The sequence below is a fragment of the Pseudomonas sp. LAIL14HWK12:I10 genome (genome assembly GCF_900184205.1).
Classification (GTDB): Bacteria; Pseudomonadota; Gammaproteobacteria; order Pseudomonadales; family Pseudomonadaceae; genus Aquipseudomonas; species Aquipseudomonas kermanshahensis.
This window is the reverse complement of record NZ_FXWU01000022.1, coordinates 1-47,297: the sequence shown is the minus strand read 5'-3', so window position 1 is coordinate 47,297 and position 47,297 is coordinate 1. Positions and strand designations below refer to the sequence as shown.

The following is a 47,297-nucleotide window of genomic DNA, read 5'->3' as shown; positions in this document are numbered from 1 at the left end:
TGATCGGCGTGTGGTCGGAGTCGATGACCACCCTGGCGCTGGTGCTCACTTCGGTGTTTTTCTGCGCGGTGATCGGCATCCCGCTGGGCATCGTCTGCGCCCGCAGCAACCGCCTGGAAAGCATTATCCGCCCCGTGCTCGATGCGATGCAGACGCTGCCGGCGTTCGTCTACCTGGTGCCGGTGGTGATGCTGTTCGGCATCGGCAACGTGCCGGGCGTGCTGGTGACCATCGTGTTTGCCTTGCCGCCGCTGGTGCGCCTGACCAACCTGGGCATCCGCCAGGTGCCGGAAGACAAGACCGAAGCGGCCCGCGCCTTTGGCTGCACGCCGCGCCAGATGCTGACCCGCGTGCAGCTGCCGCTGGCCACCTCGACCATCATGGCCGGGCTCAACCAGACCCTGATGCTGTCGCTGTCGATGGTGGTGATCGCCTCGATGATCTCGGTCGGCGGCCTGGGCCAGATGGTGCTGCGCGGCATCGGCCGGTTGGACATGGGCCTGGCCACGGTCGGTGGCATGGGGCTGGTGCTGTTGGCGATCTTCCTCGACCGCCTGACCCAAGCCATGGGCGCGCGCACCAATGCCGACCCGAGCCTGCGCTGGTACCACACCGGGCCCGTGGGTGCGGTGCTGCGCCTATGCGGCTCAGGGCACGCTGCAGGGCGGCGCAAGACCGCCTGACGCAAACACATTCGTACTGCCGCACACGACATAAAAACCAGAAGAAGGTACGCGACGATGTTGGAATCCAAGTTCTCCCGCAGCATCCTGCAAGGCGCCAGCGCGCTGGCCCTGGTAATCGCCTCGCTGTGCGCCAACGCCTCGGCCGACAAGCCGGGCGAGGGCGTGAAGGTAACGCCGATCTTCCCCTCCATCGCCGAAGAACGCTTCCGTGGCGAAGTCGCCATGGAAGGCCTGCGCGAGCTGGGCTACAAGGTGCAGGAGCCTAAGGAAACCGAGTACGGCGTGATGATGGTGGCCCTGGCCAACGGCGATGCCGACTTCACCGTGCACCTGTGGGACAAGCTGCACGACAAGTTCTACCAGCAGGCCGGCGGCGATGACGTGATGGTCAAGGCCGGCGACATCATGCCTGGCGTGCTGCAGGGCTACCTGATCGACAAGAAGACCGCCGAGCAGTACCACATCAAGTACATCACCGACCTGAAGAAGCCGGAGATCGCCAAGCTGTTCGACACTGACGGCGACGGCAAGGCCAACCTGACCGGCTGCAACCCGGGCTGGGGCTGCGAGCTGATCATCTCGCACCACATCAAAGCCTATGACCTGGACAGCAGCGTGCACGTCGACCAGGGCTCGTACTTCGCGCTGATGGCCGACACCATCACCCGCTACAAGGAAGGCAAGCCGATCCTGTACTTCACCTGGGTGCCACAGTGGATCTCCACCGTGCTGGTCGAGGACAAGGACGTGGTTTGGCTGGAAGTGCCGAAGACCGACCTGCCGGATGGCAACAACGATGTCGACACGATGTACAAGGGCAAGAACCTGGGCTTTGCGGTCGACAAGGTCGAGGCGGTGCTGAACAAGGAATTCGCCCAGGAAAACCCGGCAGCCACCAAGTTCCTGTCGCTGATGCAGATCACCACGGCGGACGAGAGCGCGCAGAACCTCAAGATGCAGCAAGGTGAGAAAAAGCCTGCTGACATCACCCGCCATGCCAAAGAATGGGTTGCGGCGCATCGCCAGCAGTTCGACGCGTGGCTGCAGGCGTCGCGCGCGGCGGCGACACAGGCCAGCAAGTAACCTGTTCCATCGGTGAGCGCTTCTTCGCGGGCAAGCCCGCTCCCACAGGGTTCGTGCCAGCGTTGGGTTTGCGCGCTGCCTGTAGGCGCGCGCTTGCTCGCGAAGAAGCCAACGCGATTTTTGCAGTTGAGTCAAAGCCATGAGCCATTTCGAAAGCACCCTCAAGAACGCCAACCTGGCCCACCTGGACACCGCAGGCCGTACTTCGCTGTCGATGCCGTGCCAACGCGTCGCCTTCGTGTTACGTGAGCATTTCTCCATGATGGCCTTTACTGCGGCCATGGACACCCTGGTCACCGCCAACCTGATGAGCGCCACGCCACTGTTCCAGATCCAGGTAGTGGGTGATGGAGCACAGGTCATGAGCGACCTGGGCATCGCCTTGCCGGTCAAAACGCCACTGGCCGAGCTCGATGTGCAGGTGCTAGACACCCTGTTGGTATGCGGTGGGTTTCGGGTGCGCCTGGAAAGCGCACCGCTGCTGCGCGCCAAGCTGCGCCAGGCCGACCAGCATGGCTGCCAGCTGGGTGGTCTATGGAACGGCACCTACTTCCTGGCCGAAGCCGGCCTGCTCAATGACCACGCCTGCGCCTTCCACCCCGATGGTCGGGCAATGATGAGCGAGCTGTTCCCCAAGGTACGTGTCAGCCGCCAAGCCCATGTGTTGGATGGTCGGCGTCTGAGTTGCGCAGGGGCTAGCAGTGCCCTGGACATGATGCTGGCCTTGCTCGAACACAGAGGTGGCAACGGGTTGCGCCGGGCGGTGGAGCAGATGCTGGCCTGCGATCGCGCACGGGTGATGAGCGATGCCCCGGCCACTGCAGCGGACATCGACCCCAGCCTGCCCAAGGGCATACGCTTGGCCCTTGAGCTGATGCATGCGAATATCGAAGACCCGATCGGCATCGACGAAATCGCCGAACATGCAGGCTTGTCGCGTCGGCACCTGGAGCGGCTGTTCCGCCGCCATGTACAGGCGACACCGCCGCGCTACTACCTGGAATTGCGCCTGACCCATGCCAGGCAGTTGCTGCAACACACCAGCAAGTCATTGACAGAAGTGGCCGTGGCCAGCGGCTTTGTCAGTTTTCCGCATTTCTACCGGCGTTTTCGTGAGCTGTTCGCCGTTGCGCCGCGCCAGTTTCGGGCGAGGAGCCAGGGGTGGGCAGGGCGGCAGGAGATAGCGATACCGTAAAAATGAAATAGTGTTCGATAATCGCACGATTAACCGTGCCCTATTGTCCGCTATCCGCCCACGATTCCAATGGTCGCATTGCCCCATCCCCGCCTTTTTGCTTAGTGTGTGCCTATTCACCGGCTGTCGCCTGCCCCTGTACCCAGCGACCAGCCCGATAGAATAACCGTGATCGACCGCAACCACCGGCCCCAAGGCCCGTAGGAAGCGGCGCCCAGAACAACAACGAAACCGAGTGCCTTGCCTATGGAAAGCCGCCTGCTGAGCGAGCGCAGTAGCGTGTTTCACCACGCCGACCCTTATGCTGTGTCCGATTATGTGAACCAGCACGTGGGCCAGCACTGCATCGGTTTGTCGCGCACCACCCACCCCCAGGCCAGCCTCAGCCACCGCAAGTTCGCCGAACTCGACCTGTGCCGCATCAGCTACGGCGGCAGCGTGCGCGTCACCTCGCCCGCGCTGGAAACCATCTACCACTTGCAAGTGTTGCTCAACGGCAACTGCCTGTGGCGCGGGCCCCAGCGTGAGCATCACTTGGTGCCGGGCGAGTTGTTGCTGATCAACCCGGACGACCCAGTTGACCTGACCTACTCGGAAGACTGCGAAAAATTCATCCTCAAGGTGCCGACCCGGCTGCTCGATTCGATCTGCGACGAACAACGCTGGCATCGGCCGGATGGCGGTGTGCGGTTTCTGCGTAACCACTACCGATTGGAAGAGCTGGATGGCTTTGTAAACCTGCTGGCGATGGTGTGCCATGAAGCCGAGGTGAATGAGTCGTTGCCGCGGGTGCAGGGGCATTACAGCCAGATTGTGGCCAGCAAACTGCTGACCTTGATGAGCACCAACATTCGGCGCGAAAGCCTGAGTGCACCGGCGGCTAGCCTTGAGCGGATTCTTGATTACATCGAGCGCAACCTGAAACTTGAGCTTTCAGCTGAAGTGCTGGCAGAGCAGGCCTGCATGAGCATGCGGTCGTTGTATGCCTTGTTTGATCGGCACTTGGGTACCACGCCTAAGCAGTATGTGCGGCAACGCAAGCTGGCGCGGGTTCATGCCTGCCTGAGCGATACCCGTTGTACCGTGAAAAACGTTACCGAGCTTGCCATGGACTACGGCTTCCTGCATCTGGGGCGTTTTTCGGAGATCTACCGGCAACAGTTCGGGGAACTGCCCTCTGCCACACTGCGCAACCGGCGTTGATTTGCACAAATCGGATACCACTCTGCACGAATAGGATATTGCCGCCCCCCCTCGATCCCTAACCTGACATGGTCTGAACAATAACAATGGAGACCCTGGCCATGTCCCTGGGATTCGACTACCTCAATGCCATGCTCGAAGACGACCGTGAACAGGGCATCTACCGCTGCAAGCGCGAGATGTTCACCGACCCACGCCTGTTCGACCTGGAGATGAAGCACATCTTCGAGGGCAACTGGATCTACCTGGCGCACGAAAGCCAGATCCCCGAAAAGAACGACTTCCTCACCCTGACCATGGGGCGCCAGCCGATCTTTATCGCGCGCAACAAGGACGGGGTACTCAATGCCTTCCTCAATGCCTGCAGCCACCGCGGCGCCATGCTGTGCCGGCACAAGCGCGGTAACCGTGCCAGCTACACCTGCCCATTCCATGGCTGGACCTTCAACAACAGCGGCAAACTGCTCAAGGTCAAAGACCCGAGCAACGCCGGCTACCCCGACAGTTTCAACTGCGACGGCTCCCACGACCTGACCAAGGTCGCGCGCTTCGAGTCGTACCGGGGCTTTCTGTTCGGCAGTTTGAATGCCGATGTGAAGCCCCTGGTAGAGCACCTGGGCGAGTCGGCCAAGATCATCGACATGATCGTCGACCAGTCGCCCGAAGGCCTGGAAGTGCTGCGTGGCGCCAGTTCGTATATCTACGAAGGCAACTGGAAGCTCACCGCCGAGAACGGCGCCGACGGCTACCACGTAAGCTCCGTGCACTGGAACTACGCCGCCACCCAGAACCAGCGCAAACAGCGCGAGTCGGGGGACGAGATCAAGACCATGAGCGCAGGTGCTTGGGCCAAGCAGGGCGGGGGCTTCTATTCCTTCGACCATGGCCACCTGCTGCTGTGGACCCGTTGGGCCAACCCAGAAGACCGCCCGGCCTACGAGCGACGTGACCAGCTGGCCGCCGATTACGGCCAAGCACGCGCCGACTGGATGATCGAGAACTCGCGCAACCTCTGCCTGTACCCCAACGTGTACTTGATGGACCAATTCAGTTCGCAAATCCGTATTGCCCGGCCGATTTCGGTAAACAAGACCGAAATCACCATCTACTGCATCGCGCCCAAAGGCGAGAGCGCTGACGCCCGTGCCAAGCGCATCCGCCAGTACGAGGACTTCTTCAACGTCAGCGGCATGGCCACCCCGGACGACCTTGAAGAGTTCCGCTCGTGCCAGACCGGCTACGGCGGCGGCACCGGCTGGAACGACATGTCCCGCGGCGCTGCCCACTGGGTCGAGGGCGCTGACGAGGCGGCCCAGGAAATCGAGCTCAAGCCGCTGTTGTCAGGCGTGCGCACCGAGGACGAAGGCCTGTTCGTGCTGCAACACAAGTACTGGCAGGACACCATGATCCAGGCGCTCAAGGATGAGCAGCAACTGATCCCCGTGGAGGCCGTGCAATGAGCCTCTACGAAACCGTGCGCGACTTCCTCTACCGCGAAGCGCGCTACCTGGACGACGCCGAATGGGACCAGTGGCTGGAGCTGTACGCAGCCGATGCCAGCTTCTGGATGCCGTCCTGGGACGATGACGACCGCCTCACCGAAGACCCACAAAGCGAAATCTCGCTGATCTGGTACGGCAACCGTGGTGGCCTCGAGGACCGGGTGTTCCGCATCAAGACCGAGCGCTCCAGCGCGACCGTGCCGGACACCCGTACCTCGCACAACATCAGCAACATCGAGATCGTTGAGCAGGGCGAGGGTTACTGCCAGGTGCGCTTCAACTGGCACACCCTGAGCTTTCGCTACAAGACCACCGACAGCTACTTCGGCAGCAGCTTCTACACCCTCGATTTGCGCGGCGAGCAGCCGTTGATCAAGGCCAAGAAGGTGGTCCTGAAGAACGACTACGTGCGTCAGGTCATCGACATCTACCACATCTGAACCGAGGTAACGCGAGCCGCCCGGTGTGCCGCATGGCGCGCCGCGGGCAGGCTCGCCCGCGAGGTGCAACATGAGCTTCCAGATCGCACTGAATTTCGAGGACGGGGTAACCCGCTTCATCGAGGCCACTGGCCATGAGACCGTGGCTGACGCCGCCTACCGCCAGGGCATCAACATCCCGCTGGACTGCCGCGACGGCGCCTGCGGCACCTGCAAGTGCAAGGCCGAGTCCGGGCGCTACGACCTGGGCGACAACTTCATCGAAGACGCCCTGAGCGAGGACGAAATCGCCGAAGGCTATGTGCTGACCTGCCAGATGCGGGCTGAATCCGACTGTGTGGTGCGCATCCCGGCCTCTTCGCACGTGTGCAAGACCGAACAGGCCAGTTTCGAAGCCGCCATCAGCGACGTGCGCCAGTTGTCGGCGAGCACCATTGCCCTGTCGATCAAGGGCGAGGCGCTGAGCCGGCTGGCATTCCTGCCGGGGCAATACGTCAACCTCAAGGTGCCCGGCAGCGAGCAGAGCCGCGCTTACTCGTTCAGCTCGCTGCAAAAGGACGGCGAGGTCAGCTTCCTGATCCGCAACGTGCCGGGCGGCTTGATGAGCAGCTTCCTCACCAACCTGGCCAAGGCCGGCGACAGCATGAGCCTGGCTGGGCCGCTGGGCAGCTTCTACTTGCGGCCGATCCAGCGCCCACTGCTGTTGCTGGCAGGTGGCACCGGGCTGGCACCGTTCACCGCGATGCTGGAGAAGATCGCCGAGCAGGGCAGCGAATACCCGGTGCACCTGATCTACGGGGTCACCAACGACTTCGACCTGGTCGAGCTGGACCGCCTGCAGGCCTTGGCGGCGCGCATTGCAAACTTCACCTTCAGCGCCTGCGTGGCCAACCCAGACAGCCAGTACCCGCAGAAAGGCTATGTCACCCAGCACATCGAACCGCGCCACCTCAATGACGGCGATGTGGACGTGTACCTGTGCGGGCCACCGCCGATGGTCGAGGCAGTCAGCCAGTACGTTCGCGAGCAGGGCATTACGCCGGCGAACTTCTACTACGAGAAGTTCGCCGCCGCGGCCTGAGTTTCCTTGGGGCCGCCCTTGTGGGAGCGGGCTTGCCCCGCGAACACGGGCGCAGCCCGTGCCATCCACCGTGGGGTCTGCTAGCGGGGCAAGCCCGCTCCCACAGCGTCCGCGTCAGCATGGAGAAATACTGATGAACACAAGATTTCAAGGCAAAGTCGCCCTGGTCACCGGCGCCGCCCAAGGCATTGGCCGCGGCGTGTGCTGGCGGCTCAAGGCCGAAGGCGCGCAGGTGGTGGCGGTGGACCGCTCCGAGTTGGTCCACGAATTGGCCGGCGAGGGCATGCTGACCCTCACCGCCGACCTCGAACTGCACAGCGATTGTGCCCGCGTCATGGCCGCTGCGGTCGAAGCGTTCGGCCGCCTCGACATCCTGGTCAACAATGTCGGCGGCACCATTTGGGCCAAGCCTTTCGAACACTACGAAGTGGAACAGATCGAGGCCGAAGTGCGCCGCTCGTTGTTCCCCACCTTGTGGTGTTGCCATGCCGCGTTGCCGTACATGCTCGAACGCGGGGCAGGGGCCATTGTCAACGTCTCGTCCATCGCCACCCGTGGCGTCAACCGCGTGCCCTACGGCGCGGCCAAAGGTGGCGTCAACGCGCTCACCGCCTGCCTGGCTTTCGAAACCGCCGGGCGCGGTATCCGTGTCAATGCCACTGCCCCTGGCGGCACCGAGGCACCGCCACGGCGCGTGCCGCGCAACGCCGCCGAGCAGAGCGCGCAGGAAAAGGCCTGGTACCAGCAAATCGTCGACCAGACCCTCGACAGCAGCTTGATGCACCGCTACGGCAGCATCGACGAGCAGGTCGGCGCCATCCTCTTCCTGGCCTCCGACGAAGCTTCCTACATCACCGGCGTAACGCTGCCGGTAGGGGGCGGCGACCTCGGCTGAGCCAGCCCCCCCCCGGCAACCGTTTTACTCCACAACAAAAACAACAGAGACAGATGCCATGCGAACCCTTGACGTGCACCCGATCATCGATAATGCGCGCTTTACCGCGTTCCACTGGATGGTCATGGCCTGGTGCGGCCTGCTGCTGATCTTCGACGGCTATGACTTGTTCATTTACGGCGTGGTACTGCCGGTAATCATGAAAGAGTGGGGCCTGACGCCCCTGCAGGCCGGCGCCCTGGGCAGTTATGCGCTGTTCGGCATGATGTTCGGCGCCCTGGTATTCGGCAGCCTGGCCGACCGCATCGGGCGCAAGAAGGGCATCGCCATCTGCTTCGCCTTGTTCTCCACGGCGACCATCCTCAACGGCTTTGCCACCAGCCCCAGCGAGTTCGGCATCTACCGCTTCATCGCCGGCCTCGGGTGTGGCGGCTTGATGCCTAACGCCGTGGCATTGATGAACGAATACGCCCCCAAACGCCTGCGCAGCACGCTGGTGGCGATCATGTTCAGTGGTTATTCGCTGGGCGGCATGCTGTCGGCAGGCGTCGGTATTTTCATGCTGCCGCGTTTCGGCTGGGAGTCGATGTTCTTCGCTGCGGCGGTACCGCTGCTGCTGTTGCCGGTGATTCTCTATTACCTGCCAGAATCCATTGGCTTCCTGGTACGTAAAGGGCGCACCGAAGAAGCCCGCAAGCTGCTCAAACAGCTTGACCCCGCGTGCGACATCCAGCCTGGTGACGTGCTTCAGGCAACCGACCGCAAGGGGGCTGGCAGCTCGGTCGTCGAGCTGTTCCGCAACGGCCTGGCCGTGCGCACACTGGCCCTGTGGCTGGCGTTCTTCTGCTGCCTGCTGATGGTCTACGCGCTCAGTTCATGGTTGCCGAAGCTGATGGCCAACGCGGGTTACAGCCTGGGTTCGAGCCTGTCGTTCCTGTTGGCGCTGAACTTCGGTGGCATGGCCGGGGCGATTTTGGGGGGCTGGTTGGGCGACCGCTACAACTTGGTCAAGGTCAAGGTCGGTTTCTTCATTGCCGCCGCGCTGTCGATCAGCCTGTTGGGGGTGAACAGCCCGATGCCGGTGCTGTACCTGCTGATCTTCATCGCCGGCGCCACCACCATCGGCACGCAGATCCTGTTGTATGCCGGCGCGGCACAGATGTATGGCCTGGCGGTGCGCTCCACCGGCCTGGGCTGGGCGTCGGGCATTGGCCGCAATGGCGCCATTGTCGGCCCGCTGCTGGGTGGCGCGCTGATGGGCATCAACCTGCCGTTGCAACTGAATTTCATCGCGTTCGCCATCCCTGGCGCGATTGCCGCGCTGGCCATGGCCGTGCACCTGGTCAGTGGCAAGCGCCATGGCCTGGCTACGGCGGCGCAAGCGTAATGAAAACCCTGATCAAGGACAGCTCGCTGTCTGCCATCGTCGCCGGCTGCCTGGCGACGATGATCTCCTACGCCGGCCCATTGGTGATCATCTTTCACGCTGCCGAGGCCGCGCAGTTGTCCCATGGCCAGCTGTCTTCCTGGGTCTGGGCCGTTTCCATGGGCAGCGGAGTGCTCGGCGCTGTACTCAGCCTGCGCTACCGGGTGCCGGTCGTGATCGCCTGGTCGATCCCAGGCTCGGCGCTGTTGGTCACGGCCCTGCCTGAGCTCGGCTTGGAGCAGGCCGTGGGGGCGTACCTGGTGGCCAACCTGGTCTTGCTGCTGATTGGCATCAGCGGGGCCTTCGACCGCATCATCGCGCGCCTGCCAGGCTCCATTGCCGCCGGAATGCAAGCCGGCATCTTGTTCAGTTTCGGCATCGAGGTGTTCCGCGCCTTGCCGGTACAGCCGCTGCTGGTGGTGGCCATGTTCATCACCTATGTGCTGATGCGCAGGCTTCAGCCGCGCTATGCGGTGGCCGCCGTACTGTGCGTGGGCGCCGTCGTGACCGTGGCCAGCGGGGCGTTTCGCAGCGAGGCGTTGGTACTGCAACTGGCCTCGCCGCAATGGATTGCCCCGCAATTCAGCTTGGCGGCGGTGTTCAGCCTGGCGTTGCCCATGGTGCTGGTGGCCCTCACCGGGCAATTCATGCCGGGGATGGCCGTGCTGCGCAACGCCGGTTACGCCACACCGGCCAGCCCGTTGATCAGTGCCAGCGCCATCGGTGGCGCCGTGCTCGCGCCTTTTGGTTGCCACGGCCTGAACCTGGCGGCCGTCACCGCCAGCCTGTGCACAGGCCATGAGGCCCATGAAAACCCGCGCCGGCGCTATGTCGCGGCCGTCGCCGGCAGTGTGCTGTACCTGCTGCTTGGGGTTGCTGGGGCCACCTTGATGTCGCTGTTCGCGGCATTTCCGGCGGCACTGATCGCGGCCCTTGCCGGGCTGGCCCTGTACGGGGCAATCAGCGAAGCCCTGGCACGCAGCCTCGCCGAGCCTGCTGAGCGTGATGCCGGGCTGTTCACTTTTTTGGTCACCGCTTCGGGGGTGTCCTTCCTTGGCCTGTCGGCGGCGTTCTGGGGCCTGCTGTTCGGCCTGCTGGCCCACGCGCTACTCGTTCTGCGGCGGCCTCAAGCGCGGGAGGTAATGCGCCGCACCCCATGATGCCTGTGTTCCCAGCGCTTTATTCCATAAAAACAAGATCAAGAGAGCTTCGGAATGAACCACACCCCTTGCGTCGCTATTGGCCTGGCATTGCTCAGCCCACCGCTGCTGGCTGCTGAAGGCGGCTTCTTCGAGGATTCGAAGGCCAGCCTCAGTGCCCGTAATTACTATTTCAGCCGCGACTTCTCCGACATTGTCGGCGCCAATCAACAGTCCAAGGCCGAGGAGTGGGCCCAGGGCTTCATACTTGACTTCAAATCGGGGTACACGCCTGGCATGGTGGGGTTCGGGGTGGATGCACTCGGCCTGCTGGGCATCAAACTCGACAGCAGCCCCGACCGGGTCAATACCGGCCTGTTGCCGGTGCATGGCGATGGCCGCGCCGCAGACGAATACAGCCGCCTGGCGCCGACGTTCAAGGCCAGGCTGTCGAAAACCGAGCTGCGGGTGGGCGAACTGCAGCCCAACCTGCCAGTGCTGACGTTCAGTGATATCCGCCTGCTGCCGCCGACTTACCAAGGTGCCAGCCTGTTGTCGACCGAGCTGCAGGGGCTGACCTTGCAAGCCGGGCACCTGACCTCAACGCACCTGCGCAACGAGGGCGGCGATGGCAAGATGAATGCCATGCTCGGCCACGTGCCAATGCGTCAGGCTGAAGGTGATGCGTTCAACTATGTGGGGGGCGACTACGCGTTCAATGCGAACCAAAGCAGTGTCAGCCTGTGGTACGGGCAGTTGGAAGATATCTACGAGCAAGGCTTTGTCGGCCTCAAACACAGCAAACCTGTCGGCGACTGGGTGCTGAGCGCCAACCTTGGCTATTTCACCGCCCGCGAGGACGGCGACGCCCTGCTGGGCAGTATCGATAACCAGGCATTCTTCTCGCTGTTCACCGCCCGCCATGGCGGGCACAGCTTCCATGCAGGGTATCAGGGCATTTATGGCGACAGCCCGTTCCCGCGAGTATTTGCCAACATCTCCCCCTTGGGCAACGAGGTGCCAACCTACGAGTTCGCCTACACCGACGAGCGTTCCTATCAGGTGCGCTACGACTACAATTTTGCCGCCATGGGCGTACCGGGGCTGACGGCAACGGTGCGCTACATCACCGGCAACAATGTCGATACCGGGCAGGGCTACGAGGGCCGTGACCGGGAGCGCGACCTGGATATCGGCTATGCGGTGCAGAGTGGGGCGTTGAAAGGCCTGGGCATTCGCGTGAGAAATGCCATGGCACGGTCCAACTACCGCAGTGATATCGACGAGAATCGCTTGACCCTGGTGTACACCTGGCAGTTGTTGTGAAAACCCAGCTGCCATCTTTTGTCACTGAGCCGCATTTGCACCCAGAGGGTAGAGGGGGTTAGCTTTCACGCGTCATCCTCTCAGGAAATCCCGCCTTGGACTCATTGACCCAAGCCGTACTCGGCGCCGCCCTACAGGGCACTGTGCTCGGTCGCATCCAGGGCCGCCGAGCGCTGCTGTACGGCGCAGCGCTGGCCACATTGCCCGACCTGGACGTGGTCATCCGCTACGCCGACCCGGTGTCGCAGATGACCTACCACCGGGGGTTCTCCCACTCCCTTTTCGTCCTGACCGGGCTGGCGCTGCTGCTGGCCTGGTGCGTCAACCGGTGCTGGCCAGGCAAAGGCTATACCGTGCCGCGCCTGTTCCTCGCGTTCTGGCTGGTGCTGGTCACGCACCCGGTGCTGGACGCCTTTACCGTGTATGGCACGCAACTGTTCTGGCCGTTGGCGCTGACCCCGCAAAGCTGGGCTGCGGTGTTCATCATCGACCCTGTCTACACCGTGCCGCTGCTGGCGGCAGTGATTTACACCCTCGCCAAGGGCGTGACGGGCACTGCCGTGCGGCTGCTGACCCTGGCACTGGTTTTCAGTACGGCCTACCTCGGCTTTGGCCTGGCTGGGCGCATGCAGGCGGAGCAACGCTTTCAGGCCGCGTTGGACCAGCAGGGCATCACGGTCAGCGACGTACGTGCCGTGCCGATTGCCTTCAACAGCCTGATCTGGCGCGTACTGGCCAAGACGCCGGACGGCGACTACTACGAAGGCGTCAGCAGCGGGTTCGACCAGCAACCGCCAGAAATGCAGCGCCTGCCACGCAACCTTGAGCTGGCCGCTGCGCTTGCCGGTGCGCCTTTGCATCAACGCCTGCGTTGGTTCACGGATGATTGGTTGCGCTATGACGAAATCGACGGCGCCCTGGTGGTGACCGACCTGCGCATGGGCATCCCCGGCAACTACACTTTCCGCTTCAACATGGCCCACCGCGACAGCCAGGGGCACTGGATTGCCGACACGCCCACGGCGTGGCGAGGGGCAGGGGTGGCATCGATGTTCAACGGGCATGACCTGGGCTTGATCTGGCGGCGTATCGTCGATCAGCAACCCCCATTGCCACTGGCTGAGTGGACTTCGCGTTACCTGGGGCCGGCTGCAGTACCGCCCAGGGGCGATTAAACGAAGATTCTGTTTACCGCCGCAGCCCCCATTTTGCGGGGGAAATCGGGTACAGGGCACAGCTATTTTGCGGCTTGGTGGAATTCTTAGTAGCTTATCGTCGCCAAAGCGCTCAATATGCCACTGCAGGGGCTGGTTGTTTGATAAGGCCCTCGTTGTAATTTCACGTAAAACGCATCAAATAAGCCATCGAGGGCTCAGAGCATGTCCAACAGACAAACCGGTACAGTTAAATGGTTCAACGATGAAAAAGGGTTCGGCTTCATTACCCCAGCGGGTGGTGGCGACGACCTCTTCGTTCATTTCAAAGCCATTGAATCGGACGGCTTCAAGTCGCTGAAAGAAGGCCAGACTGTTAGCTTTGTTGCCGAAAAAGGGCAAAAAGGCATGCAGGCCGCCCAAGTGCGACCTGAGTAAGACACGCACCCGCCGGCTCGGCGTTCGAACAGGTGCTTGCAACCTTGCGTGTTGACCTGGGTGCTTGATCGAACGGCGTGAAGCCTGGCAATTGTGTGGCGTGTAAAGAAAAGCTCCGTATCGAAAGATAGGGAGCTTTTTTTGTATCTGCCGCAGCGCGGTAGAGCCGCCAAGCGGCTTTGCGGCCCCTTGGCTTCAATCAAACGGCTGCCATCAATTGCGCGCCAGTCGCCCACTCACGTAGTGCGCCACGTCATTGAACCCTGGCGTCGAGGCATGGCCCGGCGTTACCAGCGAATCGATGAACGCTTCATCCTCCGCCGTGATTTTCACGTTCAATGCGCCGGCATAGGTGTCCCATTGTGCTTCGGTGCGCGGCCCGACAATGGCCGAACTCACCAGTTGGTTATTAAGTACCCAGGCAATCGCGAACTCGACGATGCCCACGCCCTTGGCTTCGACATACGCCTGGATCTGGCGGGCGATGGCCAATGATTCCTGGCGCCATTCCACTTCCATGATCCGCTTGTCCTGGCGCCCGGCACGGCTGCTGGCATCTGGCACCGAGCCGGGTGCGTACTTGCCGCTGAGCACACCGCGGGCCAAGGGGCTGAACGGCACCACGCCCAGGCCATGGTAGGCCGCAGCGGTCAGCTGTTCGGGTTCTGCCTGGCGGTTGACGATGTTGTACAGCGGCTGGCTCACCACCGGCTTGGCCACGCCGAGTCGCTCGGCCAGGTGGCACAGCTCGGCAATGCGCCAGCCGCGGAAGTTGGAGACGCCCCAATAACGGATCTTGCCTTGGCGCAGCAGGTCGCCGATGGCTTGCACGGTTTCTTCCAGCGGTACCTTGTGGTCTTCGCGGTGCAGGTAGTAAACGTCGAGGTAGTCCAGGTCCATGCGCGTGAGCGTCGCGTCGATGGCATTGAAGATGTGCTTGCGCGAAAGCCCGCTGCGGTTGGGCAGGCCGTCGGCCGGGCCAAAGCCGACCTTGGACGCCACTATCCAGTCCTGGCGATGGCGCGCCACGGCTTCACCGACGATTTCTTCCGAACGCCCGCTGTTGTAGACATCGGCGGTGTCGATGAAGTTGATGCCCTGGTCCCAGGCTTTTTCGATGATCCGCAGTGAGTCCTCGGTGCTGGTCTGCTCGCCGAACATCATGCTGCCCAGGGTAAGGGCGGAAACCTGCAGGCCACTCTGGCCAAGGGGACGGTAGATCATGCGGTTGAGTCCTTTGCAGTGGGCTTGTCTGCCTGTTTTACACACAACCGCACGCCATTGAAAGCCCGCCACAGTGGCTGACACACCTGTGTCATGCCTGCATCAGCTGTGCCATGGCTGCTGCATGTGCAGGCCTCAGCCATTGCCCGGCCGTTTGGCTAGCAACCGCTCTGTAATGCCTGTTTCGAGGGTGCCGGGTGATGCTGGCACAGCCGTTGCTCTGTCTGATATCGACGCCTGATGCGGTGTCGCCATAACAAGAACGGAGAACCGACCATGAACCGAACAGGCCCGCACCGCCGGCCCCTTCCGCACGCCTTGGGCTGCCTGGCCCTTGCCTTGGCGTGCTGCGCAACCGCTTTTGCTGCAGAAGTGGATGGCAAGCGGATCATCCAGGCCGACCAGGAACCTGGCAACTGGATGAGCCACGGCCGTACCTACGATGAACAACGCTTCAGCCCGCTCAAGGCCATCAACCAGGACAACGTCAATCAATTGGGCCTGGCTTGGAGCTATAAGCTCGACCTGGACCGGGGTGTAGAAGCCACGCCTATCGTGGTCGATGGGGTGATGTACACCACGGGGCCGTTTTCCGTGGTGTATGCCTTGGATGCCCGCAACGGCAAGCTGCTGTGGAAATACGACCCGCAGTCAGACCGCAATCGCGCCGGTGAGGCGTGCTGTGATGCGGTAAACCGCGGCGTGGCCGTGTGGCAGGGCAAGGTCTACGTCGGCGTGCTGGACGGGCGCCTGGAGGCGATCGATGCCAAGACAGGCCAGCGCGTGTGGTCGGTGGACACCCGCGACGACCATAAGCGCAGTTACACCATCACCGGTGCGCCGCGGGTGGTCAATGGCAAGGTCATCATTGGCAACGGTGGGGCAGAATTTGGTGTGCGTGGCTATGTGACGGCCTATGACGCCGAAACCGGCAAGCAGGCCTGGCGCTTCTTCACCGTGCCGGGTGACCCCAAGCTGCCGCCTGAAGACAAGGCCATGGAGATTGCCAGCAAGACCTGGCACGGCGATGCCTTCGTCGAGTGGGGCGGCGGCGGCACGGCCTGGGATTCGTTCGCCTACGACCCTGAGCTGAACCTGTTGTACATCGGCGTTGGCAACGGCTCGATGTGGGACCCTAAATGGCGTAGCCAGGCCAAAGGCGACAACCTGTTCCTGTCGTCGATTGTCGCCGTCAATGCCGATACCGGCGAATACGCCTGGCACTACCAGACCACCCCCGGTGATGCCTGGGACTTCACCGCCACCCAGCACATGATCCTCGCCGAGCTGCCGATCAACGGCAAACAACGCAAAGTGCTGATGCAGGCGCCCAAGAATGGCTTCTTCTATGTGCTCGATCGGGCCACCGGCGAGTTGCTGTCCGCGAAGAATATCGTGCCGGTGAACTGGGCCAAGGGCATCGACATGAAAACCGGGCGGCCGATTCTCGACGACGAGGCAGCGGCCTACTGGAAGGACGGCAAGCGCAAGCTGGTGACGCCGGCATTCTGGGGCGCGCATGACTGGCACCCAATGTCGTACAACCCCAATACCGGCCTGGTGTACATCCCGGCGCATATCATGTCGGCCTATTACGAGCACATCCCCGAGGCGCCCAAGCGCAACCCGTTCAAAAGCGTGTACCAGCTGGGGTTACGCACCGGCATGATGCCCGAGGGTGCCGATGGCCTGCTGGAAATGGCCAAGACCTGGTCCGGCAAGCTGATCGCCTGGGACCCGGTGAAACAGGCGCCGGCCTGGGAGGTGCCCTACATCACCATCTTCAACGGCGGCACCCTGAGCACCGCCGGCAACCTGGTGTTCGAGGGCAGCGCCGATGGCCGTGTGATCGCCTATGCCGCCGACACCGGCAAGAAGCTGTGGGAATCACCCGCCGCCAGTGGCGTCATGGCAGCGCCGATCACCTATTCGGTCGATGGCGAGCAGTACGTCACCTTCATGGCCGGCTGGGGCGGGGCCTTCTCGACGTTTGCCGGGGCGTTGTCGTTACGTGCCGGGGTACAGCCGTTCTCGCAAGTGCTGACCTACAAGATTGGCGGTACCGCCAAATTGCGTGAGCCTGCGCCGCCCGCCAATGCGCCCGAACCCCCACCCTTGACCGCCGACGCCAAGACTGTCGCCGCCGGTGCGGCCCTGTACGACGGCAACTGCTCACAGTGCCACGGCATCCATGCCATCAGCGGCGGTGTACTGCCAGATTTGCGCAAACTCAGTGCTGATAAACACCAGATGTTCCTCGGCATCCTCTATGGCGGCCGCGTGCCGGATGGCATGCCGTCGTTTGCCGACAACCTCAAGCCCGAGCAAGTCGAGCAGGTGCACCAGTACCTCATCAAGCGTGCCCATGACCTGAAAAGCGAAGGCAACGCCTGGCAGCAATTCAGCGCCAAGCCGGCTGCCCAGCCGTCACTGGCCGACAACCCGTCACAGGAGTGAGATGACCATGACTGAAGCGATCTACCAGAACTACATCGACAACGCCTTCGTACCCAGCGAGGGGCTGATCGAGGTGTACAACCCGGCCAACGCGCAGTTACTGGGGCGTGTGCCGGAGTCGCCGGTCGATCAGGTGGAGCGGGCCATTGCAGCGGCACGCAACGCGCAAAAAGGCTGGGCAGCGAAACCTGCCATCGAACGCGCCGGCTACCTGCGTCAGATCGCCGCCAAGGTGCGTGCCAATGCCGAACGCTTAGCGCGCATCATCACCCAGGAAGGCGGCAAGGTGCCGGGGCTGGCACAGGTCGAGGTGAACTTCACCGCCGACTACCTCGACTACATGGCGGAATGGGCGCGGCGCCTGGAAGGCGAGGTGCTGACCAGCGACCGTGCCAACGAGCACATTTTCCTGATGCGCAAGCCGCTGGGTGTGGTGGCTGGGATACTGCCCTGGAACTTCCCGTTCTTCCTCATCGCCCGCAAGATGGCGCCGGCGCTGCTCACGGGCAATACCATCGTGATCAAGCCCAGTGAAGAAACGCCCATCAACTGCTATGAATTCGCCAAGCTGGTGGCCGAGACCGACCTGCCAACGGGGGTGTTCAACGTGGTCGGTGGCAAGGGGGCCAGCGTCGGTCATGGGCTGTCGAGCCATGCCGGTATCGACCTGGTCAGCTTTACTGGCAGCGTCGCCACGGGGGCCCGGATTATGGCGGCGGCAGCGCCGAACATCACCAAGCTCAACCTTGAACTGGGCGGCAAGGCCCCGGCGATCGTGCTCGCGGACGCTGACCTGGACTTGGCGACGAAAGCCATTGTTGCCTCGCGGGTGATCAATACTGGCCAAGTGTGCAACTGCGCCGAGCGGGTGTATGTGGCGCGCAAGGTAGCCGACGCCTTCGTCGACAAGGTGGCCCAGGCCATGGCCGCGACCCGTTACGGTGACCCGTCGCGCCAGGCCGACCTGGACATGGGGCCACTGATCAACCAGGCCGGGCTCGACAAGGTAGCGCAGATGGTGCGCACGGCGGTCGGGCAGGGCGCCCAGTTGGTGACCGGCGGGCAGGTAGCGGACCTGGGGGCCGGGTTCCATTACCAGCCGACCGTGCTCGCGGGCTGCGCCGCCGACATGGAGATCATGCGCAAGGAAATTTTTGGGCCGGTGCTGCCGATTCAGGTGGTCGATGACCTGGACGAGGCGATTGCCTTGGCCAATGACAGCGAGTACGGGCTGACGTCTTCGCTGTACACCCGCGACCTGAACGCGGCGTTGAAGGCTAGCCGCGAGATCGATTTTGGCGAGACCTACATCAACCGCGAAAACTTCGAGGCCATGCAGGGCTTCCATGCCGGGGCGCGCAAGTCCGGGATCGGCGGGGCGGATGGCAAACACGGGTTGTATGAGTACACGCGTACGCAGGTGGTGTACATCCAGGGATAAGGGTTGGCTTTTCTGGCCTCTTCGCGGGCAAGCCCGCTCCTACAGGTGAGCCCACAGGCTTGAAAACTGTGGTGTACCTGTGGGAGTGGGCTTGCCCGCGAAGAGGCCGGTACAGTCACCCCAACTGGTTCGGCTGAACGATCCCGTACCGCTTCATTTTCCGATACAACGTCGACCGCGAAATCCCCGCAGCCTCTGCCGCCAGGCTCATGTTCCAGCGCTCTCGCTTCAAAACCTCCAGCAAGTGCCGCGCCTCGGCATCTTCGACCTGCTGTTCCAGCACTTTTGGCCTGGCAGGCACTGCACGGTTCAGTAGCTCCTCCGGCAAATCTGCCAGCTCTATGACCCCACCTTCCGCCAGCGCTACCGCCTGGCGCAACGTATTGAGCAACTGCCGCACGTTCCCCGGCCAGGCATACCCCAGCAAGCAACGCCGGGCCTCATCGCTCAAACGCAAACCAGCCCCTCCCGGCAACCCCGCCAACAACCGCTCGATCAATTCACGTCGGTCACTGCGCTCACGCAATGCCGGCAGCGTCATGCGCATGCCGCATAGCCGGTAGTAAAGATCTTCGCGAAAGCCTCTATCACCGATCATGGCTTGCAGGTCCTGGTGCGTTGCCGAAATCACCTGAATATCCAGCGTCACCGGCGCCTCTGCGCCCAGAGGTACCAGTTCGCGTTCGGCAAGCACCCGCAGCAGGCGCGTTTGCAGGTGCGTTGGCATGTCACCGATCTCATCCAGGAACAACGTGCCGCCATTGGCCTGCTCCAGCTTGCCTTTCATGCCCTTGCGATTGGCACCTGTAAAGCTGCCAGCGCGGTAGCCGAACAGTTCGCTTTCGATCAGCGACTCGGGTATCGCTGCACAGTTGAGTGCGACGAAGGGTTTGGCGTGGCGCTGGCTAGCCTGGTGCAAGGCACGGGCGAAGGCCTCCTTGCCGGTACCGGTTTCGCCGTTCAACAAAATGGCGATGTCCTTGTCGAGCACCTTGCGCAGGCGTTTCACTCCCTGTTGCAACTGCGCATCCTCGCCTGCCAATTGCTCAAGCGTGGGGTACGCCGCCCGCGCGGGCAGGGGCCGCGACGGCGTGGATTGGCGGTAGCCGGCCGGTATACGCAGGCCGACGTCCAGCAGATGCGCCTGCACATGCCCGTGCAATTGAGTGCCACGGGCACCGCCGCGCGTAAGGTCGAGCAATTGGTCGATGTTGGCAGGCAGCAGTTGCTCGATTGCCACACCCAACAGCGTGCCGGCATGCGCCAGGAAGGCCGCCCGATTGGCGCCTATCACCCGGCCGCCTTCGTCCAGGGCCAGCAGTTGCTCGGCGGCAAGGTCGGAGAAATCGTCACGCGGCTTGATGGCCAACGTCAGGCAGTCGCGGTAGCGCTGGCGGAAATGGCTGTTCTCAATAAGCCGGGCGTACAGGGTCACCAACTGCAAGGTCAGGTGCTGGGCCTGCTTGGGGCCGTCGTTATAGAGGCAGGTCGCGTTGAGGCAGCCGAGCAGTTGGTTGTGGGCATCGAAGATCGGCGCCACCGAGCAACTGAGCCGGGCATTGGTTGCCAGGAAGTGTTCCTGACGGTGGATGGTCAGCGCTTGCTGCGAGGCCAGTGCAGTGCCAATGCCGTTGGTCCCGGCGATCGACTCGTCCCAGCGCGCGCCGACGATCAACCCGGAGCGGGTGTAACGCTGGTGGTCGGCTGGCAGGCGGGCATCAAGGGTGATGCCGTCGGCGTCGCTGAGCAGCACGGCGAAACCGGCATCCACCACACGCCTTGCCAGGCCACTGACGCCTTGGCTGGCGATGCTCAGGTAGGCCTCGTGTTGGGCCTGGTGCTGGCGGATTTCGGCAGCGCTGAGGATGTTGTCGACGTGGCGCAGTTCAGGGTCCAGGCGGTGCTGGGTGATGCTGCGGTACCAGGATTCGGCAATCACCGGTTCTGGCGTCAGGCCGCGCTCGGCGAAGTGGCAGTCGACGAAGGCGGCCAGTTCACTGGCGCGGGGTGAAGGGGTGTGCGCGGCCATGGGCGCTCCACGAAATGCTTGTTATTAGAGGTGGGGAAACCATAGCTGATTTTTTCCCGAAAAAGTCAGCCAATCAGCTTCAGCGCCTCGTCCAGCCGCAACGGCCGCTTCATCCGCTGCGACAGGTGCGCCATGGCATCCGAGTAGCCCTTGGCGATGACGGCCTCGACCTGCTCATCCACGCATTGCAGCGCGACGAAGTCGCCTTGCTCTGGCTGGCCGACGTACTCAATGCGGTTCCAGTCCCGTGCATGCCCCAGGACTTCATAGGTGCGCCCATGCTGGTAGGTCCAGAAGAACGGCACATCTTCGTAGCGGCGCTGCTCGCCGAGCATGTTGGCCGCAGCGATCACGCCGTGTTGCTGGGCCAGGCGCCAGTGTTCGATGCGCACGGGCCGGCCAGCCAGGGGGAAGGTGGCGATATCTCCGGCAGCCCACAGCCCGGGTGCCGCACGCATTTCGGCATTGACCGGCAGCGATTTATCGTCGGCCAGCGCCACCCCTTGCACATAGGCCGTGGCAGGTTTGACCCCGGTGCCCAGCAATACCAATGGCGTCTGCAGCCGTTCACCGTTGGCCAGCAACACGGCCTCCACCTTAGCCTGGCCTTCGAAACGTTCGATTTCGGTGGGGCCGTGAAAGACCACGCCTTTGCGTTCGTGCAGTTCGCGAATGCTGCGCCCGATACGTTCACCCAACTGTTTGGCCAACGGCACCTCATGGCGGGTGACCAGGTGCACCTGCAGGCCGTACTTGCGCAGTGCAGCGGCGGCCTCCAGGCCGATGAAACCGTCGCCGACGATCACCACCGGCTGCCCGGGTTCTGCAGCGTCGAGCAACAGCGCGGCGTCCTCACGTGAGCGCAGGGTGAATACACCCGGCAGATCTGCCCCCGGGAGCGCTGGACGTTGCGCTTTACCGCCCGTTGCCAGTAGGCAAGCGTCATAGTCGATGTGCTGGCCGTCGGCAAGGATGATCTGGCGTTTCTCGCTGTTGAGTGTGCGGACCTTGCCGTGCTGACGGATCAGGTGGCCTTTGCGCAAGTCATCCGCTTCGAGCAGGGCAGGGACTTCATCAGGTGGCATTTGCCCAGCAATGACGAATTTACTAAGCGCGGTCCGGTCGTAGGCCGGCTGGTGTTCCTGGTCGAGCCAGACCAGGCGGCCGGCGAAACCGTGCCGCAGCAAGGTAGCGACGGCGGCACTGCCGGCTGCGCCGGCACCGACTACCACGAAACAACGGGCATCGCTGTGCCGCGGGGGCTCGGCCTTGGCCAGGGGTTGGTCATCCACCCACACCTCATCACCTTTGACCCACGCACGGTAGCGGCGCAGGTCGGCCAGTGCCGGCGGTTCGCACACCGCACCTTCGTCCACGGCAAAGGCCGCTTTGTGCCATGGGCAGACCAGCAGCCCCGAGCAGATCACGCCCTCTTCGAGCGGGGCGCCAGCGTGCGGGCAGTTGGCCTGGTAGGCATGCACCAGGTCGCCCTGGCGGATCAGGATGAGTTCTTCACTGCCGGCCTGCACACGCAGGGGGCGGTTGGGGTCGAGCTGATCGAGGCGGGCCACGGCGTGCTGGGTCATGGGGGTTCTCCAAAGGGGCCTTTGGAACCATTTGACGCCTGTGGTGATGAGTTGCTGACCCGAGCCGACGATCGGGGGCATTGCCCTGTAGGAGCAGCCTTGTGCTGCGAAGAGGCCGGTGATCAGACAGCAAATGTTCGCTGCTATCACCGGCCTCTTCGCAGCACAAGGCTGCTCCTACACAGGCGTTCTAGTTGGCCTTGGCTGTGGCCAACGCCCCTGCGCGCGTTACCCGCAGCGCCACCAGGCTACCGACCACGATCAATGCCGCCAACGAATACAGCGCAGCATCGGTCGAGCCGGTCTGGTCCTTGATGAAACCCACCAGGTACGGGCTGAGGAAGCCGGCCATCTGGCCCACCGAGTTGATCAGCGCAAGGCCGGCCACGGCTGCACCCGCGCTGAGCAGGGCGGTAGACATTGGCCAGAACATCGGCAGGCCGGTGAGGGCGCCCATGGTGGCGATCGACAGGCCAAGAATGGCGATGGTCGGGTTGCTGGCAAAGTTGACCGCAATCAACAGGCCAATGGCGCCCATCAGCATCGGCACCACCAGGTGCCAGCGACGTTCGTTGCGCCGGTCTGCCGAACGCCCGCAGACGATCATGAACACACCCGCCAGCAGGTACGGAATGGCGCTCAGCCAGCCAATCAACAAGGGGTTGTCGAAGCCCATGTTCTTGATGATCGACGGCAGCCAGAAGTTGATCGCGTACACACCGCTCTGGATGCAGAAGTAGACGAAGCCGAACGTCCAGATCAACGGGTTGGTCAACACTGCGAGCACGCCGTCACCGGTGGTGGCGGGTTTACTCGCGGCATCGGCCTTCAGGTCGGCTTCGATCAATTGGCGTTCGGCCGGGCTCAGCCAGGCGGCTTTCTGGTAGCCGTCGCTGAGCAGGCGGATTGCCAGGCAACCCAGAACGACGGTGGGCAGGCCCTGAATCAGGAACAGCCATTGCCAGCCGGCAAGGCCATGCTGGCCGGCGGCGAAATGTTCGAGGATCCAGCCGGAAAACGGCCCGCCCAATAGCCCCGACACCGGGATCGCCGACATGAACAAGGCCATGATTGCGCCGCGACGGGCAGCCGGGAACCAGCGCGAGAGGTACAGCACCACGCCAGGGAAGAAGCCGGCTTCAGCCGCGCCGGTCAGCAGGCGCAGGGTGTAGAACTCGGTGGGGGTGGTGACGAACAGCAGGCAGGTCGAGAGGCTGCCCCAGGCGATCATCATCAGCGCGATCCAGCGCCGGGGGCCGAAGCGGTTGAGCGCCAGGTTGCTCGGCAGGCCGCAGAGGACGTAGCCGATGAAGAAGATACCGGCGCCAAGGCCGTATACCGTTTCGCTGAATTTCAGCGCGTCGAGCATCTGCAGCTTGGCAAAGCCGACGTTGACGCGGTCCAGGTAGTTGAACAGGTAGCAGATGAAAATGAACGGAATCAGCCGCAGGGTGATGCGCCGGTACAGCGCATTGCGGGTGGTATCCGTGCCTTGGTCAGGGGCGGGGCTGTGTGCCATGATCGGGTTCTCTGTTGTTATGGTTGTCACCGCGTCGCCTGTTCCGGCGCTCGCCCTGACGAGTCTCGGGGACAGCGACGTGCCTGTCTTTGTGCTTTTGCACAGCGATTGACCAGGGGCGCTGTGCCCGGGACCAAAGCCTACCACCCTAAGGACCCTTGAATGTTCGAACTCGACCATGACCTGGCGCAGGATATCGTTGATCGGGCGATGGCCATTTTGCCGTGCAACGTCAATGTCATGGACAGCCAGGGGTTGATCCTGGGCAGTGGCGAGCCGGAGCGCATCAACACCCGCCACGAAGGCGCACAACTGGTGCTGGCCAACGGCCGGATCGTCGAGCTCGACGTGGACGCGGCCAAGTGCCTCAAAGGCGTGCAGCCCGGGGTGAACCTGCCATTGATGCTCGATGGCCGGCTGATGGGGGTGTTGGGCTTGACCGGCGACCCGCAGCAGCTGCGTACCTATGGCGAACTGGTGCGCATGACTGCTGAAATGCTCCTGGCCCAGCGCCACCTGCAGGTTGAACAGCAATGGCGGCGGCAACGCTGCGACGACCTGCTCGCCTTGCTGTTAGGCGGCAGCGGCGATTCGCCTCGGCTGCTCGATGAAGCCCGTCAGCTCGGCCTGAAGCCGCAACTGCCAAGGGTACCTTGCCTGTTCGAGCTGGAATCAGGGCCGCCTGCCGAAGCCCTGTCGTCCTGGCTGATGAGCCGTTACCCGGACAGCTGGTGCGTCAGCCCCGCACGGCAATCGCTGCTGTGGTGTCGCCCGGCGGGTCTGGTGCTGGACGACGCGCGGTTGCTGGAGCGCCTCGAGCGTCACGGCTGGCAGGTTGAGCGCTTGGCCCTGGGGTGCGTGGCGCAAAGCCTGGAACAACTGCGCCGTGGTTATCGCCGGGTGCGCGACCTGCTGGCTTATGGGCAAGAGGTGCTGCCGGCCGAGCGCCTGCTCAGCCTTGAGCGGTACCGGCTACCGGCCTTGCTGTGGCGGCATCGCAATGACGATGCGCTGGATGAGCTGTTGCAACCGCTGCAACGCATCCGCGCCAAGGACGCCAGTGGTCAGCTGATTGCGACCCTGCGCGCCTGGTGTGCCCATGATGGCCAGAGCCAGGCTTGTGCCGACGCCTTGGGCATTCACCGCAACAGCCTGCGCTACCGGCTGGAGCGGATCGCCGAACTGGGCGAGGTCGACCCCTTGCGGATGGAGGGGATGCTCAGCCTGTACCTGGGGTTGCAGTTGTTGCGAGCTGAGTGAAGCGCTGGCCAAAGGCATTTGCCCAAACAACGCCTCCGCCGTCTTGTGCATTTGACCGAGGCCACCTTGCCAGGCAACTGTCAGCATGCCGCTCATCTGGACAGGAGAATCCCCATGAAGATCGTCATCGCCCCCGACTCGTTCAAGGACAGCCTCGACGCTGCCGGTGTCGCCCGCGCTATTGCCACCGGCCTGGCCGACGTGTGGCCTGATGCCGAGCTCGTCGAATGCCCCATGGCCGACGGCGGTGAAGGCACCATGGACGCCATCTTGGCCGCCAGCCAGGGCGAATTACGCCGCCTGGCTGTGCGTGGGCCGTTGGGGCACAGCGTCGAGGCCGGCTGGGGTTGGCTGCCGCAGAGCCGCACGGCGATCATCGAAATGGCCCAGGCCAGTGGCCTGCAATTGGTGCCCACCCAGCAGCGTGATGCCTGCCGCAGCAGCACCTGGGGTACGGGCGAACTGATCGCCGCCGCCTTGGCTGCGGGTGCCCGCCGCATTGTCTTGGCCATTGGCGGCAGCGCGACCAATGACGGCGGCAGTGGCATGCTGCGCGCGCTGGGGCTGCGGCTGCTGGATGCCGAGGGGCAAGCACTGGAAGAAGGGGGGCTGGCCCTGGCAAAGCTGGCACGTATCGATGCCAGCGACCTCGACCCTCGGCTGGCCGAGGTCCAGGTCGAGGTTGCTGCCGACGTCGACAACCCACTCTGCGGTGCCAATGGCGCTTCGGCGATCTTCGGCCCGCAGAAGGGGGCAAACCCGCAGCAAGTACAAGCACTGGACCAGGCACTGGGGCACTTTGCGGATCACTGCGCGCACTTGCTGGGCGAGGACGTGCGTGACTTCCCGGGCTGCGGCGCGGCAGGCGGCATGGGCTTTGCCGCCAAGGCGTTCATGGGCGCGCAGTTCCGCCCTGGCGTCGAGGTGGTAGCAGAGCTCGCTGGCCTGGACGCGCTGGTACAAGGCGCCGACCTGGTGCTGACCGGCGAGGGACGTTTCGATGCCCAGACCCTACGTGGCAAGACGCCAATGGGCGTGGCCCGGGTCGCCAAGCGCCATGGTGTACCGGTGGTGGTGCTGGCGGGCACGCTGGGGGAGGGGTATCAGCAGTTGTATGGCCACGGCATCGACGCAGCCTTTGCGTTGGCCAGCGGGCCGATGAGCCTGGAGCAGGCGTGCGCCAACGCCCGCGAGCTGCTGCAGGCGCGCGCCGGTGATATCGCCCGGCTGTGGCGCTGCGCGGTGTAAGCGCGGTCAGAGATTTCCGTGTAAGTGCAACTAGTGTGGGGGCTGCTTTGCAGCCCTTTCGCGCCCTAAGGCTGCGCCTACACGTCCATGCCGAAGTTATGAGACTTGGCAAATATGGAAATTATCTTTGTTTGATATCTCGCCATAAACAAAGGCCGAATCGCTGATTTTGATCAGAAAAGCGCTACATACAACCCACGCAAAAGGCTCTATTTCGGCCCAGTAATACCGTCCGACTCTCACCGCTACTTACTATTAAGTATTTTACTTAACCCCCGTCGCTCGCCAATTCTCTGCACTGTTTATTCGAGAGGGCGAGTCGATGTTAGTTCATGGCGATAAGGATTTCGGCGTGTTGAAGGATGCCGAGGGCGAACTTCAACAGCAGGTCGGGCGCGTGCCCGATGCCGCATTCTATGAACGCAAGTTGCAAGCAGTCTGGACGCGTGCACAACACAGTAGCCATTACGCAGGGATTGGCCCCTACAGCTTCACAGCGTTCCAGCAATTGCCGCTGACCGCCAAGGCCGCGCTGAAAAGCCAACCCCTGGCGTTTTGCACCGTAGCCCTTGGCGATGCGGCCAAGTACTACGCCACCACCGGCACCACCGGCGAGCCAACCCCAACCCCGCGCCTGAAACACGACATCATCTGGAATGCCGTCAGCGTCGCCAGCCACTGGCGAGCGGTGCTGCAGCCCGGGGCGCGGGTGGCCAACCTGATGCCATCGGACATCGTGCCGGTCGGCGACCTGATCGCCAACGTCTGCGAATACCTCGACGTGTCGCATGTACGGCTCTATCCCTTTACCACCGGCATCACCGATTGGGAACGGGTGTGCACGACCTTCGACACCTACCGGCCCACGGTGCTGTTCATCGCGCCCGGCGTACTGGTGCAACTGACCCGCTACCTCAAGCAGCGGGAGCTGCTCGACACGTTTGCCCAGTCGGTGCGCACGATCATGCTGCTGGGCGAGGTCAACACCCAGCCGTTTCGTGACCGTTTGGCCCGCGGGTGGCACTGCGAGGTACACGACGCCAGTTATGGCAGTACCGAGACCGGCACGCTGGCAGCCGTAGGCGCGGGCCAGCAGATGCGCCTGGCCACGGCCACGAATTATTTCGAGCTGCTGTTGCCGGACGGCAGGCTGGTAACGCCCGCCGAAGGCCTGACCGGCCGCCTCGTCGTCACCCCGCTGAACCTGTATGCGCGGCCGTTACTGCGGCTGGACACCGGCGACAGCGTCACCCTTACCGCGCCTTGGCAAGCCGGGCGGAGCAGCCCCAGCCTGTTGGTCAATGGCCGCGACAGCGACAGCATCGCGGTGGCCGGCGTAGACCTTGAGATTCGCGCCGTCGAAGAGGTGGTCTACGGCGCCTGCGACGCGACTGGCTATGTGATCGAAATCGACCGCCAGAACGACAGCGCCGCGTTGATCCTTGAACGTGACGTGCACTGGGACAACGCCCAGGAAGGCCCATTGCAAGCGCAGCTGCTGGCACGTTCCGAGCAACTGATGGGGCTGCGCTGGAGCCGTGTGCTGTTCGTCAACAACTTGTCGGCCATCAACAAGAGCGGTGGCTCGCAAAAAAGCTGGAAGAAGACCAACCTGCGCTTCGTGGGGGGCAAGCAATGACCACGTCACCCCTTGCCCAAGGGCGCGGTCTGGGCAACGGCCAGCCTGACTTGTGGTGCACATACGCCGCGATCCGCGGCCTGGCCTGGGTCGAGCGCCTCGACAGCGTCGATACGCCGGCCCTGCACAGCTATATCCAGTCCCGGCGTAACCGCGATGGGGGGTTCGCCTGGAGCAAGGGCATGCCATCCGACGCCTGGGCGACTTTTTATTGCACCGAAACGCTCAAGGACCTGGGTATCGCCATTGACCATGGCGCCCAAACTGCCGATTGGCTGCAAACGCTGTTCGACGGTGATGCCTACGCCATGTGCCCCGGCCAGACGGCGGACGTCTGGGCCACCCACTATGCCGTGCGCACGTTAATCGAGGTGTGCCAGGGGCAGGTGGCCGATGCCCCGGCGTTGTACGCCTGGCTGGAAGGGCTGCAGTGCAGCAATGGCGGCCTCAGTTGGTCCGCGGACTTTGCCCAGCGCAACTTGGCCGACACCCGAGCCTGCTTCTACGGCGTGATGGCCGCGCGAGCCCTGGCCCAGCAAGGGCTGCCAGCACCGCGGTGGGACCTGCCGCGGTTGATTGCCTGGTTGCAGGCGCAGCAGGTGGAAAGCGGCGGCTTTCGCTTCAGCGAGGCTGCCGAGCAGCCGTGCCTGTGGGCGACCTACCGCGCCACGGCGAGCCTTGCGGCATTGCATGCGCAGCCCTTGGCGCGCCACGCGTGTATCGCCTGGATCGACGCACTGCGTCGGCCCAGTGGCGCTTTCGTGCGTTGGCAGGGCTATGACGGCGAGGACGTCTGGGCCGCTTTTTGCGCGGTGGGCTCGCTCAAGGCGTTGGGAGAGCCGGTGGCCCACCTGGCAGATGACATTGCACGGTTCATCGCGACCTTGGCGCTGCCTCAGGGGGGCTACACCTATCGGCAGGTCGACAGCGCGGCGGATGTGCTGACCACGGCGGCTGCCGTGCTCGGCGAACAGCTGAATGCTGTGCAACGGGCGGCAGCCTTGCACTGGATCGAAGGCTGCCAAATGCCTAACGAGCCTGGACTCATGTACATGCCAGGGCGGGGCGCCGAAGTCCGCTGCACCAATTGGGGCCTGGCGGCGGGCGCCTTCGCCGGCCAGCCAGCGGCGCGCAAGGCGGTCGGGCACTGGCTGGCCTCGTTGCAGAACCCCGATGGTGGCTTCGGGTTCTGGGAGGGGCGCGGGTCGGACCTGGTGTCCACGGCGTCTGCGGTGGCGATCCTCCAGCAACTGGGCAACAACGCTGGGGTCGACCTTGTGGCGCTGGAGGCCTTTGTGGCCAGCTGCGCTCAGCAAGGTGGGCACGCCGCCTACCCACGAGGGCAGACGTCCTTGCGTGCCAGCCTGCAAGCCTTGATCTGCCTGCACCATGTGGGCCGGGATGTGCGCGAGCAGGCAAACGAACTGCTGGTTGCACACAAGGTGCGCCAAGGCGGCTTCGCTAACTTCGGCCAGCGCATCCCTGATTTGCTCAGCACCTACCAGGCCGTGGCGTTCGGCGCCGCGCAGGGGTTGCCGGTCGACCGCGCGCACCTGCAGTTCTTCCTCGACAAGGTGCGCAGCGGCCAAGGCCATGCCTGGTCGCCGCTGTACCTGGAGGGCCACGACGCACTGTCCGATTGCCTGGGGCGCTTGTTGCAGGGGTTTGCCGAAGGCAAGCGTCAGCACCTGCCCAACCTGCAGCTGTCGTGAGGAGCAGGCATGCCAACCATTTCTGTTACCTGCGCACCACTGCAGCCCATCGAGCGCAAGCGCCTGGCCCTGGCGTTCACCCGCCTGCTGAAAGCGCAGGGCGCCGATACCGCGCACTGCATGGTGTTTTTCAATCCGCTGGAACCGGGGTGCGTGTTCAGCGCCGGCATGCCGTTGCCGACCGTGGATGGCAGCGGCGTGGCGTTGCAGTTCTACCTGCGCATCACCCTGTCGGTGGCGCGCGACGGGCTGGCCCATGCGGCCTTGGCCGAAGGCCTGCACCGTTGCCTGGTCAGTCACTACCCGAACGCTTTCATCTATTTGCAGTTTGATCCGATCCTGCCAGAACACGTGTTCTACAGCGCGGGAACGGCATTGATCAATGCCCACCATCAACAAGGAAAACCAGGCGCGTGAGCAACCTTTCTATTGAGCAGCAGATTCGTCAAGCATTGGCGCAATTACTCGGTGACGAGATCAACGCCATCGATAAGCGTGACAGCTTCCGCGATTTTCTAGGCGAACGCTTCGACAGCCTGATGGCCGTCGAGGTCATCACCGCCATTGAAGCCTGTTTCGCCATCGAAGTGGATTACCTGAGTGACGACGTTCGCTACTGGTTTGAAACACTGGAAAAGATGGAGCAGTTCGTCGCCCAGAAACGCGAAGACCAATTGACCCTGCAGGCCACCCCGTGAGCGGCGATCATCTGTTCACCACGTCGGGCTCCACCGGCGCGCCACGCCACTGGCTACGAAGCCACGCGCAGATGGTCGACGAGGCCGCGCTGATTCTCGGCCGCTGGGCGGCTGACGCGACCGAGGTCCTGTCGTTCGCGCCGAGCTGCCACAGCTATGGGATGATCCTGGGCGAGGTCGGTGCGCAATGGCTGAGCGCGCGGTTACAGGCCTGCTCGCTGGAACAGCAGCAGTTACCGCAGCTCGATGGCGACGGGCCCTGTGTGATCCTCGCCATTGCCAGCACCTGGCGGCTCTTGCCTGCACTGCTGGCGCGCCTTTCAGTACGGCGTTCGGTACTGGTGGTGCACAGCGCATCGCTGTTGCCACCGGACGCATTGGCCACCGTGCACCGCTTTGCAGGGCCGCAGGTGCGCTTCATCGAGCTGCTGGGTGCCACCGAAACCGGCGCCATGGCCTATCGTGCGCTGGATGCGCAGAGTACCGCAGAGCAACCGTGGACGCTGCTGAGCGATGTCGAGTTGCTGAGCCCGATCGGCGCAGCCGGCCCGCTGGACGTCGGCAGCCCACGCATCGCGAGGGAGCAGGGCGCTGCAACCCCGGCACACCATCACCGTTGCGATGACCTGGTGCTGCCATTGGACGCGCGACGCTTTCAATGGCTGGGCCGGGCCAGCAGCCTGATCAAGGTCAACGGGGTTCGGCTCGACCTGGCGCACCTGGCCAGCGAGCTCGGCCAACGCCTGCAGTGCCCGACCCTGGCCTGCGTGGCGGTGCGCGATGGGTTGCGCGCCGAAGCGTTCGAAGTGCTGTTCAGTTCGCCAACGTTGACCGAGCAGGCGGTGCGCGAAGCGCTCACGCACTGGCCTGCGCACCACCCGCGACCGGTCGCCGTGCGCCGGGTCGCACACCTGCCGCTGTCTGCCACCGGCAAGCCCCAACCGTGGGCCGCCTCATTAACTGTCAAGGAATACACCCATGAGCCACGCTGATACCCAGGGCACCATCGCCCATTACCTGAACCACTGCGGTGCGCCGCTGGCCAGTGGCCGCGAACAGCCCGAATACCTCGGCCTAAGCCTGCGCAAGCGCCTCGAACTGCTGGAACGCAGCCCTGCACTGGCGGCTGATTGGGCTGCACAGTATGAGGCCTGGCGCGATCACGCCGACAGCCACTATCGCTGCCTGACCAGCACCCGCCCAGTTGAGGCGCCGTGGGTCCGGCTGGGGGTGAAGGACACCGTGGACGTCGCCGGCCTGCCGACCCGCCTGGGGCTGCGCAGCTACCGTCACTACCCGCAACGCAGCGCCGAGGCGCTGAGCTACCTCGACCCGCGTATCGCGCTGACCAGCAAGGTGGCGACCACCGAGCTGAACATCGCGTTCGGCGCAGGCTGCCGCAACCCGCATTTCCCGACCATCGACCCATCGGGTTCCAGCACCGGTTCTGCGGTTTCCGTGGCTGCGGGCCTGTGCGACATCTCGTTGGGTACCGATGTGCTGGGCTCGGTGCGTTGGCCGGCGTCCCACTGTGGCATGGTCGGCTTGCGCATGACCCACAAGGCCGCCAGCCTGGCCGGAGTATTCCCGCTGTCGCCACGCATGGACGCCTTGGGTTGGGTGACCCGCAGCGCCGACGACTTTGCCCTGCTGCTGCCGATGCTGGGCTTGGGGCCGTTGCTGGGCGATCAGCAGCCGCTCAAGCAGCAGTACCGTGTCGGCGTGCTTGAACACGCGCTCGACCCTGCGCTGACCAGCGCACCAATGCTCGACATGTTGAGCCAGGCCCGTGTTGCACTGGCCGACCTGGGCATGGCCCCGCGTGAAGTGGCCATGCCCGACCTGTGGGCCTGCCGTGGCGATGCCTGGCAGCTGTGCGCGCGCGACGCTTGGCTGGCATCTGCGGCCTGGGCGCGACGCTTCGACTGCGAACTGCATTGGTCAACGCTCAGCGCGCTCAAGGTAGGTGAAGGGGTAAGCGACAGCGACTACTCGCGCATTCATGCCCGCATGGACGCCGTGCGGGCGGGTATCGATGCCTGGTTCGAGGCCGCCCAGGTGGATGTCGTTATTTTCCCGATGGACCCGAACCGGCCCTTCGACCGGCGCAGCCCGCAACCAGGTGATTCGACCATTCCGTCACCGGACGATCACGACTATGCCCAGAAAATCGGTTTCACCCCTCTGGCCAGCTTCAGCGGCCTGCCGGCCATTACCGTGCCGATCGCCCTCAGCGCTGACGGCAAGGCGCCCCTGGCCATACAGATCATGGGCCGACGCGACAGCGAGCAGCAGTTGCTGGACATCGCCAAACGTGTGCAGGCGCTGATCGGCCTGCTGCCTACCCGTCGTCTTCAGGTGTAAGGGGCGAGCCATGTGCGGAATTACAGGCTGGGTGGACTACACCCGCGACCTCGCGCAACAGCGCCAGGTGCTCGGCGCCATGACCGATACCTTGGCCTTGCGCGGGCCGGATGCCAGCGGCAGCTGGCAGCACCGCAACGCCTTGCTCGGGCATCGGCGCCTGGCCATCATCGACCTGAGCGGTGGCGTGCAGCCCATGACCTACCGCTTCGCCACGGGTGAAGACGTCGCGCTGGTGTACACCGGCGAGGTCTATAACCACCATGCCCTGCGCGAACGGTTGCGCCAGGCCGGGCATGTGTTTAAAACACGCAGCGACACCGAGGTGGTGCTGCACGCCTACCTGGAGTGGGGCGAGCAGTGCTGCGACCACCTCAATGGCATGTTCGCCTTCGCCGTGTTCGATGGGCGCAGTGGCCACTTTCTGCTGGTGCGTGACCGCTTGGGGGTCAAGCCGCTGTACTACGCCCGTCACCAGCAGGGGTTGCTGTTCGGCTCCGAGATCAAGGCGATTCTTGCCCACCCCGAGGTTGCCAGCACCCTAGACGCGGTCGGCCTGGTGGATGCCTTAAGCCTGTCCCGGGGCACCACCCGCACTGCCTTTCGCGGGGTCAGCGAATTGCCGCCGGGGCATCGGTTGTCCTGGCGGCCCCAGGGGCAGGTAAAGATCAGCCGCTACTGGCAGTTGCAACGCCGCGAGCATCAGGACGACGTGGCGACCACGGTCGAACGCACCCGCGAGCTGCTCGACAATGCCTTGGGCGAGCAGTTGCATGCCGATGTGCCGGTTTGCTCGCTGCTGTCCGGTGGCCTGGACTCGACCCTGCTGACCGCCATGGCGCAACAGCGGTTAGTGGCCGAGCAGGGCGGGGCGGTGAATTCGTTCTCGGTGGATTTCGTCGGCCAGGCCGAGCAGTTTCAGGGTGATGCGTTTCGCCCCGAACGTGACCAGCCTTATGCCCTGGCGGCGGCCCAGTACATCGGCAGCCGGCACCAGACCATCCTCATAGACAACCGGGAGTTGGTGTCGGACCCGGCCCGCCTGGCGGTGTACCGCGCCAACGACAGCGCGGCCACCTTCGGCGACGTGGACACCTCGCTGTACCTGTTGTTCAAGGCGATCCGCGCGCATTCCACGGTGGCCATCTCCGGTGAGGCGGCAGATGAAGTGTTTGGGGGCTACGCCTGGTTCCGCGACCCGCAGGCCGTGGCCGCAGCGCGCTTCCCTTGGTTGTCGCGCATGCAACTGCTGCAGCCCGAGCTGATCAACCCTGAGTTCAACCGGGCCTGCGATTTTGCCCAGTATCAGGACAGCTGTTATCACCAGGCCCTGGACAGCGTCGAGCATCTGCCAGGGGACAGTCCGCAGGAACGGCGCATGCGCGAAATCTGCCACATGCACCTGCAGCGCTGGCTGCCGATTCTGCTCGATCGCAAGGACCGCCTGAGCATGGCCGCGAGCCTCGAGGTGCGGGTGCCGTTCACTGATCATTCACTGGTGGAGTACGTGTACAACGTGCCGTGGTCGATCAAGGGCAAGGATGGCGAGGAAAAATGGTTGCTCAAGCAGGCCGGCGCCGACCGGGTACCGCCTGCGGTGTTGCAACGGCGCAAAAGCCCGTACCCGACGTCGGCGAACCTGGCCTATGAGCGCTTTCTGCGCGAGCGCATTCGGCAGTTGCTGAAGGCGCCAGACAGGCCCGTGTTCCAGATCATCGACCACGGTCGGCTGGCCGCCGAGTTGCGCCAGCCCGAGGGCTATTTCAACTCGCAACTGCGGCGTAACAACCTGGAGACGGCCCTGGCGCTGGACACCTGGCTACGTGAGTACCGGTTGACGGTGTAGGGCTACAGGATCAGAGGGTTCTGCAGGGTGTCGCTGAAGCGCTTCGGCGCGCCCTGGTCGAGCATGGCGATGAAGCTGCCCAGGGCCGGCGAAGCGTTCTGGATGTTCCAGTTCATGTACAGGCCCATGGTTGGGGTGGGCTGGTCCTTGATCGGGCGGATCGGGCGGAATTGCACGCGCTCACGCAGCGTCGAGTAAGCGATCGATTCCGGCACCAGGGCCACACCGAAGCCACAGGCGACCAGACCGATCAGGGTGTGGATCTGCGCCGCCTCCTGCACCACCTTGGGGTAGAAACCGGCCGACTCGCACAGGGCGATCAACTGGCTGTGGTAGCCACTGCCCAGGGCTTGCGGGGTGAAGACGAAGTCCTCTTCGGCAAAATCGCGCAGGTCGACCAGCGGCTGATGGGCCCTGGCGTGGTTGGCGGGCAGGGCCATGATGATCTGCTCGTTGAGCAACAGCCGCGACTCGATGGTATCGGGCGGCATCGGCAGCTTGCGCATGAAACCGATGTCGGCTTCGCCGGCCATCAAGGCCTTGGCCTGCGAGGCTGAGGGCATCTCGCGGATGGTCAGGCGTACATTCGGGTAGACCTCGCGGAACCTGCGCAAGGTCGTGAGCAGCGACTCGTAATACGCAATGGAGATGGCCGTGATGGTCAGCTTGCCGCAGATGCCTTCCGAGACATTGCGCGCGTATTCGATGCCTTGCTCCAGCTCTTTGAGCGTGCGGTAGGCGGTTTCCAGAAAGGCCATGCCAGCGGCAGTCAGCTTGACCCCGCGCTTGTTGCGCAGAAACAGGCTGAAGCCGAGCTTTTCTTCAAGGCGGTTGATCGCTTGGCTCAGGGGCGGCTGCGCCATGTGCAGGCGGATGGCGGCCTTGTGGAAGTGCAGTTCTTCGGCTACGGCGATGAACTGCCTGAGCAAACGTGTCTCGATCATTCTATGTTCCTTCATCGACTTGCCGGGGTGCCTGGCAGGCGCCACCCCTGCAAGGCGGCCATCATAGTGCGTGGCCACCGAGTGACAAAGCCTCGGTGATATCCCTGAGATATCAAAGTTGCATGCTTTTAATATTAAGTCATTGATTTTTTTATTGTTATCGTAAAAAAGGAGAATCGAAGGTGCCCTGCAATGCCAATCACAGACCCATTCAAGAACAAAGTCGCGATCATCACCGGTGCTGCCCAAGGGCTGGGCCTGGCTTACGCCATGGCACTGGCCGAGCGAGGCGCCCGCGTGGTCATCAGCGACCTGGGGACTGACCGGGCAGGCCAGGGCGAGGACCCGTCGGCCCTAGCCCAGGCACTCGCGGCCCTGCAGGCCAAGGGCTACAACGCGATCGCCCATGCCGGGCAATTGGAAGACGAACGCGCCTGCCAACAATTGATCGAGCTGGCCATCGAGCAGTTTGGCGCACTGGATATCCTCATTCACAATGCAGGCTGGGTCGATTACCAGGGCATCGAAGCGCAGGAAGAAGCCTTTCTTCAGCGCGCGCTGGGCATCAGCGTGCACGCCCCGGTGTGGCTGGCCAAGCATGCCTGGAAGTACCTCAAGCATTCCGCCGCCCCGCGCGTGGTGCTGACCACCTCGGACCGCGCCATGTACCAGCGCTATTCGCAGCCCGGGCTGGTGGCCTATTCAGCCGGCAAGATGGCCCAGGTCGGCATCATGAACGCCTTGAGCATGGAAGGGATGGAGCACGGCATCCTGGTCAATGCCATCTCGCCCGTGGCCAAGACCCGCATGTGGGGCGTGACCCAGGCCCCGGAAGAGCTCAAGCCCGAATGGGTCACCCCAGGGTTGTTGTACCTGGCCAGCTCGCTGTGCCGCGACACGGGCTACATCCTGCGTGCCAGCAACGGGCAGTTCACCGCCACCCGTTTCACCGAGAACAGCGGCGTCAGCTACCCACGCGACCTGGCGCGGGTACAGGCGGGCAACTTCAAGGAAGTGGCCGAACGCTGGAGCCGCATCAAGGAATGCCATTACGTACCGGTCAAGGTCGCCAACACCCGCGCCGATCTGGGCGAGAGCCCGGTTTGGGACGCGCGCAGCGGCGCGCTGTACTTCGTCGATATCACCGATGGGCGCATCAATCGGCTGAACCCGGACGGCGAGGTCGAAAGCCTGTATGAGTCGGCCGCACGCATTGGCGCCCTGGCCCTGACCGACCAGGGCAACTTGATCTTCACCGAGGATTCCAGTGTCGCCATTCTGGACGTGAACGCGCGCAAGGTGCGGCAATACTCCGTGCCGGTTCACCCGCGTTCCACCTACCGTTTCAACGATGGTGCCTGCGACCCCCAGGGCCGTTTCGTCAGCGGCCTGATGGACGAAGCCCCAAGTGGCAAGACCGGCGCCTTGTTCCGTTTCGACGCGGAACTGAGCGACCAGGTGATCCACGATGGCATGGCGCTGCCTAACGGGCTGGCCTGGTCGGAAGACGGGAAAAGCGTTTTCTTCGTCGACTCGGTCGCCCGCGCCATCTACCGCGCCGAGTACCTGCCCGAAGGCCGCTTGACCGAGGTTACGCTGTTTGCCGAAACACCTGCTGAGCTGGGGCGCCCGGACGGCATTGCGCTAGACCGCGAAGGCGGGCTGTGGGTGTGCCAGTTCAATGGCAGTTGCCTGCTGCGTTACGACCGTCACGGCCACCTGACCGACCAGGTGGTGATGCCGGTGACGCGCCCGACCAGTTGCTGCTTTGGCGGTGAAGGGATGACCACCTTGTATATCACCACCGCGCGGTTCGGCATGAACGCTGTAGAGCTGCGGCACTACCCGGATGCTGGCGACCTCTATGCGATCCGCCCGGAAATCGGCGGCATTGCGCGCCACGCCTTCAAGGAATGAGGTTGTGCACCTGGCTGGCCGGTAACACGGCCAGCTCACCAAAGCGTTGCGCCGAGTCGATGTAGCGCAGTGCTGACTTGGCGTCCTTCCAGCCCACGTAGCTCATCAACGACTTCAGTTCCCAACCATTGGCCGTGGCCCACGTGGCGAAACCACGGCGCAGCGAGTGGCCGGTGTACAACGCCGCCGGTACCCCGGCACGCTCCAGCATGCGCCGGAGCAGCCCAACCAGGCTGTTGCTGTTGAGCGCCGCGTCGCTGAGGTTGCCCCAGCGGTCGAGCTTGCGAAACACCGGGCCATGGGCGATGCCGGCCACTTCGATCCACTGCAGGTACGCGCTGACCGGGCACAATGCCTTGAGTGCCGGCGTGCGGTGCTGCACGCCAAGCGCTTCGCGGTCACCCTTGCTGCGAGGCAGGAACAAGGTGATGCCGACACCGGCTTCAGCCTGGATGTGCTCGACGCGCAGGCGCGCCAGCTCATCCCCCCGAAACCCTCGCCAAAACCCCAGCAACAGCAGCGCCGTGTCGCGACGCGCTCGGCGCAGGGTGGTCAAGTCGTGGCATTCGCGTGCCTGGCGGGCTTCGTCCTCGAAGCATTGCACGGCGGTTTGCAGGTGTTGCAGCAACAGCGGTGCAGCCTGTTTTGGCGGTGTCGGGTGCAGGGTGCGGATACCGCGCAGTACCTGGCGCACCAGCGGCGCCTTGGTCGGGTCGGGGAAGCCCTGGCTGATGTGCCATTGGCTGAGGGCCGCGAGGCGTTGACGCAAAGTGCTCACCGCGTGCTGCTCGGCGTGGTCGGCCAGGTAACGGGCCACGCCCTCGGCGGTGGCGGGCAGAAAGCCACCCCACTGGGTCTCGAAATGGTCGATGGCAGCCTGGTAGCTGCGCCGCGTGTTGTCACGGGTGGCGGCGCGGACGTAGCGCTCGATGTCGGTCATGGTGCAGTAGCCGGTATTCAGTGGTGACACGATAAACCGAATCGGCTTGCCTGTCCTGGCATCCATCCCTCTTTAGTAGACACCTACCTTTTCATCGATGCCGTTGAAGGGTGGGTAGTCGAGCAGTTGTGCCGGCGACAGTGGGCGGCTGAAGTGATACCCCTGGGCAATGTCGCAACCGGCGAGCTTCAGGCACACCACTTGCTCACGGGTCTCCACACCTTCGGCCACCACCTCCAGGCCGAGGCGCTTGGCCAGGATGATGGTGGAGGAGACGATCGGGCTGTCGTCATGGCTGTTGGACAACGGCGCAATCAACGAACGGTCGATTTTCAGCTTGCTCAACGGCAGCGAGTGCAGGTGCGCGAACCCTGCATAGCCGCGCCCGAAATCGTCCAGGCTGATGCCCAGGCCCGCTTCGCGCAAGCGCTGCAGGTGCTCGACCGCCGTGCCCTCGGGGTCAAGGATGGTGGTTTCAGTGATTTCCAGCTCCAACCGGTGTGGGGCGATGCCGTACCTTTGCAATTTGTTCAGTAGCCGCGTGCTGAAGCCTGCCTGGCGCAACTGCAGCGCCGAAACATTGACCGCCAGGCGCGCTTCGCGGCCCTGCGCGTGCCAACGGGCGAGCGCCTCACAAGCCAGGCGCAGCACTTCCCAGCCAAGCTCGATGATAAAGCCACTGCGCTCGGCCAGGCCGATGAAGCGGTCCGGGTAAAGCAGGCCGAATTCCGGGTGGTTCCAGCGCACCAGTGCCTCGTAGCCCAGCACCTGGTGGGTATCGAGGCGGATCTGCGGTTGGTAATGCAGGATGAACTGGCGCTCGGCCAACGCCGCGCCGAAGGCTTGCTCGAGGGTGAAGGCATGGATATCGGAAAGGTTCAGCGACGGGTCGAAGAAGCGGTACTGGGCACGCCCGGCCTGCTTGGCCGAGTACATCGCGGCATCGGCGCAGCGGATCAGGCTGTCGATGTCTTGGCCATCGCGTGGGCAGATACTGACGCCGACGCTGGGGCTGGTGTTGACCTCCTGGCCATCCAGCGCATAGGTGGTCGAGAGTTTCTGCACCAACTCGCGTACCCAGACGTTGATCTGCTCTTCGCTGCGCTGACCGGCCAGTAGTACCACGAACTCGTCACCACCAAAACGCGAGGCTTCGTCGCCCGGCTCCAGCAACCGTTGGATTCGCCCGGCCACGGCTTGCAGCAGCAGGTCGCCGATCTTGTGGCCGAGTGAGTCGTTGATCGACTTGAAACGGTCCATGTCGATGAACAGGATGGCCATCAACCGGCGTTTGCCCCGTTGCCGGGTCAGCGCAAGCCCAGCGACTTCGACGAACTGGCGGCGGTTGTGCAGGCCGCTGAGGTGGTCAGTGGCCGCGGCGTGGCTGCTGCGCCGGTGTTCGTCCTCAAGCCGCTCTATCAGTTGCTGGTTGACCTGCTGTGCGTGCTCCAGGGCGCTGAACGCTTCCTGGCGTTTGCGCAGCAGGCGCAACGTCCACACCAGGCTGGCCAGAATCATCAGGGTCATGCTCAGGTTCAGCCAGAACTGCCGTGAGTAGGCCAAGGCCGTCGGCGCCAGGATTTCTTCGTAGCGTTGGCTGACCACCACGCTAAAGCCTCGCTCGGCCTGGCGCCGGTACAGGCTCTGGTAGGGGCCGCCGGGTGAATACTGCGTGAGCGCGCCCGCGTCAGGCCCGGCCTGCGGCAAATCGGGCTCCAGGCTGTCGGCGGCCACGATCACCCCGCTGGAGTCGATGCGCAGGCGTTCGTGGCCATCGTCCTGCAGCAGGCGCATCAGGCCGGTGCTGCCCAGGTCGATGTGCTGGAACAGCACCGCCAGGTAACCGATGTCCAGCTGCACCACCAGGATGTTGTCGATTTCGCGGCCGGGCAGGTCGGTCAGCGGCAATATGAACGGCAGACGCCAGGTGGGCAGGGCGCTAAGCGGGCTTTGCACCTCGATACTGGGCATGAAGGGTTTGAAGCCGTAGCGGGCAACGTGCAATTGCAACTGCCGCAGCCAGTCTTCAGGCAGCGTTGCGGCGTCGTCGGCATGGCTGGCCGACACGAGCCGGCCGTGTCGGTCGTACAGGCTGATGCGTTTGAACAACGGGTCTTCGGCCAGCAACCGGGCCAGGTTGGCGTTGCCCTGGCGCGGGGCCTTCAGGTCGCCTTGGGTGACGCGGCCAACGGCCTGGGCACGGTCGACCAATTGGCGCAGGCTTTGCGCGACGATGCTGGCCAGGTTCAGGTGCTCGGCCGCCTTGGCCGACACTGCATCCTGGCGCGCAGCGGCTTTCTGGGAGAAGTGCAGCCCCCAGAGAAATGCCAGGGTGGCGGCACACAGCATCAGGATCAACAGGCGCAGAAGGCTGGCGGAAGAGAGCGAACGGCGAATCACGACTGATAATCCCGACCCTGGGTGATGCTGAAAACATACGACAGTATGATGACAGGCCGATGACTGATGGCTAAGTGCCTCTAGGGTTTTGCCGTGTCTGCCAACGGCGCCTGCAAGCGTGTGGTTTCTTCTTCGATGTAGGTCATCAGTGCAGCGACCTCGGCATCGCCCAGCCGCATGTTGGGCATTGCCAGGCGGTTGTATTGCTCGTACAGCAGCATCGCCAGCGGGTCTTTTTGCGCAAGCATCTGATCTGGCTCTTTCAGCCAGCGGCTCAGCCAGCGGGCATCGCGTTGCCGGGTCACGCCTAACAGGTCGGGGCCGATGCCCCGTTGCAGGCCTGGCTCGGCGTCGCCCAGGGTATGGCAGGAAGAGCAGCGGGTGCGGAAGATCTGCTCGCCGCTGCTGGGCGAGCGGACTTCCGGCGCATGGGCGTAGTCGTTGGCCATGGCACTGGCTTGCTTCCAGTTGTGCAAGCTGTTGCCCAGGCGGTCGGCGAGGATGTAGGGGCTCTCAAAGGGCGAGGCTTTCATCCAGCGGCCGGTGGCCTGGTTGCCGATGATCAGGCTCAGGTTGTGGTCTTTGGAGCGGCCGTTTTCCAGGCCTTCTATGTACAGGCCCAAGCTTCTGCGCAATTGCTCGATGTCGGCAGGCTCGCCGGTGAGCAAGGTCCAGCCGGGGCCGATGGCGAATTTTTCGGCGTAGCGTTTGAGGGTGGCCGGCGTGTCGTTGTAGGGGTCGATGCTGATGGAGTAGAGGAATATGTCCTTGCCGACCCGGTCGCCGAGAATCTTTTGCACCTGGCGCAGGCGCGCGGTTTCCACCGGGCAGGAGTCGGAGCAGCCGGTGAAGATGAAGTTGATGGCGACGACCTTGTCTTTGATCAGGTCATCGAAGAAGTGCACTTTTTCACCGTCCTGGGTCAGCAGGGGGGTATTGGGGAAGTAGTCGGCGCCCCAGGGGGTGGCGGTTTCTTGGGGTGGGGCTTGCCGGGGTTGCACGGGCCAGAACGGGATGCTGGCAGCGAACAGCGACAGCACGAGCAGAACACGCCATGAGCCAGTCATGAAGTCGTCCTCCGTAAAAGATCCTACACAAACCGTTGTAGGAGCAGCCTTGCGCTGCGAAAAGGCCAGTGAAAGCACCGAAATTGCATTGTGTTGTCACTGGCCTCTTCGCAGCACAAGGCTGCTCCTACAGCTGATTTGCCTACTTGATGCTGATTGGCGCTGTCACGCTTTGCCCCAGCGTCGACGTCACGGTCGCTGTCGCCGGTGTTGCTGGCCCGTTGCCGGTAGTGGTGGCCGACAACCTCCAACGGGCACCCGTGGTGGCCGCGGTCAGCGTGGCAGCACCCAGGTTCAACGGCCCGCTGGTGGTGGCCACCGTCACGTTGATGGCATTGCCGGTAGCCACCGAGGTGGTGCCCGCCAGCTCCCAGGTGTAGCGGTTGCCGCTGCGCACTTGCACCGAGGCACTGCTGACCTGGATGTTGTCGACCGGTACTGCCGGGCTCACCGCGATGCTGACCGCCGCCGGGGCGACCGACTCGGCACCCTTGGCGTCGCGCGCCGAGTAGTTGAAGCTGGCGGTGAACGGTGTGGCGACGGTGGCCGGTGGGGTGTAGGTCACCGTGGTGCCGTCGGTGCTGGTGGTACCCATGCCCGAATCCGGCTGGCTGAGGCCAATGACGGTCAAGGGCAGGTTGCGCTCGGGGTCGGTGTCATTGGCCAGCACATTGAGCGTGATCGCCTTGCCGGCCGTGGTGGCAGCACTGTCGTTGACCGCAACCGGTGGCTTGTTGGTATCGTCGTTATCATTGTGGCCAGACGTACGGAAGGTTGGCAGGCCTACAGAAGCGACGTATTCCACACCGTCCCAACCCGGCAACGGGGTAGGCATCACCTGGAACTGGCCAGGGTGTTCCAGGTCCCAGCGCAGCAGCATCGACGAGTCTTCGTGCTGGGTGTTGTGACAGTGCTCCATGTAGGTACCGGCAAACTCGCGGAAACGGATGGCCATTTCCACTTCTTCCGACGAGTCGGCATCCGGCCCGATTCGGTAGACGTCCTTACGCGCCCACTTTTCCCACTCTGACGGTGCCTTGCCGTCGCGGCTGAGCACGATGCCTTCCTCGAAGTGCACATGCACCGGGTGGCTCCAGCCGTTGCCGCCGTTCTTGATCTTCCATACTTCCAGGGTGCCGTCGCCGCTAAAGCCGCCTTGGGTGGCTTCGCTGGCCAGTTGCGGCGCTGCGTTGATGCGACGTGGGTCCATGCTGTAGCCGAAGCCGCCATCGGTCTTGATGGTCCAAGGGTTGGTGTCGGTGCCGTCGGAACGGCCGAAGATGAACTCGCGGTGGCGGGCATCCTTGAGCTTGGCCTGGTCGGCCACGGCGTTGCGGTCGAGGGTCAGCGGGATCATCTTCAGGCCTGCGGCCTTGCCCGGCTTGGCCGGTTCATAAGCGACCGGGTCCATGCTCAGGTCCTGGCCGCTGTAAGGCTGCACCAGCAGTTGCATGAACTTGCCCACCACCGGGTCGCCTTTGTCCCACTGCGGGCCCTTGCTGGTCTGCTTGATGACCGCCTTGTATTTCTCCGACAGCACATCGGCCAGGGAAATGGCCAGGTTCGGGCCCTTGCCGGTCTGGTGCTCCATCAGGTTGACGAAGTACAGCTTGTCGCCTGCCTTGATGCCGTTCTTGGCGAAGTTGATGATGATGTCGTAACGCTCGGCGATGCCTTGCAGCGGCAGAATGCCGTTGTTGTCCTTGAGGTCACCGTCGCCGTTGAGGTCCAGGGTGCCGTCGAATGGCACGGCATGCTCCATGATGTTGCCGTCGTTGGCGATCATGTGGAACGGCACGCGGGCATACGACACGTTGGAGCCGGACGGGCCTTTGAATTCACCGCTGCTGCCGGCGATTTCACGCACCACGGCAAATTTGAAGTAGCGCGACACCGACCCATTGAGGATGCGGAAACGGTAGCTACGTGCCCGTACTTTCAGCTTGGGCTGGTACTGCCAGTTGACCAGGATCTGGTCGCCGAGAAAGCCGTCGGTATTGAACGGGTTGAACCACAATTGGCCATTGGCATCCCAGGCTTTGTCGGCAATCACCAGGTTGACGTCGTAGTCGCGGTTGCCCCACGGCATGGCCGAACCACTGGGGAAGCGCAGGTTGACGCCATCCTGCAGGGCCTCGTTGCCGCGGTCCAGGGCGCTGTAGTAGTTCATCATCACGGCGTTGCCTTTGTAGACGTTCTGCGCCGTGAAATCCATCATGTGGTCGTGGAACCAGTGGGTACTCATGGTTTCGCGCCAGTCGCCACGAATCTTGATGCTGCCGTTTTCGCAGGTTTTAAGGCCCGGCGAGGCGTCGTTGACGTACAACGTTTCGCCCGGTGAGCAGGGGAACGCGGCGCGCGGGTCTTGGGCCCGGGTGTTGATGGTGTCGTAACCGGCCAACTGCACCGGCCACCGGTAGTCGTAGTACTGACCGGGGAAGAAGTAGGCGTTGGCAAAGCCATCGCTTTCGGCCGGGGAGTGGCCGTTGTGCTCGTGGGTCGAGATGGTGTGCAGGCCAAAGCCGCCGTTGGCCGACGGGTCGATCGGCAAGGCGTTGTAATGGCGCATCAAGATCGGCTGGCCATAGCGGACCATCAGCAGCTTGGGCGGGAAGGTGCCGTCGAAGGTCCACAGCGATTTGTGGTTTTGTAGAGGGAAACTTGGGTGGAAGCGGGTGTCGATGCCCTTGGTGGTGCCCAACGTGGTGGGGATGTCCGAGGTCTGGTAGTACAGCCCGCCTGGCGCGAACTCACCGACCGCATAATTGTGCATCTGCTTGCGGTCACGCAGCCCGAGGTTGATGCGTGCGCCAGCTTGGGCGGTCTTGAACGCAGCCTGAGGGTAGAACTCGTTCCAGCGCTGATGGGACCAGCCCTTTCCTGGTGGGCGGCCTTCAGCCGGCGAGCCGACCGGGTGGCGGTTGAGGAACATCTCTATCTGCGCTTTCCACGGGTTGCGGTCGAGCACGTTGGAGAACTGGGTAGGGAAGGGGTACAGGCCCGGTTGCTTGAGGAAGGCTTCCAGGGCGGAGCCACTGGGGCCGCTGCGGGCGACCACATTGGGGTCTTGTGCGGGGGCCGCGCCCAGGGTCGGTACCGGGAAGGTCAGGTCGGGTGCCGGGATGCTGGGGTCGAGCTTTTCCGGGCCGAATTCTTCGAACAGCAGCAATTGTTGGGTAAAGGGCTGCGCACCGAACAGCGGGCTGGGCTTGCCGTTGGTGGGGTATTTATCAGAGGTTTGCAACGCGGGCGGTAGCACGTTGTCCTGGCGCACGGTAGAGCGGTCGCCATGGACGCCATCGGTGAGCTCCAACGAGCCTTCGTTGGCTTCCGGCAAGGTGTACAGGTTGAGCAACGCCGGGTTTGGGTCGTCCGGCTGGTCGGTGTAGGCAGAGGGGTCGGTCGGCGGGGGCTGACCGACATCATCGAGGGAAGACGCGATTGCCGGGTTCAGCCCAAGGCTGAGCATCAGCACGGTGACGGCAGACAGTTTGAATGTGTGCCTGGTTGGGTGACTCACGGCAGGTGTTTTCATTGCCTGGTGCCTCGCTCGCGGCGTTATGGCTTGGGGCCATCAATGGCGTTTTGCCTGGTTAAGGGGCCTGAGCAACGGCTGTGCCAACAGATGTTTCGGTAATGCTTTGTTAAACAAATCCTTTAAAACCTGAGTCGCGCTAAATAATGGCGTGCCAGGGCTGGGGACAGGCACCCACAAGCGGGTCACCCAAGGCCCAGTGTTTGGGGCGTGACAGCACCTTCCTACCTGCTGTATACCTGTGGGCCACCAAGGGGAGCCCGGCAACGGGCTGAGAAACCGCTGAGCGTTGCAGCGCGGTGACCCTTCGAACCTGATCCGGATCATGCCGGCGAAGGAATGGGACTTGAAACCTGCCTTTTTGCCGGCCTCACTGCGAGGCCAGTCCATGCCAGCTTCAACGGTCTCGCTGTCACCCCCTGCAGAGGACAGCATCATGACCGAACGCTTCACGCAAACCCTGCGCCGTCAGAGCGAGCCGACCTGGTCGGCGGCCGTCGGGCACCGCTTCGTTAGCCAACTGTGCGACGGCAGCCTGCCGGACCCGATCATGGTCCGCTACCTGGTGCAGGACCACCGCTTTCTCGACAGCTTCCTGACCCTGCTCGGCGCTGCGATCGCCACCGCGGACACCTTCGAGGCACGCCTGCGCTTCGGCCAGTTCGCCGGTATGATCTCCAGCGATGAGAACACCTATTTCCTGCGCGCCTTCGAGGCGCTGGACGTCAGCCCGGCGCAACGCGTAGAGGCCGCGGACACTGCGCCGACCGCAGGCTTCAAGGCGATCATGCGTGAAGCAGCCGCCACCCGCTCGTACGCCGCCGCGTTGGCAGTATTGAATGTCGCCGAAGGGTTGTACCTGGACTGGGCGCTCAAGGCGCCGAAACCCTTGCCTGAACACTTCGTGCATGCCGAGTGGATCACCTTGCACGACAACCCGGCGTTCCAGGCGTTCGTCGCCTTCCTGCAGGCCGAACTGGACCGCGTTGGGCCGCAGGAAGCCGAGCTGAGCACCGATTTCTACCTGCGTACCGTGGCCTTGGAGCTGGCCTTCTTCGATGCGGTGTACGAGGGGGAGGCGTGAGCATGGATATTTTCGATCGCCTCAAGGCCGCCACCACGGGCGAGTGGCACCGCTATGTCGAGCATGATTTCGTGCAGCAGATGGGCGAAGGCACGCTGAGCGAGGCGGCGTTTCGGACGTACCTGGTGCAGGACTACCTGTTTCTGATCCAGTTCGCCCGCGCCTGGGCCCTGGCCGCTTACAAGAGCCGCTTGCCGGCAGACATCCGCGCCGCCCAGGCGGGCCTCGCGGCGATTCTCGACGAAACCGAACTGCACCTGCGCCTGTGCGCGCGCTGGGGGCTGACCCAGGCTGATATCCTGGCCGCACCCGAGCACCAGGCTACGGTGGCGTACACCCGCTATGTGCTCGACTGCGGCGCCGCAGGCGATCTGCTGGAGCTGCATGTGGCGTTGGCGCCCTGTGTGATCGGCTACGCAGAAATTGGCCGGACGTTGGCTGAACGGATTGGTGACCTGAGCGATCACCCTTACCGTGAGTGGATCGCTGAGTATGCCGGGGAAGGGTATCAGCAGGTGGCGGCCAATGCCCGCAAGCACCTGGATGAACTGGCCGCGCGGAGCATGACCGAGCAACGGTTCGTGGAGCTGGCAGGGATCTTTGGCCAGGCGTCGAGCCTGGAGGCCGATTTCTGGCAGATGGGGCTGGATGGCGCGAAGTAGGGATCAATGGCCCTCGTTGATCATTGGAAATTCCAGGTAGGAGCAGCCTTGTGCTGCGAAGAGGCCGGTGAAAACACCATTAATCTTCGCTGCTGCCACTGGCCTCTTCGCAGCACAAGGCTGCTCCTACCCGGATCGCGCATGGCGGGAAGGCAGG

General features: G+C 63.5%; 36 protein-coding genes, 1 pseudogene and 1 riboswitch. Of the genes and pseudogenes, 28 read left to right on the top strand and 9 right to left on the bottom strand.

Annotated elements, in window-relative coordinates:
• From QOS90_RS27190 to QOS90_RS27130, 13 genes are all read left to right on the top strand, one after another.
• Window positions 1-683, top strand: a 683-nt coding sequence (locus tag QOS90_RS27190; RefSeq protein ID WP_097151377.1) for an ABC transporter permease subunit, incomplete at its 5' end; no start/stop codon positions are given.
• Between the two features lie 57 nt (window positions 684-740).
• Window positions 741-1,769, top strand: a complete 1,029-nt coding sequence (gene proX, locus QOS90_RS27185; protein ID WP_085274396.1) for a glycine betaine/L-proline ABC transporter substrate-binding protein ProX — start codon at window positions 741-743, stop codon at window positions 1,767-1,769.
• Window positions 1,770-1,908: 139 nt separating this feature from the next.
• A complete protein-coding gene (locus tag QOS90_RS27180; RefSeq protein WP_085274395.1) occupies window positions 1,909-2,964 on the top strand; it encodes a GlxA family transcriptional regulator in 1,056 nt (351 codons plus the stop codon).
• A 246-nt stretch (window positions 2,965-3,210) separates the two neighbouring features.
• Entirely contained in the window at window positions 3,211-4,167 is a 957-nt protein-coding gene (locus QOS90_RS27175) for a helix-turn-helix transcriptional regulator (protein ID WP_085274394.1), read from the top strand.
• Between the two features lie 101 nt (window positions 4,168-4,268).
• Complete coding sequence (benA, locus tag QOS90_RS27170) at window positions 4,269-5,627, top strand: benzoate 1,2-dioxygenase large subunit (RefSeq protein WP_085274399.1); 1,359 nt, start codon at window positions 4,269-4,271, stop codon at window positions 5,625-5,627.
• Window positions 5,624-6,109 (top strand): benzoate 1,2-dioxygenase small subunit, encoded by a 486-nt coding sequence (gene benB / locus QOS90_RS27165; protein ID WP_027595427.1) that lies wholly within the window; start codon window positions 5,624-5,626, stop codon window positions 6,107-6,109. The genes benA and benB overlap by 4 nt, the downstream gene beginning before the upstream one ends.
• A gap of 70 nt (window positions 6,110-6,179) precedes the next feature.
• Window positions 6,180-7,190, top strand: coding sequence for a benzoate 1,2-dioxygenase electron transfer component BenC (gene benC, locus QOS90_RS27160; protein ID WP_027595426.1), 1,011 nt, complete (start codon window positions 6,180-6,182; stop codon window positions 7,188-7,190).
• Window positions 7,191-7,323: 133 nt separating this feature from the next.
• A complete protein-coding gene (locus QOS90_RS27155; RefSeq protein ID WP_027595425.1) occupies window positions 7,324-8,085 on the top strand; it encodes a 1,6-dihydroxycyclohexa-2,4-diene-1-carboxylate dehydrogenase in 762 nt (253 codons plus the stop codon).
• 58 nt (window positions 8,086-8,143) lie between these two features.
• Complete coding sequence (locus tag QOS90_RS27150) at window positions 8,144-9,472, top strand: MFS transporter (protein ID WP_085274393.1); 1,329 nt, start codon at window positions 8,144-8,146, stop codon at window positions 9,470-9,472.
• Entirely contained in the window at window positions 9,472-10,671 is a 1,200-nt protein-coding gene (locus QOS90_RS27145; protein ID WP_027595423.1) for a benzoate/H(+) symporter BenE family transporter, read from the top strand. Before QOS90_RS27150 ends, QOS90_RS27145 begins: the two co-directional genes overlap by 1 nt.
• Before the next feature lie 54 nt (window positions 10,672-10,725).
• Window positions 10,726-11,976, top strand: a complete 1,251-nt coding sequence (locus tag QOS90_RS27140) for an OprD family porin (RefSeq protein WP_085274392.1) — start codon at window positions 10,726-10,728, stop codon at window positions 11,974-11,976.
• 95 nt (window positions 11,977-12,071) lie between these two features.
• Window positions 12,072-13,151, top strand: a complete 1,080-nt coding sequence (locus tag QOS90_RS27135; protein ID WP_027595421.1) for a metal-dependent hydrolase — start codon at window positions 12,072-12,074, stop codon at window positions 13,149-13,151.
• A gap of 204 nt (window positions 13,152-13,355) precedes the next feature.
• Window positions 13,356-13,568, top strand: a complete 213-nt coding sequence (locus QOS90_RS27130; protein ID WP_027595420.1) for a cold-shock protein — start codon at window positions 13,356-13,358, stop codon at window positions 13,566-13,568.
• A 213-nt stretch (window positions 13,569-13,781) separates the two neighbouring features.
• On the opposite strand, the gene QOS90_RS27125 is transcribed toward QOS90_RS27130, so the two are convergent.
• Entirely contained in the window at window positions 13,782-14,792 is a 1,011-nt protein-coding gene (locus QOS90_RS27125) for an aldo/keto reductase (protein ID WP_027595419.1), read from the bottom strand.
• A gap of 276 nt (window positions 14,793-15,068) precedes the next feature.
• Between QOS90_RS27125 and QOS90_RS27120 the strand changes: the two genes are divergently transcribed.
• Window positions 15,069-17,249 (top strand): PQQ-dependent dehydrogenase, methanol/ethanol family, encoded by a 2,181-nt coding sequence (locus QOS90_RS27120; RefSeq protein WP_085274391.1) that lies wholly within the window; start codon window positions 15,069-15,071, stop codon window positions 17,247-17,249.
• Window positions 17,250-17,256: 7 nt separating this feature from the next.
• The gene (gene aldA / locus QOS90_RS27115) at window positions 17,257-18,690 is read left to right on the top strand and encodes an aldehyde dehydrogenase (RefSeq protein ID WP_085274398.1); all 1,434 of its coding nucleotides are present in this window, start codon (window positions 17,257-17,259) and stop codon (window positions 18,688-18,690) included.
• A gap of 115 nt (window positions 18,691-18,805) precedes the next feature.
• Here aldA and QOS90_RS27110 read toward each other — a convergent pair whose 3' ends face one another.
• From QOS90_RS27110 to QOS90_RS27100, 3 genes are all read right to left on the bottom strand, one after another.
• On the bottom strand, window positions 18,806-20,719 hold the full coding sequence (locus QOS90_RS27110; protein WP_085274390.1) for a sigma-54-dependent Fis family transcriptional regulator: 1,914 nt from the start codon (window positions 20,717-20,719) through the stop codon (window positions 18,806-18,808).
• A gap of 65 nt (window positions 20,720-20,784) precedes the next feature.
• Window positions 20,785-22,305: an FAD-dependent oxidoreductase gene (locus tag QOS90_RS27105; protein ID WP_085274389.1), complete on the bottom strand. Its 1,521-nt coding sequence runs from the start codon at window positions 22,303-22,305 to the stop codon at window positions 20,785-20,787.
• A gap of 190 nt (window positions 22,306-22,495) precedes the next feature.
• Window positions 22,496-23,824: an MFS transporter gene (locus QOS90_RS27100; RefSeq protein WP_085274388.1), complete on the bottom strand. Its 1,329-nt coding sequence runs from the start codon at window positions 23,822-23,824 to the stop codon at window positions 22,496-22,498.
• Window positions 23,825-23,986: 162 nt separating this feature from the next.
• Between QOS90_RS27100 and QOS90_RS27095 the strand changes: the two genes are divergently transcribed.
• The 9 genes from QOS90_RS27095 (at window position 23,987) to asnB (ending at window position 34,591) form a co-directional block, all read left to right on the top strand.
• Complete coding sequence (locus QOS90_RS27095; RefSeq protein WP_027595413.1) at window positions 23,987-25,084, top strand: sugar diacid recognition domain-containing protein; 1,098 nt, start codon at window positions 23,987-23,989, stop codon at window positions 25,082-25,084.
• A gap of 114 nt (window positions 25,085-25,198) precedes the next feature.
• Window positions 25,199-26,332 (top strand): glycerate kinase, encoded by a 1,134-nt coding sequence (locus tag QOS90_RS27090; RefSeq protein WP_085274387.1) that lies wholly within the window; start codon window positions 25,199-25,201, stop codon window positions 26,330-26,332.
• Between the two features lie 352 nt (window positions 26,333-26,684).
• Window positions 26,685-27,971: a phenylacetate--CoA ligase family protein gene (locus tag QOS90_RS27085; RefSeq protein ID WP_238217547.1), complete on the top strand. Its 1,287-nt coding sequence runs from the start codon at window positions 26,685-26,687 to the stop codon at window positions 27,969-27,971.
• Window positions 27,968-29,683 carry a prenyltransferase/squalene oxidase repeat-containing protein gene (locus QOS90_RS27080; RefSeq protein WP_085274385.1) on the top strand — a complete coding sequence of 572 codons (1,716 nt, stop codon included), beginning with the start codon at window positions 27,968-27,970 and terminating at the stop codon, window positions 29,681-29,683. The genes QOS90_RS27085 and QOS90_RS27080 overlap by 4 nt, the downstream gene beginning before the upstream one ends.
• Before the next feature lie 9 nt (window positions 29,684-29,692).
• Window positions 29,693-30,100, top strand: coding sequence for a hypothetical protein (locus tag QOS90_RS27075; protein ID WP_085274384.1), 408 nt, complete (start codon window positions 29,693-29,695; stop codon window positions 30,098-30,100).
• Window positions 30,097-30,381, top strand: a complete 285-nt coding sequence (locus tag QOS90_RS27070) for an acyl carrier protein (protein ID WP_085274383.1) — start codon at window positions 30,097-30,099, stop codon at window positions 30,379-30,381. The genes QOS90_RS27075 and QOS90_RS27070 overlap by 4 nt, the downstream gene beginning before the upstream one ends.
• Window positions 30,378-31,373, top strand: a complete 996-nt coding sequence (locus tag QOS90_RS27065) for an AMP-binding protein (RefSeq protein WP_085274382.1) — start codon at window positions 30,378-30,380, stop codon at window positions 31,371-31,373. The genes QOS90_RS27070 and QOS90_RS27065 overlap by 4 nt, the downstream gene beginning before the upstream one ends.
• Window positions 31,360-32,745 carry an amidase gene (locus QOS90_RS27060; protein ID WP_085274381.1) on the top strand — a complete coding sequence of 462 codons (1,386 nt, stop codon included), beginning with the start codon at window positions 31,360-31,362 and terminating at the stop codon, window positions 32,743-32,745. Before QOS90_RS27065 ends, QOS90_RS27060 begins: the two co-directional genes overlap by 14 nt.
• Window positions 32,746-32,755: 10 nt before the next feature.
• A complete protein-coding gene (asnB, locus tag QOS90_RS27055; RefSeq protein WP_085274380.1) occupies window positions 32,756-34,591 on the top strand; it encodes an asparagine synthase (glutamine-hydrolyzing) in 1,836 nt (611 codons plus the stop codon).
• A gap of 2 nt (window positions 34,592-34,593) precedes the next feature.
• Here the strand turns inward: asnB and QOS90_RS27050 are convergent, their stop codons facing one another.
• Complete coding sequence (locus QOS90_RS27050; protein WP_027595404.1) at window positions 34,594-35,535, bottom strand: LysR family transcriptional regulator; 942 nt, start codon at window positions 35,533-35,535, stop codon at window positions 34,594-34,596.
• Window positions 35,536-35,727: 192 nt separating this feature from the next.
• Here QOS90_RS27050 and QOS90_RS27530 point away from each other — a divergent pair.
• Window positions 35,728-36,375, top strand: a pseudogene (locus QOS90_RS27530) (SDR family NAD(P)-dependent oxidoreductase); the annotation flags it as partial.
• Between the two features lie 24 nt (window positions 36,376-36,399).
• The gene (locus tag QOS90_RS27525) at window positions 36,400-37,452 is read left to right on the top strand and encodes an SMP-30/gluconolactonase/LRE family protein (RefSeq protein WP_371098215.1); all 1,053 of its coding nucleotides are present in this window, start codon (window positions 36,400-36,402) and stop codon (window positions 37,450-37,452) included.
• Here the strand turns inward: QOS90_RS27525 and QOS90_RS27040 are convergent.
• The 4 genes from QOS90_RS27040 to QOS90_RS27025 form a co-directional block, all read right to left on the bottom strand.
• Window positions 37,442-38,422: a site-specific integrase gene (locus QOS90_RS27040; protein ID WP_218186931.1), complete on the bottom strand. Its 981-nt coding sequence runs from the start codon at window positions 38,420-38,422 to the stop codon at window positions 37,442-37,444. The two genes, QOS90_RS27525 and QOS90_RS27040, sit on opposite strands and share 11 nt — an antisense overlap.
• Before the next feature lie 42 nt (window positions 38,423-38,464).
• Entirely contained in the window at window positions 38,465-40,792 is a 2,328-nt protein-coding gene (locus QOS90_RS27035) for a putative bifunctional diguanylate cyclase/phosphodiesterase (RefSeq protein WP_085274379.1), read from the bottom strand.
• Between the two features lie 80 nt (window positions 40,793-40,872).
• A complete protein-coding gene (locus QOS90_RS27030; RefSeq protein ID WP_027595400.1) occupies window positions 40,873-41,859 on the bottom strand; it encodes an SCO family protein in 987 nt (328 codons plus the stop codon).
• 142 nt (window positions 41,860-42,001) lie between these two features.
• Window positions 42,002-45,394 carry an Ig-like domain-containing protein gene (locus tag QOS90_RS27025; protein ID WP_085274378.1) on the bottom strand — a complete coding sequence of 1,131 codons (3,393 nt, stop codon included), beginning with the start codon at window positions 45,392-45,394 and terminating at the stop codon, window positions 42,002-42,004.
• 242 nt (window positions 45,395-45,636) lie between these two features.
• Window positions 45,637-45,751: riboswitch (TPP riboswitch) on the top strand.
• A 79-nt stretch (window positions 45,752-45,830) separates the two neighbouring features.
• On the opposite strand from QOS90_RS27025, the gene QOS90_RS27020 reads away from it, so the two are divergent.
• Window positions 45,831-46,478, top strand: coding sequence for a TenA family protein (locus tag QOS90_RS27020; RefSeq protein ID WP_085274377.1), 648 nt, complete (start codon window positions 45,831-45,833; stop codon window positions 46,476-46,478).
• Between the two features lie 2 nt (window positions 46,479-46,480).
• Complete coding sequence (tenA, locus tag QOS90_RS27015; protein WP_085274376.1) at window positions 46,481-47,140, top strand: thiaminase II; 660 nt, start codon at window positions 46,481-46,483, stop codon at window positions 47,138-47,140.
• Window positions 47,141-47,297: the final 157 nt, after the last annotated feature.

Coding starts and splice junctions, on each gene's coding strand:
- proX (WP_085274396.1), top strand. CDS start 741: ATGTTGGAATCCAAGTTCTCCCGCAGCATCCTGCAAGGCGCCAGCGCG.
- QOS90_RS27180 (WP_085274395.1), top strand. CDS start 1,909: ATGAGCCATTTCGAAAGCACCCTCAAGAACGCCAACCTGGCCCACCTG.
- QOS90_RS27175 (WP_085274394.1), top strand. CDS start 3,211: ATGGAAAGCCGCCTGCTGAGCGAGCGCAGTAGCGTGTTTCACCACGCC.
- benA (WP_085274399.1), top strand. CDS start 4,269: ATGTCCCTGGGATTCGACTACCTCAATGCCATGCTCGAAGACGACCGT.
- benB (WP_027595427.1), top strand. CDS start 5,624: ATGAGCCTCTACGAAACCGTGCGCGACTTCCTCTACCGCGAAGCGCGC.
- benC (WP_027595426.1), top strand. CDS start 6,180: ATGAGCTTCCAGATCGCACTGAATTTCGAGGACGGGGTAACCCGCTTC.
- QOS90_RS27155 (WP_027595425.1), top strand. CDS start 7,324: ATGAACACAAGATTTCAAGGCAAAGTCGCCCTGGTCACCGGCGCCGCC.
- QOS90_RS27150 (WP_085274393.1), top strand. CDS start 8,144: ATGCGAACCCTTGACGTGCACCCGATCATCGATAATGCGCGCTTTACC.
- QOS90_RS27145 (WP_027595423.1), top strand. CDS start 9,472: ATGAAAACCCTGATCAAGGACAGCTCGCTGTCTGCCATCGTCGCCGGC.
- QOS90_RS27140 (WP_085274392.1), top strand. CDS start 10,726: ATGAACCACACCCCTTGCGTCGCTATTGGCCTGGCATTGCTCAGCCCA.
- QOS90_RS27130 (WP_027595420.1), top strand. CDS start 13,356: ATGTCCAACAGACAAACCGGTACAGTTAAATGGTTCAACGATGAAAAA.
- QOS90_RS27125 (WP_027595419.1), bottom strand. CDS start 14,792: ATGATCTACCGTCCCCTTGGCCAGAGTGGCCTGCAGGTTTCCGCCCTT.
- QOS90_RS27120 (WP_085274391.1), top strand. CDS start 15,069: ATGAACCGAACAGGCCCGCACCGCCGGCCCCTTCCGCACGCCTTGGGC.
- aldA (WP_085274398.1), top strand. CDS start 17,257: ATGACTGAAGCGATCTACCAGAACTACATCGACAACGCCTTCGTACCC.
- QOS90_RS27110 (WP_085274390.1), bottom strand. CDS start 20,719: ATGGCCGCGCACACCCCTTCACCCCGCGCCAGTGAACTGGCCGCCTTC.
- QOS90_RS27105 (WP_085274389.1), bottom strand. CDS start 22,305: ATGACCCAGCACGCCGTGGCCCGCCTCGATCAGCTCGACCCCAACCGC.
- QOS90_RS27100 (WP_085274388.1), bottom strand. CDS start 23,824: ATGGCACACAGCCCCGCCCCTGACCAAGGCACGGATACCACCCGCAAT.
- QOS90_RS27095 (WP_027595413.1), top strand. CDS start 23,987: ATGTTCGAACTCGACCATGACCTGGCGCAGGATATCGTTGATCGGGCG.
- QOS90_RS27090 (WP_085274387.1), top strand. CDS start 25,199: ATGAAGATCGTCATCGCCCCCGACTCGTTCAAGGACAGCCTCGACGCT.
- QOS90_RS27080 (WP_085274385.1), top strand. CDS start 27,968: ATGACCACGTCACCCCTTGCCCAAGGGCGCGGTCTGGGCAACGGCCAG.
- QOS90_RS27075 (WP_085274384.1), top strand. CDS start 29,693: ATGCCAACCATTTCTGTTACCTGCGCACCACTGCAGCCCATCGAGCGC.
- QOS90_RS27060 (WP_085274381.1), top strand. CDS start 31,360: ATGAGCCACGCTGATACCCAGGGCACCATCGCCCATTACCTGAACCAC.
- asnB (WP_085274380.1), top strand. CDS start 32,756: ATGTGCGGAATTACAGGCTGGGTGGACTACACCCGCGACCTCGCGCAA.
- QOS90_RS27050 (WP_027595404.1), bottom strand. CDS start 35,535: ATGATCGAGACACGTTTGCTCAGGCAGTTCATCGCCGTAGCCGAAGAA.
- QOS90_RS27030 (WP_027595400.1), bottom strand. CDS start 41,859: ATGACTGGCTCATGGCGTGTTCTGCTCGTGCTGTCGCTGTTCGCTGCC.
- QOS90_RS27025 (WP_085274378.1), bottom strand. CDS start 45,394: ATGAAAACACCTGCCGTGAGTCACCCAACCAGGCACACATTCAAACTG.
- QOS90_RS27020 (WP_085274377.1), top strand. CDS start 45,831: ATGACCGAACGCTTCACGCAAACCCTGCGCCGTCAGAGCGAGCCGACC.
- tenA (WP_085274376.1), top strand. CDS start 46,481: ATGGATATTTTCGATCGCCTCAAGGCCGCCACCACGGGCGAGTGGCAC.